The 43443-nt window shown below is 65.7% G+C and carries 41 protein-coding genes; 15 read left to right on the top strand and 26 right to left on the bottom strand.

The features are described from left to right. The 3 genes from RCJ92_RS06530 to RCJ92_RS06520 all read right to left on the bottom strand — a co-directional run. Positions 1 to 1210: SLC13 family permease (locus RCJ92_RS06530; RefSeq protein WP_446754089.1), on the bottom strand; the 1210-nt coding region annotated here is incomplete at its 3' end. Beyond that, positions 1207 to 2808: a HAMP domain-containing sensor histidine kinase gene (locus RCJ92_RS06525; protein WP_446754088.1), complete on the bottom strand. Its 1602-nt coding sequence runs from the start codon at positions 2806 to 2808 to the stop codon at positions 1207 to 1209. The genes RCJ92_RS06530 and RCJ92_RS06525, both read right to left, overlap by 4 nt. After that, a complete protein-coding gene (locus RCJ92_RS06520) occupies positions 2801 to 3157 on the bottom strand; it encodes a hypothetical protein (protein ID WP_446754087.1) in 357 nt (118 codons plus the stop codon). The genes RCJ92_RS06525 and RCJ92_RS06520 overlap by 8 nt, the downstream gene beginning before the upstream one ends. 184 nt (positions 3158 to 3341) lie before the next feature. Here RCJ92_RS06520 and RCJ92_RS06515 point away from each other — a divergent pair, with 184 nt between their 5' ends. Beyond that, positions 3342 to 4190, top strand: a complete 849-nt coding sequence (locus RCJ92_RS06515; RefSeq protein ID WP_446754086.1) for a hypothetical protein — start codon at positions 3342 to 3344, stop codon at positions 4188 to 4190. A 52-nt stretch (positions 4191 to 4242) separates the two neighbouring features. Here RCJ92_RS06515 and RCJ92_RS06510 read toward each other — a convergent pair whose 3' ends face one another. Then, complete coding sequence (locus RCJ92_RS06510; protein WP_446754085.1) at positions 4243 to 5496, bottom strand: serine hydrolase domain-containing protein; 1254 nt, start codon at positions 5494 to 5496, stop codon at positions 4243 to 4245. A gap of 391 nt (positions 5497 to 5887) precedes the next feature. Between RCJ92_RS06510 and RCJ92_RS06505 the strand changes: the two genes are divergently transcribed. From RCJ92_RS06505 to RCJ92_RS06490, 4 genes are all read left to right on the top strand, one after another. After that, the gene (locus tag RCJ92_RS06505; RefSeq protein WP_175419324.1) at positions 5888 to 6913 is read left to right on the top strand and encodes a 3-oxoacyl-ACP synthase III; all 1026 of its coding nucleotides are present in this window, start codon (positions 5888 to 5890) and stop codon (positions 6911 to 6913) included. Next, on the top strand, positions 6907 to 9501 hold the full coding sequence (locus RCJ92_RS06500; RefSeq protein WP_446754084.1) for an alpha/beta fold hydrolase: 2595 nt from the start codon (positions 6907 to 6909) through the stop codon (positions 9499 to 9501). The genes RCJ92_RS06505 and RCJ92_RS06500 overlap by 7 nt, the downstream gene beginning before the upstream one ends. Then, positions 9498 to 10517 (top strand): NAD-dependent epimerase/dehydratase family protein, encoded by a 1020-nt coding sequence (locus RCJ92_RS06495; RefSeq protein ID WP_446754083.1) that lies wholly within the window; start codon positions 9498 to 9500, stop codon positions 10515 to 10517. The genes RCJ92_RS06500 and RCJ92_RS06495 overlap by 4 nt, the downstream gene beginning before the upstream one ends. Positions 10518 to 10628: 111 nt before the next feature. After that, positions 10629 to 11285: a cyclodeaminase/cyclohydrolase family protein gene (locus RCJ92_RS06490; protein WP_446754082.1), complete on the top strand. Its 657-nt coding sequence runs from the start codon at positions 10629 to 10631 to the stop codon at positions 11283 to 11285. A 113-nt stretch (positions 11286 to 11398) separates the two neighbouring features. Here the strand turns inward: RCJ92_RS06490 and RCJ92_RS06485 are convergent, their stop codons facing one another. The 3 genes from RCJ92_RS06485 to RCJ92_RS06475 all read right to left on the bottom strand — a co-directional run bounded on the left by RCJ92_RS06485 (position 11399) and on the right by RCJ92_RS06475 (position 15677). Continuing rightward, on the bottom strand, positions 11399 to 13084 hold the full coding sequence (locus RCJ92_RS06485) for a formate--tetrahydrofolate ligase (RefSeq protein WP_446754081.1): 1686 nt from the start codon (positions 13082 to 13084) through the stop codon (positions 11399 to 11401). Positions 13085 to 13382: 298 nt separating this feature from the next. Then, entirely contained in the window at positions 13383 to 14054 is a 672-nt protein-coding gene (locus tag RCJ92_RS06480; protein ID WP_054821038.1) for a response regulator, read from the bottom strand. Between the two features lie 15 nt (positions 14055 to 14069). Beyond that, on the bottom strand, positions 14070 to 15677 hold the full coding sequence (locus RCJ92_RS06475; protein WP_446754080.1) for a sensor histidine kinase: 1608 nt from the start codon (positions 15675 to 15677) through the stop codon (positions 14070 to 14072). Positions 15678 to 15880: 203 nt separating this feature from the next. Here RCJ92_RS06475 and RCJ92_RS06470 point away from each other — a divergent pair, with 203 nt between their 5' ends. The 4 genes from RCJ92_RS06470 to RCJ92_RS06455 are packed head-to-tail and all read left to right on the top strand — an operon-like array spanning position 15881 to position 19430. Next, positions 15881 to 16894: a Bug family tripartite tricarboxylate transporter substrate binding protein gene (locus RCJ92_RS06470; protein ID WP_446754079.1), complete on the top strand. Its 1014-nt coding sequence runs from the start codon at positions 15881 to 15883 to the stop codon at positions 16892 to 16894. Beyond that, positions 16891 to 17394 carry a tripartite tricarboxylate transporter TctB family protein gene (locus RCJ92_RS06465; RefSeq protein WP_138173266.1) on the top strand — a complete coding sequence of 168 codons (504 nt, stop codon included), beginning with the start codon at positions 16891 to 16893 and terminating at the stop codon, positions 17392 to 17394. The genes RCJ92_RS06470 and RCJ92_RS06465 overlap by 4 nt, the downstream gene beginning before the upstream one ends. Continuing rightward, positions 17395 to 19032 carry a tripartite tricarboxylate transporter permease gene (locus tag RCJ92_RS06460; RefSeq protein WP_446754078.1) on the top strand — a complete coding sequence of 546 codons (1638 nt, stop codon included), beginning with the start codon at positions 17395 to 17397 and terminating at the stop codon, positions 19030 to 19032. Further along, positions 19029 to 19430, top strand: a complete 402-nt coding sequence (locus tag RCJ92_RS06455) for a universal stress protein (protein ID WP_346922266.1) — start codon at positions 19029 to 19031, stop codon at positions 19428 to 19430. Before RCJ92_RS06460 ends, RCJ92_RS06455 begins: the two co-directional genes overlap by 4 nt. A 98-nt stretch (positions 19431 to 19528) precedes the next feature. Here RCJ92_RS06455 and RCJ92_RS06450 read toward each other — a convergent pair whose 3' ends face one another. From RCJ92_RS06450 to RCJ92_RS06435, 4 genes are all read right to left on the bottom strand, one after another. Beyond that, a complete protein-coding gene (locus RCJ92_RS06450) occupies positions 19529 to 19948 on the bottom strand; it encodes a DUF4282 domain-containing protein (protein WP_138173270.1) in 420 nt (139 codons plus the stop codon). Positions 19949 to 20314: 366 nt separating this feature from the next. After that, entirely contained in the window at positions 20315 to 21043 is a 729-nt protein-coding gene (locus RCJ92_RS06445) for a copper homeostasis protein CutC (protein WP_446754077.1), read from the bottom strand. Positions 21044 to 21045: 2 nt separating this feature from the next. Further along, on the bottom strand, positions 21046 to 22587 hold the full coding sequence (locus RCJ92_RS06440; RefSeq protein ID WP_446754076.1) for a M81 family metallopeptidase: 1542 nt from the start codon (positions 22585 to 22587) through the stop codon (positions 21046 to 21048). Between the two features lie 51 nt (positions 22588 to 22638). Then, positions 22639 to 23799: an ROK family protein gene (locus RCJ92_RS06435; protein WP_446754075.1), complete on the bottom strand. Its 1161-nt coding sequence runs from the start codon at positions 23797 to 23799 to the stop codon at positions 22639 to 22641. A gap of 196 nt (positions 23800 to 23995) precedes the next feature. Between RCJ92_RS06435 and RCJ92_RS06430 the strand changes: the two genes are divergently transcribed. The 5 genes from RCJ92_RS06430 (at position 23996) to RCJ92_RS06410 (ending at position 30503) form a co-directional block, all read left to right on the top strand. Then, positions 23996 to 25849 (top strand): peptide ABC transporter substrate-binding protein, encoded by a 1854-nt coding sequence (locus RCJ92_RS06430; protein ID WP_446754074.1) that lies wholly within the window; start codon positions 23996 to 23998, stop codon positions 25847 to 25849. An 84-nt stretch (positions 25850 to 25933) separates the two neighbouring features. Beyond that, positions 25934 to 26929, top strand: coding sequence for an ABC transporter permease (locus RCJ92_RS06425; RefSeq protein ID WP_138173280.1), 996 nt, complete (start codon positions 25934 to 25936; stop codon positions 26927 to 26929). After that, positions 26926 to 27834, top strand: a complete 909-nt coding sequence (locus RCJ92_RS06420) for an ABC transporter permease (protein WP_446754073.1) — start codon at positions 26926 to 26928, stop codon at positions 27832 to 27834. Before RCJ92_RS06425 ends, RCJ92_RS06420 begins: the two co-directional genes overlap by 4 nt. Beyond that, positions 27831 to 29591, top strand: a complete 1761-nt coding sequence (locus tag RCJ92_RS06415; protein ID WP_446754072.1) for a dipeptide ABC transporter ATP-binding protein — start codon at positions 27831 to 27833, stop codon at positions 29589 to 29591. The genes RCJ92_RS06420 and RCJ92_RS06415 overlap by 4 nt, the downstream gene beginning before the upstream one ends. Further along, positions 29592 to 30503, top strand: a complete 912-nt coding sequence (locus RCJ92_RS06410) for an ROK family protein (RefSeq protein WP_446754071.1) — start codon at positions 29592 to 29594, stop codon at positions 30501 to 30503. It abuts the gene before it with no gap. Positions 30504 to 30584: 81 nt separating this feature from the next. On the opposite strand, the gene RCJ92_RS06405 is transcribed toward RCJ92_RS06410, so the two are convergent. The 13 genes from RCJ92_RS06405 to RCJ92_RS06345 form a co-directional block, all read right to left on the bottom strand. After that, positions 30585 to 31373, bottom strand: a complete 789-nt coding sequence (locus RCJ92_RS06405; RefSeq protein ID WP_446754070.1) for a VOC family protein — start codon at positions 31371 to 31373, stop codon at positions 30585 to 30587. A gap of 47 nt (positions 31374 to 31420) precedes the next feature. Further along, positions 31421 to 31828: a VOC family protein gene (locus RCJ92_RS06400; RefSeq protein WP_343831192.1), complete on the bottom strand. Its 408-nt coding sequence runs from the start codon at positions 31826 to 31828 to the stop codon at positions 31421 to 31423. 18 nt (positions 31829 to 31846) lie between these two features. Next, positions 31847 to 32281, bottom strand: a complete 435-nt coding sequence (locus RCJ92_RS06395; protein ID WP_446754069.1) for a helix-turn-helix transcriptional regulator — start codon at positions 32279 to 32281, stop codon at positions 31847 to 31849. A gap of 51 nt (positions 32282 to 32332) precedes the next feature. Beyond that, a complete protein-coding gene (locus RCJ92_RS06390) occupies positions 32333 to 32650 on the bottom strand; it encodes a hypothetical protein (protein ID WP_343831188.1) in 318 nt (105 codons plus the stop codon). A gap of 199 nt (positions 32651 to 32849) precedes the next feature. Beyond that, positions 32850 to 33188: a hypothetical protein gene (locus RCJ92_RS06385; RefSeq protein WP_446754068.1), complete on the bottom strand. Its 339-nt coding sequence runs from the start codon at positions 33186 to 33188 to the stop codon at positions 32850 to 32852. Between the two features lie 206 nt (positions 33189 to 33394). Further along, positions 33395 to 34327: a restriction endonuclease gene (locus RCJ92_RS06380; protein ID WP_446754067.1), complete on the bottom strand. Its 933-nt coding sequence runs from the start codon at positions 34325 to 34327 to the stop codon at positions 33395 to 33397. Positions 34328 to 34553: 226 nt separating this feature from the next. Next, entirely contained in the window at positions 34554 to 34823 is a 270-nt protein-coding gene (rpsO, locus tag RCJ92_RS06375; protein WP_054820746.1) for a 30S ribosomal protein S15, read from the bottom strand. A 108-nt stretch (positions 34824 to 34931) separates the two neighbouring features. Beyond that, positions 34932 to 35717, bottom strand: coding sequence for a class I SAM-dependent methyltransferase (locus RCJ92_RS06370; RefSeq protein WP_446754066.1), 786 nt, complete (start codon positions 35715 to 35717; stop codon positions 34932 to 34934). Between the two features lie 23 nt (positions 35718 to 35740). Next, positions 35741 to 36691, bottom strand: coding sequence for a bifunctional riboflavin kinase/FAD synthetase (locus RCJ92_RS06365; RefSeq protein WP_138173296.1), 951 nt, complete (start codon positions 36689 to 36691; stop codon positions 35741 to 35743). Between the two features lie 59 nt (positions 36692 to 36750). Then, positions 36751 to 37224: a hypothetical protein gene (locus tag RCJ92_RS06360; RefSeq protein WP_171021084.1), complete on the bottom strand. Its 474-nt coding sequence runs from the start codon at positions 37222 to 37224 to the stop codon at positions 36751 to 36753. Next, positions 37221 to 37598 carry a hypothetical protein gene (locus RCJ92_RS06355; protein ID WP_246049763.1) on the bottom strand — a complete coding sequence of 126 codons (378 nt, stop codon included), beginning with the start codon at positions 37596 to 37598 and terminating at the stop codon, positions 37221 to 37223. The genes RCJ92_RS06360 and RCJ92_RS06355 overlap by 4 nt, the downstream gene beginning before the upstream one ends. A 75-nt stretch (positions 37599 to 37673) precedes the next feature. After that, positions 37674 to 38597: a tRNA pseudouridine(55) synthase TruB gene (gene truB, locus RCJ92_RS06350; RefSeq protein ID WP_446754065.1), complete on the bottom strand. Its 924-nt coding sequence runs from the start codon at positions 38595 to 38597 to the stop codon at positions 37674 to 37676. Positions 38598 to 38619: 22 nt separating this feature from the next. Beyond that, complete coding sequence (locus RCJ92_RS06345) at positions 38620 to 39150, bottom strand: N-acetyltransferase family protein (RefSeq protein ID WP_446754064.1); 531 nt, start codon at positions 39148 to 39150, stop codon at positions 38620 to 38622. Between the two features lie 379 nt (positions 39151 to 39529). Between RCJ92_RS06345 and RCJ92_RS06340 the strand changes: the two genes are divergently transcribed. Then, positions 39530 to 40633, top strand: a complete 1104-nt coding sequence (locus RCJ92_RS06340; RefSeq protein ID WP_446754063.1) for a ScyD/ScyE family protein — start codon at positions 39530 to 39532, stop codon at positions 40631 to 40633. Positions 40634 to 40772: 139 nt separating this feature from the next. Here the strand turns inward: RCJ92_RS06340 and rbfA are convergent, their stop codons facing one another. Then, positions 40773 to 41207, bottom strand: coding sequence for a 30S ribosome-binding factor RbfA (gene rbfA, locus RCJ92_RS06335; RefSeq protein WP_346922275.1), 435 nt, complete (start codon positions 41205 to 41207; stop codon positions 40773 to 40775). Between the two features lie 236 nt (positions 41208 to 41443). Then, the coding region (infB, locus tag RCJ92_RS06330; protein ID WP_446754062.1) for a translation initiation factor IF-2 at positions 41444 to 43443 on the bottom strand (2000 nt) is incomplete at its 5' end.

The following is a 43443-nucleotide window of genomic DNA, read 5'->3' as shown; positions in this document are numbered from 1 at the left end:
CCCATCCAGCGGCCTGGCCCAGGTGCTTGACCGGGGCCAGGGCGCTGTTGGCCAGCCAACCGGCGGCCCCGGTGTTGGCCAGCGCGGTGCCCAGGGTGAGGGTGGCGGCCATGAAGATCAGCATCGCCCACGGCACCGCCTTCAGCGCCTTGGCCAGCGGCACCGATCCGAAGCCCGGGCTGGTCACCAGCAGGGCGCCGAGCAGTGCCACGATCGCGGGGTGCAGCTGGTGCAGCGGTTCGGTGCACCACAGCACCACCACCGCGGCCACCAGCAGGGCCGCCCGGGACTGGGCCACGCTCAGCGGACCGGTCAACGGCACCGGCGAGTTCTGCTGCAGCTGCTCCAGGCTCACCGCCAGCCGGGCCTTGCGGTCCTGGTGGCCGGTGAACATCCACAGGATCAGTTCGGCCGCCAGGTGGGATGAGACGAACGCCAGCGGCAGCCCGTAGAGCAGCCAGGAGGCGAAGGAGAATCCGCTGAACCCGGAGGCCTGCAGGATCTGGCTGGTGATCAGGTGCGCCCCGGCCCCCAGGTAGGAGCCGACCGCGGAAAGCAGGATCACCGAGGGGAAGACCAGGGACAGGGCCAGCACCACCCGCGGCCGGTCGCCCAGCGCCTTGGCCAGGGCCACGAACACCGGGATGGCCAGGGCGGCCCGCCCGGCGGGGGAGGGCATCGCAAAGGCGGTGGCCACCAGCACCCCGGCCACCAGGTGCACCAGCTGGCGCGGGGTGCGCGCCCCGGCCACGATGTAGGCCGCGGCCCGGGTGGCCAGCCCGGTGGCGGTGATCCCGGCGGCGATGACGAACGCGGCCAGCAGCAGCCAGATGGTGTCCTCCCCCAGGGAGGCGAACAGCTCGGCTTCGGGCAGCACCCCCATCAGCACCAGCACCAGGGCGGCGCCCAGCGCCACGTAGGTGTCGGAGACCGGGGAGAAGATCCACAGCCAGATCGCCACCGCGAACACCCCCAGGGTCAGCGCGCCCTGGGCCGGCAGCGCCGTGCCCGGATCCGCCGGCTGCTCGAACACGCTGAGGATGCACCAGGTGATGAACCCGGCCAGCAGCACGGCGGCGATGACCGCGGCCCAACGCTGCCGGCTCCACGCCCGGGCGGTGCGCGCCTCGGGGACCGGCACGGCAGCGGCCGGGGCGGTGCTGTAGCGGAAGCGCTCGGTGCTGTGGGTGCGCTGCCTGGTGCCGGTCATGACTCGGCTCCCAGGGTGCTGGCCATGCAGTCGGCGAAGCGTTCACTGCCGGCGGCGGCCGGGGCCAGGGCGTCGGCGTCGAAGCTGATTCCGAAGCAGGTGCCCTGCCCGGCGCCGGATTCCACCCAGGCGCTGCCCCGGTGGGCTTCGGCGACCGCCTTGACCACCGCCAGGCCCAGGCCCATGCCCGGCTGGCCGCGGTCCGCACCCTGGGTGCGGTAGCTTTCCAGCAGGCTGCGGGCCTGCTCGGCCTCCAGCCCCGCCCCGTGGTCCTGGACCCAGAAGCTGGCGGTGCCGCCGGTGACCGCCGAACCCAGGTGGATGGTGTCCCCCGGACCGGTGAACTGCACGGCGTTGCCGATCAGCTGGCGCAGCGCATCGGTGATGCGCGCCGGATCCAGCCAGGCCTTGGTGGCGGAGGTGGCCTCGATCGCCAGGTGGCGTCCGGCCAGCAGGTCGCTGCCCGAGGCCTGCGCGGCGATCTGGGCGGTCACCTCCCCGACGGACACCCACTGCGGGGCAACGAAACCGGGGTTGGTGCTCTGGGCCAGGATTTCCAGGTCCGCCAGGCACTGGCCCATCTGCCCAATCAGGTCCTGTGCCTGGGCGGCCATGTGGGAGCGCTTGGTGGTGGACAGCTCCCCGCGGGCCAGTTCGCGCACCGCAACGGCCAGGCGGTGCTGCGGTTCGGACAGGTGTGCCCGGGCCTCGGCGATAAAGTGGCGTTGGGCCAGGTGGGATCCCTCCACCCGGTCCAGCATGGCGTTGACCGTCTCGGCCAGCTGCGCCAGGTCATCCCGGCCGTGCACCGGGATGCGGGCCGAGAGGTCCTGGGCGGTGATCTGCTCGGCGGTTTCGCGCACCGCGCGGATCGGGCGCATGATGTGCCGGGCCACCAGCCAGGCGATCCCGGCGGTCAACGCCAGGCCGCCGGCGGCGATGGCCAGCAGCAGCACGGTGTGCCGGTCGGCCTGCTCCTGCGCGGCCCCGGTGAAGTGGGCAACCACCAGGTGCGCCTCGGTGGAAGGGTCGGCGACCGCGGTCCCCTCACCGGTGGCTTCGGCCTTCGCCCAGCGCACCGGCCCATGGCTGGTGTCGTACACGCCGGAGGACTGCGGGTCCTGCACGATGCGCTGCAGCAGGGCGTGGTCCGTGGCCAGGCGGTCCCCGGCCTGGTCCAGTGCGCCCTGGGCGGTGTACACCTGCTGCCCGGCCTCACCGATGATCGCTTCACCGGCCACCGGCTGCTGGCGGGCGACGTAGCGTTCCATCAGCTCATCCATCGAGGTGAACGGCTTGGCGGTCTGCGGGTCCAGACCCTCGGCGGCGAAAGTGCGGAACTCCTGGATCTCCTGGGTAATGCCGGCGTTCGCGGCCTCGGCGATCTGTCCGGACATCACCGAGCGCATGGTGACGGTGACGGCCAGCAGGGTCAGCGCGGTGGTGACCACGATCCAGCCAACGATCCGCCAGCGGGCGGAGACCGCCGAACCCTGGCCCTGGACCGGCTGCTTCGCCGCGGCGGTCTCGGCGCCGCCGTCCGGGGTCTGGCGCAGCGGGTGCCCAGCGGGGGTTTGCGTGTCAATGGTCTTAGTCATCGTCCTCACCGCCCCGGTCATCCGCAACGTCATCGTCGGAATCGGATTCGGCCGTGGGAGTGGTCCCCGGGTTGGCTGAGGGCACCGTGGAAGCCGGCCCCTGCCGGGCCGGCGGCACCGGCTCGGCCTCCCCCGGCGCTTCGGTACCCGGCGCGGAGGTTCCCGGTTTGGGGGTGTCCGGTTCGGGCGTGTCCGGTTTGGGCGTGTCCGGGGCCGGGGAGAGTTCGACAATCACCGGCTCTTGGGGCGGGGTTGGTGGATTGGCGGTGTCGGCCAGCAGCTGGCTGGCCGTCGCCAGACCGGCCGGAACGGCCAGCACGACGAGAATGATAAGTATGCGTCTGATCATGTCCCCAACACTAGAAATCCCTTGTGAGACCGTAATTAGACGTTCGTGAGACTCAGATGACGAGTGCATGAGAGCTTTATGAGAAAAACCGGCGCTGACCTTGCCACTTAAGGTGTCCTTCAGCCTTGCCAAGGGATGCCTGCGGGACGCTGGCCAGCACGGCCCGGGCGTTGCACAATCAGGTATGGGCAACTCTGTGCAATCGTTCTACGGCCGCGATACTCTGCGCTATGTGCGCCTGATGCTGCTGGTCGTTCCGCTGCTGCTGGTGGTGGCCATCATCGTCTACGGCGTCGTGAACCAGCGGATTGAATCATCCATCAGCTCCTACTATTTGGGTCCCGCGCGCGACCTGTTCGTGGCCATGCTGGTCACCACCGGGGTGCTGCTGGTGGTATATAGCGGCCCGCCCCTGGAAGACCTGTCGCTGAACCTGGCCGGGTTCTACGCCATGTTCGTGGCACTGGTGCCCACCAAGCTCGGGCAAACGCTGCAGGAGCTATCGCAGGACGAACGGGTGAAGCTGGTGCTCTCGGTGCGCGTGGCAATCATTGCCATCCTGGTGGTGACCGCAGTTTTCGCGTGGCTCGGCTGGCGCACCAAGCGGTGGCCGCGCCGGGAGTTCATGCACAACCTGCCCACCACCGTGCTGACCCTCATCGGGGTGGTGCTCCTGACCGGATTTCTGGTGCTGCTGACCTGGAGAACGATCGAGGGGGCAGAATTTACCGGGGTGCATGCCTCGGCCGCGGCCTTGATGATCGGCAGCATGGGCATCGCCATCGCCAGCCATGTGGGCCCGGCCCGGCTGTGCCCGGGTGGCGGGGCCGGCGAGCGCAGCTGGCATTACGCGGTGCTCGTGGGGCTGATGGCCGCAGGGCTCATCGCCTGGCCCGTCCTTGAGGCGTTGGGGATCTCCCAGGCGCTGTTCATTGTCGAATGGTTCGAGATCGGGCTGTTCTCATACTTCTGGTACCTGGAATCCCGTCGCCTGTGGCACGAACCGGAACGCACCGCGCCGATCCTCGGCTAAGGGCACCGGCCCGTGCGGGGCCCCCGATCTTGGGATCCGGGCGCCTTTTGGCCTACTGGCCAGGGGCGGTTGCCGGACCGGCGGCCGCGGCTCCGGGTTCCGGGGCGGTCGAGGTTTCCACGAGCAGCGCGGCGGCGATGGCGTCAAAGGCACCGAGCGTGGCGAAGAGCTTGGCCGGTTCCTGCGGCAGCGGCCAACTGGAGAGCTTGACGGCCACGGCTTCGGCCGGACGGTTGATGTAGACCAGCTGGCCGTGGATCCCCATGCACAGGAACACGTCATTGCCCGGGTAGGGGAACCAGAGCTGGTTGCGGTACATGCCGCCGGGCATCCGGTAGTCGCCGGGGCTGGTGGCAAAAGCGTCCCGTGAATCCGGTGCCCCCGCCAGGGTTTCGGCCATCCACGTTGAGGAGAGCACCCGCTGCCCGCTCAGGGAGAGACCGTCGTTCAGCAGCATGGACCCGAAGCGGGCCATGTCCCGCAGGCTGGCGCTGATCCCCCCGTCAAAGGTGCCGGTCCCGAACTGGTCAATGTCAAGGACGGCGTCCGCCTCGGCGCCGATCTTGCCCCAGAGCACCGCGGACATCAGCTGCGCCATGGGTTGTCCGGCGGCGGCCTCGCACACCCAGCCCAGCATGTCGGTTTCGCAGGAACGGTATTCAAAGAATCCACCGTGCGCGGTCTTGCGCTGCAGCGTCTTCAGGAAGGGGTACATTCCCGTGGGCCCCGGTGCGAGGGTGGGGGCCCAGCCAATGGCCTGCTCCAGCAGCCGGATGCCCGAGAGCGCGTCCAGGTAGTTCTCGGAGAAGTTGATGCCCGAACGCATGTCCAGCAGGTGGCGGATCGTCGCCCCGGCGTACCCGGTGCCCTCCAGTTCGGGAAGATAGTCGGTGAGCTGGGCATCGGCATCCAGCGTCCCGGCGTCGCAGAGCGCGCCGGCCACCACCCCGATCAGGGACTTGCTCACCGACATCAGCAGGTGGACCGAGTCTGCGTTCATCTGCCCGAAATACTGTTCGGTGAGCACCTGGCCGCGGTGCAGCAGCATCCACCCGTCGGTGTTGGTCGAGGCCATGACCGCTCCCACGCTGACCGGTGCCTGCCCGGGCACGGTGCCCGGAACCAGCACCGAATCCAGGTCACGGTGCGCGGCCGGCAGCTCGGCCACCGGCCCGGACCCCCGTGCGATGGGCGCGGTGGGCAGGAAGTCGGCCATGTGCTGGAAGGACCAGTGCAGGTTCTGCGGCTGCTTCCAGTTCGTGACGTCCACCATCACGGCATTGCCCTGTTGATCCATGGCGTCCATGGCAGTTCCTTCCCAAGAAAATGTCGCTGTACCCATACCGTGTTGCTCCGATAGTACGACGGAGACTACCACTGCCCAGGTGATTGCCGGGCGCTTCTGCCAGTCCCCCATCAGGCTGGTGCCCAGAACCGTGCCGGGGCCACGCCCATGCACCCACTGCATGGGCGTGTAGCAGTACTGGCCGAAAGGCGGGTGAGTCACACAGAAACCTATGAATGATCCAGATTTTTCCTGCTATTCGCTGAAAACTTCGCTTTCGCTTATGCGCTGGCCCACAGGAAGGAATACGGTAAGAACAGACTATTCTCCGTCGGCGACCCTGCGGAACCGGCGACCATTTTTCGGTGCGGGCCCCAAAGGGTCCGCGTCGGCACGACACGAAGGCTTGATATTGAACGGCAACGCAACGTTTAGGCATCACAACGTGGCCCTTTTGGCCGTCAATAGGGTGCAGGCACCGGTGGTGCTCAGCTCCGCCGAATTCGACGAGCGACTGGCCCCCAGCCTGAAACGTTTGCGACTGTCCAAGAAACTGCTCGAACGCGCCTCCGGGGTGAAGGAACGCCGCTGGTGGTCCGAGGGCACCGGTTTTGACGACGCCGCGGTGGAAGCCGGCGGCAAGGCCATGGCCGAAGCCGGCATCGAGCCGGGGCAAATCGGCCTGCTGATCAACACGTCGGTGACCCGGCGCAACCTGGAACCCTCGGTGGCCTCCAAGATCCACCACGACCTGGGGCTGCCCTCCTCGGCGATGAACTTCGACGTGGCCAACGCCTGCCTCGGGTTCGTCAACGGCATGTCCCTGGCGGCGAACATGATCGACTCCGGACAGATCAAGTACGCGCTGATCGTGGCCGGGGAAGACGCCCAGCCCACCCAGGAAACCACGTTCCAGCGGCTGAATGCGGAAAACTCCACCCGCGAGGACTACCTGCGCGAATTCGCCACCCTCACCCTGGGGTCGGGGGCCGCCGCCGCAGTGGTGGGCCCCGCCGACGAACACCCCGGTGGCCACCGAATCGTGGGCGGGGTCTCCCGGGCCGGCACCCAGCACCACGAATTGTGCGTCGGCGGGCCGGCCGGCATGTACACCGACACCAAGGGGCTGCTGGATAACGGGCTGGACCTGGTGGTCAACGCCTGGCAAGAGGCGCACCAGTCCGGCTGGGATTGGCGTTCAATGGACCGTTACGTCACCCACCAGGTCTCCAAGTCCTACACCAACGCCATCATCAAGGCGGTGGGCCTGATCCGTGACCGGGTGCCGGTCACCTTCCCCAAGTGGGGCAATGTCGGCCCGGCCTCGCTGCCGATGACCCTGTCGCAGGAAGCCGAAACCCTCAAGCCCGGCGACCGCGTGCTGTGCATGGGCGTGGGTTCGGGACTGAACACCACCATGATGGAGCTGGCTTGGTAACTGAGATTTTTCCCGGTGTCGCTGCACGGTACTCGGGCTATCTCGAAGTGCCCTCCACCTCCGCGGTAGATCCGGCCGGCACCACCCACCGGTGGCACCTGCTGGACAACCATGGCGAACTGGAAGAACGCGGAATCAGCCCCGTGGGCACCTTGCTGTGCGTGCACGGCAACCCCACCTGGTCCTACCTGTGGCGCGAGCTGCTCAACCACGTCTCGGCCCACGCCCTGCCCTGGCGGGTGGTCGCAGTGGACCAGCTGGACATGGGCTTCTCCCCGCGCACTGCGGTCCTGCGTCGGTTGGCCGACCGCGTCAACGACCTCGGGAATCTGACCGCTGCCCTGGGCTTGGACGGCCCGGTCATCACGGTGGGACACGACTGGGGCGGCATCATTTCCCTGGGCTGGGCCTTGGAACACCAGCAGCAGCTGGCCGGGGTGGTGTTGACCAACACCGCGGTGCACCCTGCGGGGTTCCAGATGCCTGCCGCGCTGCGCCTTGCCTCCCACCCGGCCGTGCACGGCTGGGGAACCAAGAGCACCGACGCGTTCCTGCGGGTAACCCATTCGCTGGCCCACCCCAAACTGGATCCCGGTACCCGTGAGGCGTTCATGGCACCGTACACCAGCGCCGAGCGGCGCGATGGGGTGGCGAACTTTGTTGCCGACATCCCCTTCGCCCCGGACCACCCCAGCCGCTCCACCCTGGAGACCATTGCCGAATCCCTTCGCACGCTCTTCGTTCCGGCCCTGCTGCTGTGGGGGCCCAAGGACCCGGTCTTCTCCGACCGCTACCTGCGGGACTTGATGTCCCGGCTCCCCCACGCCCAGGTGCACCGCTTCGAAGGCGCGGGACACCTGCTGCCCGAGGACCGCGACATCGCCACCCCCATCTTCGACTGGCTGGACAAGCAGAACCAGCAGGACGGGCCTGCAGGGCGTGCCGAACCGCTGAACGGCTACCGGCCCATGCTGGCCGAACTGGATGCCCGTACGCAGGACGACACCGCGGCGGTGGTGGACGTCAGCCCACCACGCACCCTGTCCTGGTCGGACCTGGGCCACCGGGTGAACACCCTGGCCGCCGGGCTGGCCAGCATTGGGGTCCGCTCGGGCAGCCGGGTCAACCTGCTGGTGCCCCCGGGCATCGAACTGACCTCCCTGATCTACGCCTGCCTGCGGCTGGGCGCGGTGATCGTGGTCGCCGACGCCGGTTTGGGAACCAAGGGGCTGGGCCGGGCCATCCGCGGCGCCGGGCCGGACTACCTGATCGGCATTGAACGCGCCCTGACCGGGGCCCGGGTGCTGGGCTGGCCTGGCACCAAGGTGGCCGTGGATGACCTGCCGACGGCAAAGCTCAAGCTGCTGGGCGTGGCGCGCACGGTGCCAGAGCTGCTGCTCACCGGCGCGGCCGCCAACCCCATCGCCGACGATTTCACGGCCGCTGATCCGGACGCGGACGCCGCGGTGCTCTTCACCTCCGGCTCGACCGGCCCGGCCAAGGGCGTGGTCTACACGCACCGGCAGCTGGCCGCCATGCGCGACACCCTGGCCGAAACCTACGACCTGAAGGCCGGCTCCGCGCTGGTGGCCGGGTTTGCCCCCTTCGCGCTGCTCGGCCCGGCGCTGGGTGCCACCTCGGTCACCCCGGACATGGATGTCACCGCACCGCGCACGCTCACCGCCGCCGCCCTGGCCAATGCCGCCGCGGCGGTCAACGCAAGCACGGTGTTCGCCTCCCCAGCCGCCCTGGCCAACGTGGTGGCCACCAGCGGGCGTCTGGATGCCGGGCAACGCCAGGTCCTGGAGCAGGTCACCCTGATGCTCTCGGCCGGGGCACCGGTGCCCGAGCCCCTGCTGGCCAAGGTTCAACAGCTGGTGCCCCACGCCGGGGTGCACACCCCCTATGGGATGACCGAGGCCCTGCCGGTGACGGACATTGACCTGGACGAGATCCGGGCGGCCGGCAACGGCAATGGCGTCTGTGTCGGCACCCCCGTCGCCGGGGCGCAGATCGCGATCGCTGCCCTGGACGCCTCCGGGAACGCGGCGGATGAGCCCACTACGACCCCGGAGCTCACCGGGGAGATCCTGGTTCGGGCTCCCCACGTCAAGGACCGCTACGACAGGCTCTGGATCACCGAGCAGCAAAGCGTCTCCATCCCCGGATGGCACCGGACCGGGGACGTTGGCCACCTGGATGCCGAGGGACGCCTGTGGGTCGAAGGCCGCCTGGGCCACGTGGTGTGCACCGCCCGCGGGCCGTTGACCCCGGTCGCCGCGGAGCAGGCGGCGGAGTCGGTGCCCGGCGCCGGACGCGCCGCCCTGGTCGGTGTCGGACCGGCCGGCACCCAGGTGGCCGTGGTGGTCATGGAGACCAATCCGCCGGCCAAACGGCCCGGCACGGCGTCCACGGCCCTGGCCAACGAGGTCCGGGAGGCGGTGTCCGCCGCCGGTGTCGAGGTGGCGGCGGTGCTCGTGGTCCCGGATCTTCCCACCGACATCCGGCACAACTCCAAGATTGATCGTGCCGCCCTGGCAGCCTGGGCCGAAAAGACCCTGGCCGGAGGAAGGATCCGCAAACCATGAGCACCCCTGAATCCCCAGCAACACCGCGCCGGGTGCTGGTCACCGGCGCCAGCGGCCTGCTCGGCGGAGCCGTCGCCGAATTGTTGCGCACCAAGGGGCACCATGTTCGCACCTTTCAGCGGCGTGCTTCGAACGGCGCCAAGGATGAAGTCCTGGGATCGCTGACGGACCAGGGAGCGGTCAATCGTGCCGCCAAGGGCATGGACGCGGTCATTCACCTGGCGGCGAAGGTCTCCTTCACCGGGGACTGGGACGAGTTCGTCTCCACGAACATCGTCGGCACCAGGAACCTGTTGCAGGCCGCTCAGGAATCCGGGGGTTCGGATTTCGTCTTCGTCTCCTCCCCCTCGGTAGCGCACTTCGGCGCAGCCCTGGCCGGGGAGTCGGCGGGCACCGCCGACCCGGAACGCGCCCGGGGGTTCTACGCCCGCTCCAAGGCGGCCGCGGAACTGATCGCCCTGTCGGAGGACCAGCCCGAATTCCGGGTGACGGCCATCCGGCCGCACGTTGTCTGGGGCCCGGGTGACACACAGTTGGTCGAGCGTGTCATCCAGCGCGCCAAGGCGGGCCGGCTGCCCCTGCTGGACCAGGGTGCAGCACTGATTGATACCACCTACATCGACAACGCCGCCGCCGCGATCGTGCGAGGGCTGGAACGCATGGATCATGCCCACGGCCGTGCCCTGGTGGTAACCAACGGGGAACCACGCCCGGTTGGAGAACTCATGGCGGGAATCTGCCAGGCTGGCGGCGCACCGGCCCCCAAACTGAACGTGCCGGGCTGGTTGGCCCGCGGCGCGGGATCGGTGATTGAAAAAGCGTGGCTGGCTGCCGGCCGCCGCAACCTGGTGACCGACGAACCTCCAATGACCCGATTCCTGGCCGAGCAGCTGTCCACCGCCCACTGGTTCGATCAACGTCAAACGCACGAAATCCTGGACTGGAAGCCGGAAGTCAGCATCGATGAGGGAATTGAGCGCCTCCGTGCCCACTACAGTGGCTCGCCGGTTGGCTAGCAACGCGATCTTGTAGCCCCACAGCACAGGAGCCGGGGCAGGCCGCAGTTGATTCTCAGCTTCCTTACATTCGGTGCGGCCTGCGGCCCCATGTAGTAGAGACTTGATGCCATGGACAAGCCCGAAGCAGTCACCACCCAGGACTCAACCGTCGAACAGTGGACGGCGGCACTGGCCCAGTCCACCGGTTCGCCCGGTGGCGGCGCCGGTGCCGGATTGATGCTGGCCATTGCCGCCTCCCTGATCTCCATGGTTGCCGGTTACACGGATGCGCAGGAACCGCAGGCCGCCCACGTGCAGAGCATTCGACGCCGTGCCTTGGAGTTGCGGCAGACGGCACTGCGCCTGGCGGACGAAGACGCCTCCGCATCCAAGGCCTTCGGCGCCGCGTTCCACCTGGAGCCTGGAAGAGAACGCGAGACCGCGATCAAGAATGCCAGCATCAACGCTGCCCGGGCCTCGGCGACGCTGGGCAAGCACGCCGTTATGGCCATTGACGACCTTGAATGGCTGGCCCTGAACGGCAACCAGGCGCTGATTTCCGATGTGGTGGTCGCTTTGGGCTCATTGCGCGCCACGCTTGCTGGCGCCCGTACTAATGTCAGCTTCGACCTGGCCAGCTCGACAACCGACGATTCATCGATGGCCGAACTGCGCCGGCAACACCAGGACCTCTTCGCTGCACTGCGTGAATTTGAAGCGGCTATCGAACGCCTCGATATGATCGCCTCCGGGATTGACCGGCGCGCGGCCCCGACCAGAGCCTAGACGTACCCGAAACGAAAATACGGCGGTGCCCGGCGGTGCAACCCCTCCTAGCGTTGCCGGGCTCTACGCGTTGGTCAGTCGTTTCTTCCGGCCAGCTTCCTCGGTAGTCCCCGCTACGACAAACCCACTGCGCGCCCCTGTTCATCGACATCCATGTGCATGGCGGCCGGCACCTTGGGAAGGCCAGGCATGGTTGTGATCGCCCCGGTGATGGCCACAATGAAACCGGCCCCCGTCTTGGGAACGATCTCGCGGACCTGCAACGTGAATCCTTCGGGGGCTCCCAGGAGCGTGGGGTCATCGGAGAACGAATACTGGGTCTTGGCCATGCACACCGGCAGGTCGTCCCAGCCGTTGGCGTGGATCTGCTCGAGCATCCGCCTTGCCTTGGCAGAATACTCAACGCCCACTCCGCCATAGAGCTCGCGCACCAGGGTTAGGATCTTCTCCTCAACCGGTTGCGTCAGCTCGTACAACGGGGAGAAATTGTTCGGTGGTTCAATGGCCCGCAAGACCGCGGCGGCCAGCTCCCCGGCCCCGGCACCGCCGTGGCCCCAGACATCGGCTACGGCGCATTCAATGTTGTTCGCCGCGGCCCATTCGGTGACCACCGCCAATTCCGCTTCGGTATCCGTGGTGAATCGGTTGATGCCGATGACCGGCTGGATACCGAACTTCGAGATGTTCAAGGCATGCCGGGCGAGGTTCGTCAGGCCTGCGCGCACGGCCTCGATGTCTTCTTCACGCAGCTGCTCCAGGGACACTCCCCCGTGCATTTTCAGGGCACGAATGGTGGCCACGATGACGACGGTGTCCGGGTCGCACCCGGCATAGCGGGCCTTGATGTCCATGAACTTCTCGGCGCCCAGGTCGGTGCCGAAGCCGGCCTCGGTCACCACGATGTCGGCCAGCGTACGCGCGGTATTGGTGGCGACCGCCGAGTTGCAGCCATGCGCAATGTTGGCGAATGGCCCGCCATGGATGAGGGCGGGGGTACCGCCTATGGTCTGGACGAGGTTGGGTTTGATCGCCTCCTTGAGCAGCAAGGCCATGGCACCGGCGGCCCCCAGGTCGTCCACGGTGACCGGAGCGTTGTCGCGGGTATAGCCGATGGTCATGCGGCCGAGCCGGGCGCGCAAGTCCTCCAGCCCGGTGGCCAGGCAGAATACCGCCATGACCTCGGAAGCAGCGGTGATCTCGAAACCGGTTTCCCGCGGCATCCCGTCGGCCGGCCCACCAAGGCCGATGACCACGTTGCGCAGCGCCCGGTCGTTCATGTCTACGGCGCGTTTGAAGGTGATGCGCCGCGGATCAATGCCCAGGGAATTTCCCTGGTGCAGGTGGTTGTCGATCAGTGCCATCAACAGGTTGTTCGCGCTGGTGATGGCATGGAAATCCCCGGTGAAATGCAGGTTGATCTCATCCATCGGGAGCACCTGCGACTTGCCGCCGCCGGTGGCCCCACCCTTCATGCCGAAACTCGGGCCCACAGAGGGTTCACGCAGGGCGATCATGGTTTTCGTTCCCGCGGCGGCCAAGGCATCACCCAAGCCCACCACCATGGTGGATTTCCCTTCCCCCGCGGGTGTCGGGGACATGCCGCTGACCAGGACCACCTTTCCCAGACCGGAACCGCGAGCAGTCAGCAGGGCCGGGTCGATCTTGGCCTTGTACCTGCCGTAAGGCTCCACCGCAGTCTCCGGGATCCCGGCCGACCGGGCGATCTGCGAAATTGGCTTGAGCACCGCTCGCGAGGCAATGGCAAGATCACTCATGTCGGTTTCTGGCGTGGAAGTCATCGTGTGCCCCTATCTGGCTTCCCTAGTCGGGGGAAAATGAACCCCAGGGTCCTTGGTTTTCCTCGATTCACCTTCAAGCTACCACTGAGGAGGTCGCGGGCGGTGGGATGTCCCGGCCAAATTCTCATCTACTGAGAACCGCCGGACCATGGGCCGTGATTGGGAAAACCGGGGATTGCGTGTGGTTGGCGCTGAATCCCGGGGCCTTCTGATCCCGGTTGGGCGCATGCCTGCGCCCATCCCCGCCCCCAGCGACTGCTCCGACCGGTGGAAGCGTCATCCCGAATGCAACGGCTTTTCAGGCAGACGCGTATCGTCGTTCCGGGCGGCCCACTCCCCCGTACTTCAGGTTCACCTGCACCAGCCCTTCCTCCGCCAAATACTCCAGGTAGCGGCGGGCGCTGACCCGGGAAATGCCGAGTTGTTCTGCCGTTTCGGTGGCTGAGATCGGCTGCGGCGCCTGCTTGAGGATCTTCTCCACGAGCTCCAGCGTTTCGATGCTGCAGCCCTTGGGCAGTGGCCGGTGTTCCTGCCCCTTTCCCAATCCGAAGAGCCGATTGACGTCCTCCTGCTGCAGCTGCTGATCCGAGGTTTGCAGGGGCGCATAGGAGCTTCGGTAATGCTCAAGCCGTTCATTGAGATCGTCCCGGGAGAACGGCTTCATCAAGTAGTGCACGATTCCCCCGCGCAACGCCCTGCGGACCGTGTCCATTTCCCGGGCGGCGCTGATGACCAGTACGTCCAGGTCGGGTTTGATCGTTCGCAGCTGCTGCAGCAGATCCAGCCCATTGATGTCCGGCAGGTGGATGTCCAGTAGCACCAGTGCCGGGTTCAGTGATTCGACGGCCTTGACGGCCTCGGCCCCGTTATGCGCGACCCCCACCACGGCGAACCCGTCGATGCTGTTCACGAAGCCGGAGTGAACCTTGGCGACCATGAAATCGTCGTCGATCACCAGTACCTTGATCATCTGGCGTGCTGTCCTTTACTTTGCGAGTGTGGCGGTGAAGAGCGCACCGTTGTCGTTCCTGGCCATCACGCGCCCGCCGTGGCGCTGGCAGACCAGGCGGGCCAGCGCCAAGCCAAAACCGCGCCCTCCCGCGGCGTGGTGGTCCTTGGTCGAGAACCCCTGGGCGAAGATCTCCTCAATGACCCCGTCGTCAATTCCGGGGCCGTTATCCGCGACGGTGATGGCTATTTGGGAATCCGTGTCTTCGATGGTGATCTGGATGTGGGCGTCACGAATCTGGGTCACGGCCTCTATTGCATTATCCGTCAAGTTGCCAACCACCGTGGTCAGGTCGCGGGCCAGTGCGTCTTCGCACCGGCTGAGGCGGGATTCCTCGTTCAGTTCCAGCTGGATGCCACGTTCCGAGGCGACGCTGGCCTTGGCGATCAGCAGTGCTGCCACCGTGGGATCCTCAATCGAGGTCGACACGCTGTCGAACAACTGGCTGCGGCTGAGGCTGACCCCTTCAATGAAGCGCTCCACTTCCCCATATTCTTCGAGTTTGATGAGTCCGGAAATCGCATGCAGCTGGTTCGCGAACTCATGGGTTTGGGCGCGCAACATGTCGCTGGTGGCCTTGGTGTTACCCAGTTCCTGTTCCAGGCGGCTTAGCTCCGTGCGGTCGCGGAACGTGGTCACCGATCCCAGATCCCGTTCCCCTCGGCTGATGGGCATGCGGTTGAAGACCAGAACCCGCTCCCCGATCAGGAACTGCCGGTCGGCTTCCTCCTGCTGGGTGAGAAGGGCACGGGTCACCTGCGGGGCGACATTCAGCTCCTCCAATGTGCGCCCCACACAGTCTTCAGGCAGGCGCAGCAGTTCAATGGCCACATCGTTGGCCAGGGTGATCCGGTGGTTGGGGGAAACCGAGATCACGCCCTCCTTCACCCCATGCAGCAGCGCCTCGCGATGTTCAAAGAGCTTGGTGATGTCCCGCGGCTCCATTCCCCTGGTCTGGTGCTTGACCTTTCGGGCCAGCAGGACTGAGCCTCCGGCTCCGAGCAGGATGCACACCAGCAGGGTGAACAGCACGCTGGGCGCGATCTCCCGGAGCAGCTCGGCGGTATTGGGGTAGCTTTGCCCGGCCCCCACCATCCCGATCAGCTTTCCCTCCTCGTTCAGCACCGGGATGTGGGCGATCAGTTCATGCTTCCCGTCATGGACGCGTTCTCCGCGCCACGCGCGGCCCTGGGTCACGGTGCTGTCCGGGGTGAGGATGGAGGAGTTGACTTCATCGGGGTAGCTGGAGGTGATGATCGTGCCCGCAGCGTCGGCGATGGCCACGAAATCCAGGCCCGAGATGCTGCGCGCGGACTCGGCCATGGCAGGCAGGGCCGAACCCATCTCCGGGGCCGCATCGGGCAGGAGCGCGCGCAGCAGGGGATTGGAAGCCAGGGATTCAGCCGCGGACAGGCTTCTGCGGGTTTCGGACTTCTCAAAATTGTTGGTCGCCTGATTCACCGATACGGCGATGACCCCGGTGAGAACGACCCCAATGATCAACAGCTGCATGATCAGGTACTGCCCGGCCAAAGTCAGTTGCCGACCGGGCTTTCGCCCCCTCGCGGCATTGGCCGTTTTCATGTGTCTCGTTCTCCTCTTGCCGCCATTGATGTTGCGGCGTTCTCCACCCTTTAGCGTACCGAAGCGACGCGAGATCGGGATCACATTTTTTGGTTACACAATGAACAATATCTACTCTGCTTACGCAAACGTGACGCGCGGCACCGCGGGCCATAGTGTCTAAAGCACTCGCCCAACAATGAAGGTAGTGAGGCACGAATCCGATGAAAACTCTCAAATCCCTGCGCAAGGTGGCCACCATTGCCGCCGCCGCGGCACTGGCACTGACCGCCACCGGCTGTGGTGTCACCTCCGAGAACTCGTCCGAAGGCCAGTCGGCGGACAGTGGACCGGTGACCGGACTGCGCATCATGGTTCCCAACACCGCCGGCGGCGGTTATGACACCACCGCCCGCGTGGCCGCCAAGGTCATGGATGAGGCGGACATTGCTTCGAACCCCGAGGTCTTCAATCTGGCCGGTGCCGGGGGCACCGTGGGGCTGGCCCGCCTGGTCAATGAAAAGGGCACCGGGGACCTGTCAATGCTGATGGGTCTGGGCGTGGTGGGCGCCAGCTACACCAACGAATCCGATGCGAAGCTGACCGAAACCACCCCGATTGCCAAGCTCATCGAGGAGCCGGGAGCGATCATGGTCTCCAAGGACTCCCCGTACAAGACCATCGACGATTTGGTTCAGGCCTGGAAGAAGGATCCGGGCAAGCTTTCGGTCGGCGGCGGCTCCTCGCCGGGCGGCCCGGACCACCTGCTGCCGATGCAGCTGGCCCAGGCCGTGGGCATTGACCCGAAGAAGGTGAACTTCGTTTCCTACGACGGCGGCGGGGATCTGTTGCCGGCCATCCTGGGCAACAAGCTGGCGTTCGCCGCCTCCGGTGCCGGTGAATACATGCAGCAGATCGAAGAGGGCTCGGTGCGCGTCCTGGCCACCAGCGGCGAAGAGCGCCTGGAGGGCGTGGATGCCCCGACACTCCAGGAGTCCGGCATCGACCTGGTCTTCTCCAACTGGCGCGGCATTGTCGCCCCGCCGGAAATCTCGGACGCCGACAAGCAGAAGTGGATTGACGTCGTCACCAAGATGCACGACTCCGAGCAGTGGAAGGAAGCACTGGAGACCAACGGCTGGAGCGATGCGTTCATGACCGGTGAGGACTTCTCCAGCTTCCTGAGCGAACAGGATGAGCGCGTGGCCAACGTGCTCAAGGCCCTGGGGCTGGCGTGAGCGAAGTAGCCACAACAAGGAAGAAGCGCGTCGAACTGCTGTTCGCCGCGTTTCTTCTCTTGGTGGGAATCCTGGTGTTCGTTGACGCGTCGCAGCTTCATGTGACGTACTCCCAGGCCGACGTGGTCGGGCCCAAGGCCCTGCCCTACGTGGTCTCGGTGATCCTGGTCCTCTCCGCCGTGGCGCTGGCCATCACCGTATGGCGCGGCAACCTCGCCCAGGGCGAGGAAGGCGAAGACGTGGACCTGAGCCAGCCCTCGGACTGGAAAACCCTGCTGCCGCTGATCGGAGTGTTCGTGGTGAACATCCTGCTGATCAACTGGGCCGGCTGGGTCATCTCCGGCACGCTGCTGTTCTTCGGTTCGGCTCTGTGCCTGGGTGCCCGACGCTATGTCCTGACCCTGGTCATCTCCCTGGTCATGGCGCTGGGATCCTTCTATGGTTTCTACCTCGGCCTGGGCATCAAGCTGCCGGCCGGGATCCTGTCGGGGGTGTTGTAGGTGGATACGCTCAGCCTCCTGATGGACGGCTTCGCCGCCGCCCTGACCCCCATCAACCTGCTGTTCGCGTTCGCCGGGGTCATCCTGGGCACCGCGGTCGGTGTACTTCCGGGCATCGGTCCGGCCATGGCGGTGGCGCTGCTGCTGCCGGTCACCTACGGGATGGAGACCTCCAGTGCGCTGATCATGTTCGCCGGCATCTACTACGGCGGCATGTACGGCGGTTCAACCACCTCCATCCTGCTTAACACCCCCGGTGAATCCGCAACGGTGATCACCGCCATCGAGGGGCACAAGATGGCCAAGGCCGGCCGTGCCGCCCAGGCGCTGGCCACCGCAGCCATCGGCTCCTTCGTGGCCGGGACCATCGGCACCGCCCTGCTGGTGACGGTGGCCCCCTTCGTGGTGAAGTTCGCGGTGAGCCTGGGCGCCCCCAGCTACTTCGCGATCATGGTGCTGGCACTGATTACCGTGACCGCGGTCCTGGGTTCCTCCAAGATCCGAGGTTTTGCCTCCCTGGGCCTCGGCCTGGCCATCGGCTTGGTGGGCATGGACCCGGTCTCCGGGCAGAGCAGGCTCACCTTCGGCTTCGCGCCGCTGGTGGACGGGTTGGACATTGTGGTGGTGGCCGTCGCGATCTTCGCGATTGGCGAGGCCCTGTGGATTGCCGCGCACCTGCGCCGCACCCCCACCCGCACCATTCCGGTCGGCGCCCCGTGGATGGGCAAGGAAGACTGGAAGCGGTCCTGGAAGCCGTGGCTGCGCGGCACCGCGTACGGCTTCCCCTTTGGGGCCCTGCCCGCGGGCGGCGCCGAGGTGCCAACCTTCCTGTCCTACGTGACCGAGAAAAAGCTGTCCAAGCACCCCGAGGAGTTTGGCCACGGCGCCATCGAGGGCGTGGCGGGCCCGGAGGCGGCGAACAATGCCTCGGCCGCCGGCACCCTCACCCCGATGCTCGCCCTGGGCCTGCCGACCAACGCCACCGCCGCGGTCATGCTCGCCTTCCTGGTCATGAAGGGCATCCAGCCCGGTCCGCTGCTGTTTGAAAATGAGCCGGCACTGGTGTGGGCGCTGATCGCGAGCCTGTTCATCGGCAACACCCTGTTGCTGCTGATCAACCTGCCGCTGGCCCCGGTCTGGGCGAAGCTGCTGCAGATCCCCCGCCCCTACCTGTATGCCGGGATCCTGTTCTTCGCCACGCTGGGCGCGTTCTCGGTAAACATGCAGACCGCGGACCTGTGGCTGCTGCTGGTCATCGGGCTGCTCGGCTTCGCACTGCGCCGCTTCGGGCTGCCGGTGTTGCCGCTGATCCTAGGTGTCATCATCGGGCCGATGGCCGAGGAACAACTGCGCAAGACCTTCCAGCTCAGTGCCGGTGAAGTTTCCGGGCTGTGGAGCGAGCCGGTGGCGGTGACGATCTACATCATCATTGCCATCCTGCTGCTCCTGCCGGTCATCTTCATGGCAATCCGCCGTTCCCGCGGCGGCTCCTCCGAACTGGCCCAAGGGCTGGCCGGGGGCGGCAACCTCACCGAGGACGAACTCTCGCCCCTGGACCACCAGCACCTGAAGGGCGGAAGCCATGTGGCCGAAAAGAGCCGGCCGCATGGGGAAGATACCAGGAAGGATCACTCATGAGCATCGTGGTCGGATACATCCCTTCCCCGGAAGGAGAGGCGGCACTGCAGCGGGCCATCCTCGAGGCCGAGCGTTCCCAAAGCCGGCTCACCGTCGTCAACGCGTCCAAGGGTGATACCCCCATCGACAACCGGCTGATTGATGCCAAGCAGCATCATGAGCTGGAAGAACGCCTCGCCGCGTCGGGAGTGGACTTCTGGATCGAGCGCTCGCCGGTGGGCTCCGACCCGGCGGACAAGATCCTGGGCGTGGCCCGTGCCCAGCGGGCCGAACTCATTGTCATCGGCATGCGCAAGCGCTCGCCGGTGGGCAAGTTCATCATGGGAAGCACGGCGCAGCGGATCCTGTTGCAGGCCGAATGCCCGGTGCTCTCCCTGAAGGCCGAGTACGCCTGGTAGCCAAGGCACCGGTTCACCGCCCCAATACAAAACTGCCCTGCGGCAACTGGTTCTCCAGTTGCCGCAGGGCAGTTGCAGTTCCGGCGGAAGGTCCAGACCTACTGCTGGTACGGGTTGGTCGGGGCTGCCGGTCCGCTTCCGGGCTGGGGCGTGTTCGGCATCTGCGGATTGGTCGGAGCCGACGGGCCCGCCGGGGACTGCGGCCCGGCCGGGAACTGCGGATCAGTGCCCGGGGCGTGGCCGCCAGCCAGACGCACCAGTTCCGCGGTGTTCTCCGCGGTGCGAATCGCGGCCAGCAGCGATTCAAGGCTGGCGCGGGCCAGGACCAGGTAGAGCAGGACGAAGAGCGGTCCGAGGATCAACAGCGTGAAGATGCCGAAGCCGGTGCTGGCCTGGAAGCTGCTGAACACGGCCACGAGGTAACCGATACCCAGCATCACCATGATCAGGATGTAGACGATCTTGATGATGGTCGGGGTGACGAAGCGGCGGAAGTCGAGATCGAAAAGCGCCTTCATGTTTCTCTCACTTTCTTGGGGGCTAGTGACACACGAGACGTTACCCGATCTTGTGGACAAAAAGGTAGCAGCATGACGAGGAGTGTTTTTGATACACACAAGTTAGACAGACCTCGTTGCCGCGGCCCTCCTGCACGGTCACGACTCCCCCCCACCAGGATGACTCCTTGGAAAAGCGCAAAACCCGGTATTCACCAGGGAAAGAACATCCCACCGGTGAATACCGGGCTGCACAGCCACGAACCAGGCCGAAAACGTTCACGGCACGCCAGCGCGAAGCGGAACTCGCGCGCTGCCGCTCCTTCGATCAGCAGCGCTGCCCAAGCGCCCAGGCTAGGTCCGCGTGCGCAACATTGGGGCAGGGCTTTATGACGCGTCCAGGGCTACCCGGGCCTGGTGCACCAGCTCAGCGCTGGTGGCATCGATGTGCCCGCTGCCGCCGCCGGGACCGGCAGCTCCCCCGTTGACGCTGTGCCGGGCGGAGAGGTGGACCCCATCCAAATGGCGCAACCTGGGAATGTCGCCAATGCGTACTCCCCCGCCAGCCTGGATCTGCACGCGCCCTTCTGCCAATTGGTGAAGCTGGGTCAACGTGTCCACGCCGTCGATGGAACGCGTCGCTCCCCCGGAGGTCAGGACCCGGGTGGCGCCGAGCTCGACGAGATCCCGGATGATCCGCTGCGGTTCGATGCCGCGCTCCAGTAAGACGTCCACACAGCGGTGCACGGTGATTTCGGCATCCGGGTTCACGCTGCGTGCGGCGGTGGCCAGCTGGCCGAGCACCGGCAGGTCCAAGGCGCTCTCTGCACCGTCCAGCGCTCCGATCACCACGCCCTGCGCGCCAAGCTCCATGCTGCAGACGATGTCCGCGACCATTGCCTCAACCTCGGTGGCATCGTAGACGTATCCGCCGGGCCTGGGACGGATCAGCACGTGAACCGGCAGGCCCACCTCGATGGTGGTGCGCAGGATCCCCACCGAGGGGGTCAGCCCTCCGGTGGACAGTGCCGAGCACAGCTCCACCCGCTCGGCCCCCTCACTGCGGGCGATGCGGGCACCGGCAGCGTCCTGGACCGCGATTTCCAGTACGGGCATGGCTAGGCTCCGTGCGGGCGGGCTGCGAACAGCTGGGCGCCAAGGTCCGGGTCTTCCATGTCCTGGTCGAACGGGAACATGGGACGCTCGATCTTTCGGTGGCCCAGGCGCAGCAGGTCCTGGTCCACGCCGCCGGGGGTCAGTGCGAGCATCCATCCTTCAGCCAGGTCGAACAGTTCCGGTTCCAGGTAGCCGATCTTGACCACGACGAGGTCAAAGTCGGTGGCCTGCAGCCCGGCGGCGGCGAAGTCGGAACGGGTGTGGTAGGGCTTGCGCCGTTCGGTGATGATGGCGTGCACCCCACCGACCCGCACCACGGCGACCCGCCCACTGGTGGCATCCCCGTCGGTGAGGCTGTGCACGACGCCGCTGAGCTCTGCGGGACCGGAATGCACGTGGTCCACCCGCGCCCCGGCCTCCAGGCTGATCTCGGCACCCAGTCCGGCCTCGAAGCACGCGGCCACGGCCGGGGCATCAAAGACCGAGGCGACCACGACGCGCAGGGAATCCTGCCCGGTGAGCCGTTCATCGGCCAGCAGTTCGCGCAGCGTCCAGGTCACGTCTCCGGATCCGCCGGCGGTCGGGTTGTCCCCGGAATCGGAGATCACGTAGGGGCGCGGCGCGTCTTCGGCCAGCGCGGCGGCCAGGCATTCCTCCAGGGAGGCGGCCGGGGCCACGAACTTGAAGTCCGCGCGGGCCTGCCAGTAGCGCTTGGCCAGCTCGGTGGCCTGCTGCCCGATCAGTTCGGCGTCATCACCGGTGACCACCACGGTGGCGTAGCAGCGCGGTTCATCGGCCCAGGCGTAGCCCACCCAGATCGAGGCGTCGGTGACCCCGTCAAGGGCTTCAATGTCCGGGATGGCGGCGTAGATGCCCTTGGCCGGTTCCAGCCGGGTGGAGGTCTTCTCCCCGGGCAGCAGCACCGGGATCCGCACGAACGCCTTGTGCGGTGCGCCGGCACCGGATTGCAGCCGATCCACCAGGTTGCGCAGGGCGCGCTGCTTGGTTTCCTGCTCATCCTCGTGCGGGGCCATGCGGTAGCAGGTGATCAGGTCGCACTGCTCAACCAGATCGGCGGTGACGTTGCCGTGCAGGTCCATGGTGGCCGAAACCAGGCAGCGCGGTGCACCGGCCTTCTGGCTTTCCTCATCCAGGGCGCTGCGCACGGCGCGGGCCAGGTCCGCCTCCGCGTCCTGGCGCCCCAGCACGGTCATGGCGCCATGGATGTCAAAGAAGAAACCATCGAACGGGCCGTGCTCGTGGATCATGGCGATCAGATCGCGCTTGAGCGTCTCATAGACTTCGGGCTCAACCATGCCTCCGGGCAGGGAGCGGGCGTGGACCAGCGGGATGGCGGTGAACGCGGCGTCCAGGGCGGCGTCATAGTTCTCGTGCTCAGGCTGCAGGAAACTGTACCGGCCCATCAGCGCGTCATCGCGGGTGAAGTTGAAGGCCTCGAACCCCGAACGGTGCGGGGAGAAGTTCGAGGCTTCAATCGACATGCCGCCGAAGCCGATTTTCAGTGCTGCAGGGGTTGGGTTCACGAGACGGTTTCCTTTCATGGAGGGTCGTGGCGTCGGAGCGCCGCCCACCGGCTAGGCCGGCGGGTCTGAAAATTCTGCGGGGAGGCTGGGCTGGCTCAGCAACTCGATCAAGGCGATCTCCGCGGCGCCAATCAGCCCGGCGTGCGCCCCGGCCATTGCCGCTTCCACGCGCAGCCCGGAGGTGGCCATGGGCAGACAGCGTTCATAAAGCTGGGAGCGCACCGCAGCCACGTAGACGCTGGCGCTGGACAGGGTGCCGGTGAGGTAGACGTCCCCGGGATTGAAGAAGTTCACCACGGTGCTCAGCGCGAGCCCGAGTTGCCGGCCGGCCTCGCGCACCACTCCATTGGCGGCCGGGTGCCCGTCACGCACCAGCTGGATCACGTCGTGGATGTCATCGACATGGGTGCCCACCGCGGCCAGGTCGCGCACGATGGCCGCGCCGGAGGCAATGGTTTCCAGGCAGCCGCGGTTGCCGCAGGAGCACAACCGGTCCCCGGCGGCCTCAACCTTGGTGTGCGTGATGTCCCCGGCGGCGTAGGAGGATCCGCGGAAGAGCTCGCCGTTGGCCATGATGCCCGAGCCGATGCCGGATCCGGCGATCAGCGTGATCGAGTTGGCGGCGGCGTCATCGCCCCGGGTCAGGTACTCCCCCAGCGCCGCCAGGTTCGCATCGTTGTCCATGTTCACCGGTATGCCCATTTTTTGCCGGGCCATCTCGGCCACCGGCTGGTTGTGCCAACCGGGCATGCGCGAGGGCGAGACGACCACGCCTCGCTCCACATCCACCGGTCCGGGCAGACACAGGCCCACCGCCAGCAGCTGTCCGCCATCCTCGGCCGCCACCTGCCTCAGCGCCGCCCAGAGAGTGTCCAAGGTGGCATCCACCCCCTGGCCGACATCGATCCGCACCTCGCGGATGGACAGGATCTTGCGGGACATGTCCGCCACCCCAACCCGCGCGTGGCGCGAACCCATGGAGATCACCCCAAGGCGTCCGGACTGGTAACGCAAGGTCAGCAGCTTGCCGGGGCGCCCGCCACGGGAGAGCGCGGCACCGCCTTCAACGATGAGCCCGGCCTCGGCCAGTTCATTGACTTTTGCCGAGATCGTGGAGGGAGCCAGTTCAAACTCGCGGGCCAGGGCCGAGCGGGTGACCGGTTCAACAGCGATGCGATGGATGATGTCCGCCGCCAGGTTTCCAGAAGCCATGAACACATCCTCTCATTGGTCGTATACGACGCCTTCTATTACCAAGATTCGCAAAACTTTTTTCGATTCAGGTGCAAGTCTTTGCTCTCGTGACCTATACTACACATAGTTTGATCATAAGTATCAATACTTTGTTCGATGTTGAATAAAGGTTGGCGGCGGATCGTCAGCCACTCACACCGTTAGCGAGGAACTCATGGCTTTCGACCAGAGACGCATGAAAAAGTCCGTCACCGCCGGCCTGGCAGCGCTGGCGCTGCTGCTCACCGGTTGCGGCGGGGCAAACAGCAACACCAACTCCGCCACCGACGGCGACAGCGATGCCGCGGCCAAGACCGTGCCGGCCGGCGTGGACACCAACACCGTGAACTACGCCCTGCCGCCGAACGCCACGCCAAACTGGATCCTGCCGATCGGCGTGGCCGGCAAGATGGCCACCCACAACTCCTCCATCCACCAGGCCCTGTGGTCCCCGATGTTCACCTTCGACGGCTCCAAGGGCGAAATGGCCATGGACACCGAAACCGGAATCGCCGACAAGGTGGAATACTCCGAGGACGGCAAGCAGGTCACCTTCCACATGCGTGACATGCACTGGTCCGACGGAGAACCGATCACCACCCGCGACGTGGAATTCTGGTTCAACCTGATCAAGGCGAACAAGGAACAGTGGGGCGGGTACAAGGAAGGCCGTCTGCCGGACAACATCACCGACGTGGAGTACACCGACGAGAAGACCTTCACGGTCACCTTCGACAAGGTCTACAACCAGGACTGGCTGAACTCCGGCCAGCTGGCTTCCGTGCGCCCGCTGCCGCACCATGCCTGGGCCAAGACCAGCCAGGACGGCAAGGTCGGGGACGCGGACCGCACCGAGAAGGGCGCCAAGGAGATCTTCAAGTTCCTGATGAAGGAATCGGAAAACATCTCGGACTACGTGGACAACCCGCTGTGGAAGGTGGTCTCCGGCCCGTTCACCCTCGGCGGCTTTGACAACTCCGGCAAGGTCACACTGGAGAAGAACGAAAACTACGACGGCAAGGACGCCGCCCAGGTCCAGACCGTGAACCTGCTGCCGTTCACCTCCGCCGACGCCGAAGTGAACCTGCTGCGCTCCAAGGGCATTGACTACGGCTACATTCCCACCTCACTGCTGAACCAGCAGCAGCAGTTCCAGGCGAACAACTACAACATGGACCCCTGGCAAGGGTGGGCCATCACCTACATGCCCTACAACTTCAACAACCCGAAGATGGGCGATGTCTTCAAGCAGCTCTACGTGCGCCAGGCGCTGCAGTCCTCGGTGGACCAGAGCACCATCTCCGAAAAGGTCTGGATGGGCGGGGCCAACCCGGTCTATGGCCCGGTGCCGCAGGACATCGAGTCCCACTACCTTTCGGACACCCAGAAGAACAACCCCTACCCGTACGACATCGAAAAGGCCAAGCAGCTGTTCGCCGACCACGGCTGGAAGGCCGGCAGCGACGGCATCCTGGTCTGCGAGTCGGCCGGCGCCGGGGACTCGGACTGCGGCGAGGGCATCAAGGAAGGCACCAAGATGGAGCTGACCATGATGGTGCAAAACGGTTCGGAGGAGGCGGACAAGCAGTTTGCCGCCATCCAGTCCTCCTTGCGTGAGGCCGGGGTCGCGGTGAGCTTCGACCGCGCGCCGCTGAACTCGGTGCTCAACCGCACCGTGCCGTGTGAAGCCGACTCCTCAGACTGCAACTGGCAGTTCTCCTACTTCGGTGCCGCCGGCTCCTGGTACTTCCCGGCCTACCCGACCGGTGAGCGGATCTTCGCCACCGGCGCCTCGGTGAACTTCGGCAACTACTCCAACCCGAAGGCCGATGAGCTGATGACCAAGGCACTGGAGAGCAACGACCCGCAGATCATGCAGGACTACTCGGCGCTGCTGGCCGAGGACCTGCCGGTGATGTGGCTGCCCAACCCGGTGTACCAGGTCTCGGTGATCCGCGACGGCATGACCGGCACCACCCAGGACCCGACCGGGAACTTCTTCCCGCAGCGCTGGGGCTGGAACAAGTAATACCTGCGGTGTGTCCGTGGCCCGGCGCCGTTGCGCGGGGCCGGGCCACGGGCAGGCACACAACTTTTGAAAGGACTATCGCCGATGACGACTACCGCCGTCCGGGATAATTCGAATATCCGCCTCTTCGGGCTGTTCATGATCAAACGCCTGGTGCAGGCCGCGGTGGTGATCGCCATTGTGTCGGTCATCGTCTTCCTGCTGCTGCAGGCACTGCCCGGGGGCCCGGCCCGCGGCATTCTGGGCCAGGCGGCCACGCCCGCCCAGATCGAGGCCTTCAACCATGAGATGGGCTTCGACCTGCCGCTGATCCAGCAGTACTTCAACTACGTCAGCCAGTGGCTGACCGGGGACCTGGGCCGCTCGTTCGTGATGAACGAGGACGTCTCCTCGCTGATCGCCCAGCGCCTGCCCAAGACCCTGATCCTGGCGATCGCCGCCGTGGGCGGGGCCCTGCTGGTCTCCATCCCGCTGGGGATGGCCCAGGCGCTGCGCCGCAACAAGCCCTTTGACTACATCATCACCGGCATCAACTTCGTGGTCTACTCCACCCCCAGCTTCTTTCTGGGCCTGCTGCTGATCATGTTCTTCGCCCAGCTATTGGGCATCCTTCCGGCCAGTGCCCCGCAGGGCAACACCGTGGGCGAAATCCTGGCCCAGCCCAAGGAAATGGTGCTGCCGGTGCTCACCAGCGGCCTGGCCGGGGTGGCCACCTTCTCCCGCTACATGCGCTCCTCCACCATTGACAACCTGCACGAGGACTACGTGCGTACCGCCCGGGCCAAGGGCACCGCGATGAAGCGGGTCGTGGCCCGCCACGTGCTGCGCAACTCGCTGACCCCGGTGGTGACCATGCTCGGCTACTACCTGCCGGTGATGTTCGGCGGGGCGCTGGTGGTGGAGCAGCTGTTCAACTACCCGGGCATGGGCCTGCTGTTCTGGAATGCGGCACAGACCACCGACTTCCCGGTGCTGCTGGGCTGCATCCTGGTGATCTCCCTGGCCACCGTGATCGGCTCGCTGCTGGCCGATATCACCCAGTTCATCCTCGATCCGCGTTCCCGTGGAGGCGTCAAATGAGTGAGACAACCAAGAACCCGACGACCCCGGGCACCCCGGCGCGCAGCTCCGAGGCGGCGATGAGCCCGGCCAGGCGCGCAGTGCGCCAGTTCTTCTCCAACAAGCTCGCGGTGCTGGGCACCGCCATCCTGGTGGCCCTGGTGCTCTTCAGCTTCCTGGGACCACTGTTGTACCCCACCGAACAGGTCTCCACGAACCTGATGGCCTCCAACCTCACCCCCGGGGAGCAAGGGCACGTGCTGGGCACCGACGGGCTGGGCTATGACGTGCTCGGCCGGCTGATGGTCGCCGGACAGACCTCCATCCTGGTGGGCCTTGCCGCCGGCGTGCTGGCCACCGTGATCGGCACCCTGTGGGGTTCAATCGCCGGCTACGCCGGGGGCTGGGTGGACGCGGTGATGATGCGCATCGTGGATGCGGGCATCGCGGTGCCCGGCATCTTCCTGCTGCTGGTGATCTCCGCGATCGTGCGCCCCAGTGAGTCCATGATGGTGCTGATCATCGGCCTGGTCTCCTGGCTGGTGCCCGCGCGCCTGACCCGTGCCGAGGCCCTGAGCCTGAAGACCCGGGACTACGTGCTGGCGGTGAAGGCCACCGGCGGCAGCAACACCCGCGCCGTGGTGCGCCACATCATCCCGAACACCATCGGCACCGTCGTGGTCAACGCGACCTTCCAGGTGGCCGACGCGATCCTGCTGATCGCCTACATCTCCTTCCTGGGCATGGGCCTGCAGCCACCGGCCACCGACTGGGGCGCGATGCTCAGCGAAGGCATCTCCTCGGTCTACTCCGGGGCCTGGTGGCTGATCTTCCCGGCGGGCATCGCCATTGTTCTTGTAGTTTGCGCGTTCAACTTCATCGGTGATGGGTTGCGCGACATGTTTGATGTGCGAGGTCAGCAGTGAACCAGAACCCTACCCCCGAATCCACCCGGCGGGCGCGCCGCGCGGCCGAGCCGGCCGAGGTGGCGCTGCAGGTGTCGGACCTGGAAGTGGACTTCGTGACCAAGAACCGCACCGTCAACGCGGTGCGCGGGGTCAGCTTCGAGGTCAACCGCGGCGAGGTGCTGGCGGTGGTCGGTGAATCCGGCTCCGGCAAGACCATCACCTCACTGGCGGCGCTGGGCCTGCTGCCCAGCACCGCCCGCACCCGCGGTTCCCTGCAGGTCGCCGGGCACCAGGTGCTCGGCAGCCCGGACTCGATGATGGACACGTTGCGCGGCAACGTGGTCTCCATGGTCTTCCAGGAGCCGATGACCGCCCTGAACCCGTCCATGAAAATCGGTGCGCAGATCGCCGAGGCGATCCTGAACCACACCGAGGCCAGCAAGGCCCAGGCCCACGAGCGGGCGGTGAGCCTGCTGGAGAAGGTCGGCATCCCCGACCCGGCCAGCAAGGCCCGCAACTATCCACACCAGCTCTCCGGCGGCCAGCGCCAACGCGTGGTCATCGCCATCGCCCTGGCCTGCAACCCGGCGGTGATCATCGCCGACGAGCCGACCACGGCACTGGATGTGACGGTGCAGGCCGAGATCCTGGAGCTGTTGCGCCAGCTGGTGCGCGAAACCAACACCGCCCTGGTGCTGATCACCCACAACATGGGGGTCGTGGCCGACCTGGCCGACCGGGTGGTGGTGATGAAGTCCGGGCTCGTGGTGGAAAGCGGACCGGCGTTCGAGGTGCTGCGCACCCCCACCGATCCCTACACCCAGGCGCTGCTGGCCGCGGTGCCCAAGCTGCCGCAGATGCAGCTTGAGCAGCGGGAAGTCAGCGCCCCAACCGTGCCCGACGCCCAGGAGGCACCACGCCGTGCGGCCGGGGAGGAAATCCTGGTGATGGGCGAGGTCTGCGTGGACTTCACCTCCGGCACCCGCAAGATCCGGGCGGTGGACCACGCCGAGCTGGTGATCCACCAGAACCAGATCGTCGGGCTGGTGGGCGAGTCCGGTTCGGGCAAGTCCACGCTGGGCCGGGTCCCGCTCGGGCTGGTGCCGTTGAGCTCCGGCAGGGTGGAACTGTTCGGCCAGGACATCTCCGGCCTGTCGCACCGGGCGCTGCGCCGGCTGCGCTCCCGGCTGGGCATCATCTTCCAGGACCCGGGCGGCTCCCTGGACCCGCGCATGACGCTGGGCGATTCGATTGCCGAGCCGATGATCATGCACCGCAAGGAGCTGGCCGATCCCGGCCGCGGCTTCCGCGAGCGCCGGGTCGCCGAACTGATTGACGCGGTCCGCCTGCCCAAGGACACGGCGCTGCGCTACCCGCATGAGCTCTCCGGTGGGCAGCGCCAGCGCATCGGCCTGGCCCGGGCGCTGGCCCTGGCCCCGAAGCTGCTGATCGCCGACGAGCCGACCAGCGCCCTGGATGTCTCGGTGCAGGACGAGGTGCTCACCCTGCTGCTGGAGCTGCAGCAGGAGCACGGATTCGGCTGCCTGTTCATCAGCCACGACCTGGCGGTGGTGCATTCGGTGTGCGACTCGGTCAGCGTGATGCGCCAGGGCCAGGTCCTGGAGTCCGGTCCGGCGGCCCGGGTGCTCACCGACCCGCAGCAGGACTACACCCGGCAGCTGCTGGCCTCGGTCCCCTCCCCGGATCCAGAAGCCCAGGCGCTGCGCCGCCAGGCCCGCCGGGAACTGCTCGCACTTGGAAGTGAAGGGAAATAGTTGAAGGCACGACTAGGAATAGACATCGGCGGCACCGGGATCTTGGCGGTGATGCTGGATCCGGCCGGCCAGGTGCTGGCCAAGTGTGCCACCCCCTCCCCGGCCTCCGAGGGCGGGGACGCCATGGTGCAGGCCGTGCGCCGGGTCAGTGTCGAGGCAATCGCCCAGTCCGGGGCCACCCCGATCAGTGCCGGGGTCGGTGCCGCCGGGGTGATTGACGCGCACGGCGTGGTCAGGGTGGCCAGCGACTCGTTTAGCGGCTGGCAGGGCTACCATCTGGGGGCCAACCTGCAGCGGGCGCTGTCCATGCCGGTGAGTATCGGCAACGACGTGGCCGCGTTCGTGCTGGCCGAACAGTTCTACGGGGCCGGGTACGGTCACCCCAACTTCTTCGGCATCACGCTGGGCACCGGGGTCGGCGGCGGGCTGGTGCTCGGCGGGCGGTTGTTCACCGGGGAGCACGGCGCGGCCGCGGAAATCGGGCACATCCCCGGCTTCGGCGAGCGCCTGTGCACCTGTGGCCGGCTCGGCCACCTGGAGACCCTGGCCTCGGGCCGCTCGGTGGCGGCACGCTACTACGAGATGACCGGTTCTCCGCTGACCGCCCAGCAGGTGGCCCAAGCCGCCCGGCAGGGCGATGGCGCGGCGCAACAAATTTTCCAGGAGGCCGGCGAGGGCCTGGCCCAGGCGGCCCTGGTGGTTTCCGGGCTGCTGGATCTGTCCGCCTTCGTGATCGGTGGCGGGCTGGCGCGTTCCTGGGATCTGCTGGAACCGGTTATCGGCGCCACACTCGAGGAGATCCCGCCCATTTCCGGGCATCCGGTGAAGATCCTGCCCAGCGAGCTGGGCAGTGAGGCGGTCGCCATCGGCGCGGCCCTGTTCCCGGCGCAGGCCGAGAGCGTGGCCGCCTAGCAAGCGGCAGCATGTCAGTGGCGGCGACTCCTCCCTCATCGGGACGCAGTCGCCGCCACTTTTGTGTTCCGGCGGGTTTGCCTACACCGGGCTGGTGAGCTTCCAGCCGTACCCGGCCGGGTCGCTAAAGCCGGCATGCCATTGGCCGTCCTGCTGGTGCGGTTCCAGAACGTTCCCGGCTCCTGCGGCTCGTGCCGTGTCCAGCAGTGCCTGCAGTGCCTCCCGGGACGTCGCATGATGGCAGAGGGTCAGGGCACCGTCATGGCCCTTGCCCTCGTCGTTGGCCCCGACGTCCTTGGCCAGCCCCTTGCGCGGCAGCAGCCCCAGCCGGAAACCGCCCTCGGTGAGCTGGAAGTCAATGAACTTGTCCCCGTAATCGTGGCGGGTAAGCATTCCCAGCTGCTGGTAGAAGGTGGCGGTCTGCTGGGGCTGCTCACCCCCCAGCAGGACCAGCAGCTCATTCGGCTTGGGCGAGGCCTGCCCGGTGGCGGAGTTCTTCTTGGTGGCCGCGGAGACTTTCCAGATCGCTCCCTGCGGGGCGTGGAAGGAGGCGGAGTAGTCCCCGAAGAACTGTTTCTTGGCCGGTTTGATCATCCGTGCCCCCTGCTGGTGCGCCGCGCCCAGCAGCTGGTCCACATCAGTGGGCTGCTGGAGAATGGCACCGAGGACATACCCGTCAAAGGCCGGGCTTGCCGGAGGTATTCCCTCCCCCGGGACAATGTGCAGCTGACCCTTGCCGTGGATATTCAGCGGTGTATCGGCGGCATCCGTGGCGTTGGCGTCATTGAGCGCGAAGGCTTGGCGGTAAAAGGAGTGGCTGGCGACAGGGTCGGAGGATCTGAGCCGAACCATATCCAGGCGAAGCGGCATTTTGGTTCCTTGTCGAAGTTCGGCGGCTTTCGGTGACGCTGGGGCACCTATGCCTGGTTGATGCGGATGAGGTTGCCTGCCGGATCACGGAAGGCGCAGTCCCGCACCCCGTAGTCCTGATCCATGGGTTCCTGGACCACGTCGGCGCCCGCGGCCTCGAGCCGTGCGAACAGCCCATCAAGGTCATCGCTGGAAAGGGTCAGCGCCGTATAGGCGCCCTTGGCGATCAGCTGCAGGATGGTGGCGCGTTCTTCCTCGTTGATACCCGGGTCCACTGCCGGCGGATGCAGCACGATGGAGGTTTCCGGCTGGCCCACCGGACCAACCGTAATCCAGCGCATGTCCTGGTATCCGACATCCTTGCGGACCTCGAATCCCAGGGCATCGCGGTAGAACCCAAGGGCGGCTTCGCCGTCGGTGTGCGGCAGGAATGCGTAATTGATTTTGATGTCCATGCCTAAAAGCTACCAGCGCTATTTCGCGGCGGCTTCTTGATTCCTGACCGGTCTGGTGACCTGCCGTGACTGGCAGGGAGGGATCCCCGGGCTGCTGGGCGAATGCTCATGCCGGTACACGCTGGGCGCAACTCCCACCAGCTCGGTGAAGCGGGTGCTAAATGTCCCCAATGAGGAAAAGCCCGCCATGAAGCAGGCGTCGGTGACGCTGACATCTCCGCGGCGCAGCAGGGTCATCGCACGTTCGATTCGCCGAGTCATCAAATACGAGTATGGGGACTCGCCATAGATGCGCCGGAACTCCCGGCTCAGGTGGCCGCTGGAGATATGCGCGTCGCGGGCCAACGCCTCAAGGTTCAGTGGCTGGGCGTACTCCCGGTCGATCCGGTCGCGTATCCGGCGGATCAGCACGATGTTTTGGAGTTTGTGCCCTTCGGCTTTCGAGGCGCCCATGCCGCTATTCTTTCACGTCCTGTTGAGGGGGTTTCGGTGACAAGGCAGCGTCTAGAGCGTGAGGCGCTGAATGATGACCGGAAGCATCATCAGGAAGGAAATCAGCGATATCGCCGCAACCGCGTACCCGATAAAAAGTGCGGAGCGGGCCAGCAGCGCTCCCCTGCCCGGGGTGGTCTTCAGCTGGTGCAGGGCCACGTGGCCTGCACCGACGGCGAAGATCGCCACGGTTGCCAGGTCGAAGAACCATAGGGCGAAAACGCTTAGAAGTGCGATGACGAATGCAAAAACAGAAATCTTGTTCAACGGCTGCGACCGGATGGATTCGGTGGTTTGTACTGCGCTCATCGCATTGACCTCCACAGTCATCGTCAACTTTGAGCGTACCCCACACAGGAGCAGCGCCGGATCGCCGTACGCAACATAAGGTAGGAAACAGTACCCCGCCGCAGTCCAAGAAACCGGGCAGGAATTTCAAAGTCGAAGGCTCATTCCGGTTTTGCATCGCCCTATGCGCAGGGGCCGGCCGGTTTGCGCGCTTCGAGCCGTCTGCTGACGGTTGCCGGGTCTATGCGGTGGCGGTCGCCTGAGGCCTTCCCATTGTCAGGCCTAGAGCAATCCACGCGAGAACCGGAACAGCGGCGATGACAGCGGTGGCGCCAAAGGGAAGTATCGAGTTCGAGGTCAGAACAAACGCGGTGCCCATGACGGAGAAAGTACTGGCCATAATCCCCAGGACAGGGACGACAAGTTGAGCATCCCGCCCGGATTCCGACGTGGCCGCAATCCCCACGGCCAGCATCGCCGTCGCTGCTAACAGGGGGACGATGGTCAGTCCGTTCGCCCCGGTAAAGATCGAACCGGTCGCCAAGCAGGCCGCAACGAAGACCTTGAGACGAGAAGACATTCCGAACATTGCAGTTTCCGGCATGGATTCAACCCTTCGTTGCTGGCTGGAGCCTGCCGTGCAGGAAAACCACGCTCCAGCCGTGGAAGTACGTGCCAACCACGATAACCAGCTTGGCTCGCTTTAGCGAACGCTGAGCGTCGGCCCGATGCTTTCCTCTGCTGTCCTCGCGGCCGGGTGGAAGTTAGCTCTGTGCCTCAGCCCTGCTAGTCGAAGAAATCCTCGTCCACTTCAACGACGTCGTATGTCTGCTTTACTTGAACACCGACCCGGTACTTAATCATCAAGGAAACCAGTCTCTTCCCGTCTATCAGGATGACCCGCGACTGGATCCCGGATGCGTAGTCACGAGCGTGCTGGGTAAATGTGCTGGTGGTGATGAAGACTCCGCGGCTCGCGCCAAATCCGTGCAGTGCACCGATGAATGCCTGGATTGTTTCGCGCCCGACGCTGTTGCCTTCCTTGTACCGCTTTGCCTGGACGTAGATTCGTTCCAGGCCCAAGGCGTCCTGGTCAATGACGCCATCGACTCCCCCGTCACCGGTACCGCCTATACGTCGCCCACGCTGCTCTGCCCCTCCATAGCCCATGGCCAGCAACAGCTTGACGACGGCCTCTTCAAAGAAATCGGGGTGGCTGTCGCGTAAGCGCGTCAGCAGGTGTTCCCCCACATCTTTGGTGATTCTGTTGATCCCGAATTCGATCTGTTCGATGGGATCATCCACTACCTGTACCAGGACGGCTTCATCCTTGGGCAGCGCCGTTTTCTTTCCCTGGGGCCAAAATGGTTCGAAGATCTTGTTAGCTTCCGAGAGTGAGTCCAATCCATTGGGATGCTCTGCTGCCCATCTGCGGCCGGCTTCGGTAATCCGGTAGTTGCCACGCGTTGGCCGTTCTATCCATCCGGCCTTGGTCAGGTGGCTGAAGGCCCAGCCCAGTCGCTGTTCGGCACGTAAACCACCGGAGTTGAGGGTCTCTTCTCGGGCAGATTTTGAGAGGCCAGCTGCTTCAATGGATCGGTGAATCAGATCCCGGCGGTGCACGATACTTCCATCTTCGAGTACCGTCAGCACAGGCAAAATGAACTTGGGCCAGACCGGCACCTCGGATTGTCCTTGTTCTGGGACTGGTTCGCTCATTGCTTGTCCTTGGGATCCGCAGGGGTGAGGTTCTACATTCTGGTCATATCACAGGTGGGATCACAAGAAGGCGCAGCTAACAACATACATTCCACAACACAGTTGCCTCTACCGTACTTTGCAAAGTCATCAAGGATACAGAAATCCCCGACACCGCAATGAGCTCATCCGACTTTCGTCGACTTGCCCACGGCAGCGCCGGGGATTTCAAATTTGCGAGGGGGTACTACTTACGCAGACCCAGACGCTCGATCAGCGAGCGGTAGCGCTCAATGTTGGTGTTCTTCAGGTAGCCGAGCATACGACGACGACGACCGACCAGAGCCATCAGACCACGGCGGGTGTGGTGATCGTGCTTGTGCTGCTTCAGGTGCTCGGTCAGGTCCGAGATCCGGCGCGACATCACAGCGATCTGCACCTCGGGCGAACCGGTGTCGCCTTCGTGGGTGGCGTAAGCCTTGATGATTTCCTGCTTGACTGCGGCATCCAGTGCCATACAAACTCCTAGAGTTGGACCGCGCTTACAAGGTAGTGCTCCGGGTTTTGACTCCCAGTGCGAAGCCTACGCAACCGCGGACTGCAGCGTAGGCCAGCGTTAATGCTATCACCGACCCCGGCGTTTTCGCGCCCTCCAGGCATGGGTGAGATATGGCACGTCGACCCGTTCGGCGGCGTCATGGCCAAGGTGCTCGCACCAGTACCAACGCAAGTTGGACTCAACTTTGTTTCTGGTTGCTTCGTTCGCGCGGCGGTAGTAGCTGCGCGAACGGGTCAGTTCAATGACCTCCTGAAGCGTTAGTGCCATGGACCAGTGCCAGATCCCTGATTCAGGGGCCGCGAACTGGGGTCCGAAGGGCGGAATGAGTTCCGGTCGGTGAACGTCCCCGGCATGCATGATCCGGGTCAGCCGGTGCACCCGGGGCACCGAGACATCCAGCTGGTTCCACAGCAACACCAGCCTGCCCTCTTCGCGAAGCAACCGGGCCGCCTCGGCGCTGGCCTGCTCGGGATCAACCCAGTGCCAGGCTTGGGCGTAGCTGACCACGTCCACGCTGGACTCGGCAAGCCCGGTCTGCTCCCCCGGCGCGAGGACGGTATGCGCACAGGGCAAACGGGAAACGAGAACATCGAGCATGTCCTGGGAAGGATCAACGGCCCACACCTCGACACCCCGCGAGGCCAGCTGTTCGGTAAAGATCCCCGAGCCGCACCCGATGTCGGCCACCTGTTTGACCGGCCCCTCCAGGGTGAAGTCCAGTGCGGCCTGCGGGTACGGGGGTCGGATCCGGTCATAGCTCTTGGCGCCATGCTGGTAGGCGGCGGCCATCGCGGCCCGCTTCTGCTCCGGCAGGATGAAGGCGCGCTGCGGCAGCGAGGGAATCTCAGCCATGATCCGTCAAAGCCCGTGCCCGGCTACGCCTGCTGGGAGAGCACCGAGCGGGCCTGCTCGACGTCTTCGTTCATCTGCTCGATCAGGGCCTCGATGCCGCGGTAGGCGACCATCGGGCGCAGGTGCTTGACGAATTCCACCACGATTTGCTGGCCGTAGAGGTCAAAGTCCCCGAAGTCCTCGGAAGGCCGGTCAATGACGTGGGCCTCGACCACACGCGAAACGCCGTCGAAGGTCGGGTTGGAGCCCACGGAAATCGCGGCCGGCCAACGCATGTCGGCCTCATCCACGAGCCATCCGGCATAGACGCCGTCGGCCGGGATGATGCCGCTGGCGTCGCTGGAAAGATTGGCGGTCGGGAAACCCAGTTCACGTCCGCGCTTGGCGCCGTGAACCACCTCCCCGCGCATCCGATGGGGACGGCCCAGGATCTCGGCGGCGCCCTCAACGTTGCCCGCGGAAAGTTCCTCACGCACCCAGGTGGATGACAGGCGGCGCTTGTCCCCCACATCCTGCACGCCGATGACGTCGAAACCGTACTTTTCGCCCAGCTCGCACATGTACGCGAAGTCCCCGGCATTGTCCTTGCCGAAGCGCACGTCGTGGCCCACCACCACGGCAACGGCACCGAGCTTGTCCACGAACACCTCACGCACAAAGTCCTCGGCGGAGTTCTGCGCGAACTGCAGGGTGTAGTGGATCATCAGGACCGCATCCAACCCCACGGCATCCAGGGTGTCGATGCGGTCGGCCAGGCCCATGATCAGTTCGGGCGCCGATTCGGGGCGGTGCACCAGGGCCGGATGCGGGTCGAAGGTGATCGCGACCGACTTGGCGTCCCGCTGCTTGGCCTGCTGGACCACGCGGTCCAGCACCTGGCAGTGCCCGAGGTGAACCCCGTCAAAGTTGCCAATGGTCACCACCGTGGGACCGACAGCTGCCGGAACCGCTTCAAGACCCTTCCAATAGTGCACGTTGCTCCTTAGGTGTGGTGGAGGGCAGCAAACCTGCCCAAGCAATTCTTACATGTCTGTTAGGCGCGGCGCTCATCGCGGTTGCGGTACAGCCACCACAGACCCACGAACGGCAGAACCAGCGGGACGTAGCCGTATCCCTTGCCGAAGAAGCTCCACACCGAATCGTGGCCGAAAAGCTCGGGGTGGGTGAAGGACAGGATGCCCACCACCAGCACGCCCACCAGTTCGAAGGACACCGCGTAGAGGGCGGTGAACCAGGCCTTCGGCTTGGAGGAGGCCAGGGTCACGGTGGCCAGGATGTACACCAGCCCGGAAATCAGTGACAGGGTGTAGGCCACCGGTGCCTCGGAGAAGTCCCGGAAGAACATTTGGTACAGCGCCCGGATCGTTGCCGAGAGTGCCAGCACGCCGTACACCGCGATGATGATTCGACCCAGGCCCGTGGATCGTGCCGGCTTGGGCGCGCGCTGCTCGCCCTTGCGTGCCGCTGCGGCGTCGACGATGCGCGAGTTGCGCGCCTTTTCACTCATACCAATGCTCCTGCATCCCAAATCTGTTCCATGCGGAACAACATGACGAAAACTATTAGCCCGTTGGCGGTCAGTACCGCGTTGGCCCAGCGGCTCTTGTCGCTGACGGCCCAGAAGAAGGCAATCGGCGGAATCAGCAGGGCGGTGATCAGATAGCCCCAGAATTCCCAGACTTCCCCGGTGATCGGCTGTCCGCCCAGCTGGCGGATCGCGGCGGAGATACCATAAACAACCAGGAAGACTTCGGTCAGTGCCGTGGCGATCAACGCGTAGTCATCCGGGTAGGTGCGGATGATGGTGGCGACCAGTCCCAGCAGCACGGCCAGGCCACAAATGATGGCGCCGGCAATAAAGAAGCCGTCAACGATGATCACAGGCCTGTGCCCTTTCGATACTTGTGCAGGTGTCGTGCTTTTCTCCACCGGTGTTCCCCCACCGGCCGCACACCGCTATTTGGCGGTGAAGACCAGCTGGGTGCGCGCCTTGGCTCCCTGGTCCTTGAGCAACGCCACGAGGGTGCCGTTCGGGGCGAAGGCCGCCACGATCTCGTCCTTCGTAACGTCCATGACGCTGCTGGAGGCGGCGATCGTGCGGCCGAAGGACAACTCCACGGCCTCATCCACGCTCACGGTCCGGTTCGGGAAGAGTGCTGCGGCCGCCTCGTCCAGGGGCAGCATCTCGAATTCCTCTGCCAGTTCGGCCAGCCGCTTGGTCTGGGAAATCTTGTAGGGGCCGACCTCGGTGCGGCGCAGGGCAGTGAGGTGTCCCCCAACGTTCAGGGCCTCCCCCACGTCGCGGGCCAGGGCGCGGATGTAGGTGCCGGAGGAGCAGGATACGATCACGTCCACATCGATGATCTTCCCGCCGTGTTCGCGGCGCACCTGGAGGATGTCGAAGCGGCTGATCGTGACGGGACGGGCCTTCAGCTCCACCTGCTGGCCTTCGCGCACGCGAGCGTAGGAACGCTTGCCGTCCACCTTGATGGCGGAAACCTGGCTAGGCACCTGTTCGATGTCCCCGCGCAGCTTGGACACCTCGCGTTCAATGTCTTCCTCCGTGACCGCCGCGGCGATGCGCTCGGAGAGGATCTCGCCTTCGGCGTCATCGGTGACGGTGGACTGCCCCAGACGAATTGTCGCCGTGTAGGTCTTGTCGTGGCCCACGATGTAGGTCAGCAGACGAGTCGCCTTGTTCACGCCGACCACCAGGACTCCGGTGGCCATGGGATCCAGGGTGCCGGCGTGGCCTACTTTTCGGGTGCCGGCCAGCCGCCTCACACGGGCGACGACATCATGGGAGGTCATTGCTTGGTCCTTGTCGACCAGCACCAGACCTGATGCTTGCGTTTCCTGGGGCTGTCCGGCTTTACTCACGCCCTCCAGTATAGGCGTGGTATCAACTATTTAGCCTGTCCTTATCATCAAGGGTGAGCGGTGACACAGAGTTGGCCAACCGGTGCAGCGCAAAAAGCAGGAGCTTGGACCTGCCGTCATCTGCCGATACTGAATGGAGGCTTCCGGCGGCAAACAACAGCTGAAAACCAAAACTCTCATGCAGCTTGATGGAGGCCGTGTTGTTCTCGTTCGTGAAGTAGTAGACAACGTCGGCGCGAGGGGCGATCCAGGCAAGGCGTGCCGCTGTCAGCGCCCGGCCCACCCCGTGTCTGCGCCACCGCGGGTCGATGGAAATCCCGCCCTGGTAATGCCCTGCCGGCGCGGCACGGTCCGGCTCAGCATGCCAATGGGTCTTGGCAACGCCAATGACAGTATCGTCCTGCATGGCCACGAGACTGACCCGGGATGCGGTCTTCCGCAGTGCTTCGCGGCCCCAGCCGACCTGTCCGCTGCGTTGGCACAACCTCGCCACCCCCGCCTCGGCTTCGGGCCGCGCGCGGCGGATCCGGTACCCTGCAGATGGCTCGCTCAAGGTGTCCAGCCTAGGCTCCAACCGTCTGCTGGTGAGGACAGCAGTCCATCCGCTACCCGCTTTCGGCCCATGAAGTACGTGCTTTTCACGGTTGCCATTGACCGGCGCACACAGCAGTTCATAAAGTCGTGGCTACTCGTGACGGCACATGTCGCCACCGTTGAGCACGGTGTAGCTGGGGCACCGCGCGCATCCCGTTTCCACGGTGTCACTCGCAAACGTTCCCCATCGCTCACTGCCTTCAGTTCTTGCTACGAAACGCTCCCTCTCCTCCGCGATCAGCCTGCCACCTTTTCCAGCGATGCCCGGGAACCATGCGGACCAACTGCAGCTGCTGCGGTCCTTTTTGGAGCGCGGCACCCTTTGACGAGGAATCATCATGAAGCTTCGACACATAGCGGCCGGGGCCGCCGCGTCCGCATTGGCGGTCACGCTCAGCCTTGCCCCCGCCCAGGCCCATCAGCAAGACCACCACCGGCCGCCCACCGGGATCAGCAACGTCAAGACCGTCGCCACCAATCTCGTCGGCCCACTGCGGATCGCTTTTGGAGACCGTGGCTCGATTCTTGTTGCGGAGTCCATGTCCGGGCAGCTGACCTCCATCAGCGCCCACGGCAAGAAGCGGACCCTGGTCAACGCTCCGGGCCGGGAAATCGCCGGGGTCTCCTACGCCCGGCACACCGCCTACTATTTCGACAATCCGGTCGGCAGTGACCAGGCACCGCCAAGCCCCAAGGACCCGGCGTTGCTCAAGTCCATTGACCACCGGGGCAAGGTGCGCACCATCGCGGACCTGGCGGCCTTCGAGCGCAAGCACGACCCGGACGGCAAGACCGTGTACGGGGTACGCAAGGTCTCCAAGGCCTGCCTGGCCCAGGCACCGGCGCTGCGTTCCAAGGGCGAGGTCTACTCCCACCCCTACTCCAGCGCGCCGGTGCGCAGCGGCGTGTACGTTGGGGACGCCGGGGCCAACGCGATCCTGCACGTGGACCGCCGCGGCAAGACCCGGCTGGTCAAGGCCCTGCCGGCCGAGCCCATCAAGATCACCGAAACCGTGCGCCAGCTGGCCTCGGAGTCCGGAATCCAGATCCCGGACTGCATGCTGGGCCTGACCTACTGGGCCCAGCCGGTACCCACCGACATCACGGTGAAGGGCAACTGGATGTACTACACGGTGCTTCCCGGCGCCCCGGGTGAGTCCCTGGCCACCGGCAAGGTCTACAAGATGAACCTGCACACCAAGAAGACCTACACGGTGGCCAGCGGCCTGAACGCACCGACCGGTGTGGCCGTGGATCACCGTGGCGCGGTGTACGTCTCCGAACTGTTCGGCGGCGGGGTGGCCAAGGTGGTGCGGGGCAAGGCTGTGACCGTGCTGCCGGCGGCAATGTCCGCGGACGTGGAGGTCTCCGGGCACCAGCTGATCGCCAGCACCGATGCACTGGGCACGGAGGGGAAGGTGCTGCGCGCCCGGGTGCGGTAACCACTGCCCCTGCCGCAACCGGGAACAGCGGTTCGGCCACAACAAGGGATCCCCAGGGCGGCAGGCTCGCATTGAGCCTGCCACCCTGGGGATCCTTGTGGCATCCGCCGCGGCGGATGAGCGGTTTGACGGCCGAGGACTACTCCTCGTCCTCCTCCGGCTCCTTCTTGTACGGGTCCTCGCCGCCGGCGAAGGTCTTGCCTTCACGCAGCGCGGCCAGTTCGGCGTCCTTCTCGCGGGCCTTGGCCAGCAGCTCCTCCAGGTGCGAGGCGCTTTCCGGGATCTCATCGGGCACGAACTCGACGGTCGGGGTCAACCGGATGGTCAGGTTCCGGCCCAATTCCTTGCGCAGCGCACCGGTCTTCTGCACCAACAGCTCCGCGACCTCGGCCTTCAGTTCGGCCTCCCCGAGCACCGTGTAGTACACGGTGGCGTGCTGCAGGTCGTTGGTGACCCGGGCGTCGGTGACGGTCACGTTGTCGATCCGCTCGTCCTTGATGACATTGCGCAGCGACTGCGCCATGAGCACCTTCACGCGCTGGGCCAGGCGGGCGGCACGGGCTGAGTCAGCCATCTTCTTACTCCTTCACGGTTCAAGCCCCAGCAGCGGTCCCAGGTTGCCCTGGCAGCCCTGCTGCGGCTTCAAGCTTCAGTTTCCCAAGCGGTGGTTCCCCCAGCTTAGGACCGGGCGGCCTGGTTTTGCCAAGCACCACGGCCCGAGTTGGCTGCGGATTCCCAGCCTGAAAGGCGCGTGGGCGCACACCGGAACGCTGCTCCGGTGCGCGCCCACGCAGATTGCCTGACGCGGTCTTAGTCGCGCGGCTTCTCTCGCATCTCGAAGGTCTCGATGAGGTCGCCTTCCTTGATGTCGTTGAACGAGCCCAGGCCGATACCGCACTCGAAGCCCTCGCGGACCTCGGTGACATCGTCCTTCTCGCGACGCAGCGAATCGATCGACAGGTTCTCGGCGATGACGTTGCCATCACGCACCAGGCGCGCCTTGCTGTTGCGCTTGATGGTGCCCGAACGGATGATCGAACCGGCGATGTTGCCAAACTTCGAGGAGCGGAACACCTGGCGGACTTCCGCCGTGCCCAGTGCGACCTCTTCGTAGATCGGCTTGAGCATGCCCTTCAGGGCGGACTCGATGTCGTCGATCGCGGCGTAGATGACCGAGTAGAAGCGCATGTCCACGCCTTCTTTGTCGGCCATCTCGGTGACGCGCTCGGCCGGGCGGACGTTGAAGCCGATGATGATCGCGTTGTCCACGGTCGCCAGGTTCACGTCGTTCTGGGTGATGGCACCCACGCCACGGTGGATGACGCGCAGCTGCACCTCGTCGCCCACGTCGATCTTCATCAGCGAGTCTTCCAGGGCCTCCACGGCACCGGAGACGTCGCCCTTGAGGATCAGGTTCAGGGTGTCGATCTTGCCCTCGGCCACGGCCTGGTCGAAGTCCTCCAGGGTGATGCGCTTGCGACGCTTGGCCAGCTGGGCGTTGCGCTCGGCAGCCTCACGCTTGTCCGCGATCTGGCGGGCGGTGCGCTCATCCTCGGTGACCAGGAAGCTGTCGCCGGCGCGCGGGACGCTGGACAGGCCCAGCACCTGGACCGGACGCGACGGCAGGGCCACGTCCAGGTTCTCCCCGTTCTCGTTGAACATGGCACGCACACGTCCGTGCGCGGTGCCGGCCACGATGGTGTCGCCCACGCACAGGGTGCCGGACTGCACCAGGACGGTGGCCACGGCGCCGCGACCCTTGTCCAGGTTCGCTTCGATGGCCACACCGCGGGCGGACTTGTCCGGGTTCGCCTGCAGTTCCAGGCTGGCGTCGGCGGTGAGCAGCAGGGCGTCCAGCAGGTCGTCGATGCCCAGCTTCTGCAGCGCCGAGACCTTCACGAACATGGTCTCGCCGCCGTATTCCTCGGGCACCAGGCCGTACTCGGTGAGCTGGCCCATGACCTTGTCCGGGTTCGCCTCGGGCTTGTCAACCTTGTTGACCGCCACGATGATCGGCACCCCGGCCGACTGGGCGTGGTTCAGCGCCTCCACGGTCTGCGGCATGACGCCGTCGTCCGCGGCCACCACCAGCACGGCCAGGTCGGTGACCTTGGCACCACGGGCACGCATAGCGGTGAACGCCTCGTGGCCCGGGGTGTCGATGAAGGTCATCGGACGTTCGCGGCCCTCGTGCTCGTGCACGATCTGGTACGCACCGATGTGCTGGGTGATGCCGCCGTGCTCGCCCTCGATCACGTTGGACTTGCGGATGGCATCGAGCAGACGGGTCTTACCGTGGTCGACGTGGCCCATGATGGTCACCACCGGGGCACGCTCTTCGAGCATGTCCTCGGTTTCGGCTTCCAGCTCGGCATCCAGGTCCAGCCCGAAGCCTTCGAGCAGTTCGCGGTCCTCGTCCTCAGGGGAGACCACCAGCACCTTGTAGCCCAGCTCCTCGCCGAGCACCTCGAAGGTGGCCTCATCCAGCGACTGGGTTGCGGTGGCCATTTCGCCCAGGTGGAACAGCACGGTGACCAGGGCTGCCGGGTTCGCGCCGATCTTGTCGGCGAAATCGGTGATGGTCGCACCGCGGCGCAGCCGGATCTCGGTCGAACCGTTGCCGCGCGGCACATTCACGCCGCCCAGCGACGGTGCGCTCATCTGCTCCAGTTCCTGGCGCTTGGCGCGCTTGGACTTGCGCTGCTTGCCGCGTCCGCCGCCACCGCGGCCGAACGCGCCGCCTACGCCGCCGCGGCCACGCGGGGCACCGGGACGGAAACCGCCGCCACCGCTGCCGCCACCGGGACGAC

The organism is Glutamicibacter sp. BSL13 (genome assembly GCF_052928425.1).
Note: the sequence above shows the minus strand (reverse complement) of the source record. Positions and strands in the feature narration are given on the sequence as shown.

Coding starts and splice junctions, on each gene's coding strand:
- RCJ92_RS06525 (WP_446754088.1), bottom strand. CDS start 2,808: ATGACTAAGACCATTGACACGCAAACCCCCGCTGGGCACCCGCTGCGC.
- RCJ92_RS06520 (WP_446754087.1), bottom strand. CDS start 3,157: ATGATCAGACGCATACTTATCATTCTCGTCGTGCTGGCCGTTCCGGCC.
- RCJ92_RS06515 (WP_446754086.1), top strand. CDS start 3,342: ATGGGCAACTCTGTGCAATCGTTCTACGGCCGCGATACTCTGCGCTAT.
- RCJ92_RS06510 (WP_446754085.1), bottom strand. CDS start 5,496: ATGGACGCCATGGATCAACAGGGCAATGCCGTGATGGTGGACGTCACG.
- RCJ92_RS06495 (WP_446754083.1), top strand. CDS start 9,498: ATGAGCACCCCTGAATCCCCAGCAACACCGCGCCGGGTGCTGGTCACC.
- RCJ92_RS06490 (WP_446754082.1), top strand. CDS start 10,629: ATGGACAAGCCCGAAGCAGTCACCACCCAGGACTCAACCGTCGAACAG.
- RCJ92_RS06485 (WP_446754081.1), bottom strand. CDS start 13,084: ATGACTTCCACGCCAGAAACCGACATGAGTGATCTTGCCATTGCCTCG.
- RCJ92_RS06480 (WP_054821038.1), bottom strand. CDS start 14,054: ATGATCAAGGTACTGGTGATCGACGACGATTTCATGGTCGCCAAGGTT.
- RCJ92_RS06475 (WP_446754080.1), bottom strand. CDS start 15,677: ATGAAAACGGCCAATGCCGCGAGGGGGCGAAAGCCCGGTCGGCAACTG.
- RCJ92_RS06470 (WP_446754079.1), top strand. CDS start 15,881: ATGAAAACTCTCAAATCCCTGCGCAAGGTGGCCACCATTGCCGCCGCC.
- RCJ92_RS06455 (WP_346922266.1), top strand. CDS start 19,029: ATGAGCATCGTGGTCGGATACATCCCTTCCCCGGAAGGAGAGGCGGCA.
- RCJ92_RS06450 (WP_138173270.1), bottom strand. CDS start 19,948: ATGAAGGCGCTTTTCGATCTCGACTTCCGCCGCTTCGTCACCCCGACC.
- RCJ92_RS06445 (WP_446754077.1), bottom strand. CDS start 21,043: ATGCCCGTACTGGAAATCGCGGTCCAGGACGCTGCCGGTGCCCGCATC.
- RCJ92_RS06435 (WP_446754075.1), bottom strand. CDS start 23,799: ATGGCTTCTGGAAACCTGGCGGCGGACATCATCCATCGCATCGCTGTT.
- RCJ92_RS06430 (WP_446754074.1), top strand. CDS start 23,996: ATGGCTTTCGACCAGAGACGCATGAAAAAGTCCGTCACCGCCGGCCTG.
- RCJ92_RS06425 (WP_138173280.1), top strand. CDS start 25,934: ATGACGACTACCGCCGTCCGGGATAATTCGAATATCCGCCTCTTCGGG.
- RCJ92_RS06420 (WP_446754073.1), top strand. CDS start 26,926: ATGAGTGAGACAACCAAGAACCCGACGACCCCGGGCACCCCGGCGCGC.
- RCJ92_RS06405 (WP_446754070.1), bottom strand. CDS start 31,373: ATGCCGCTTCGCCTGGATATGGTTCGGCTCAGATCCTCCGACCCTGTC.
- RCJ92_RS06400 (WP_343831192.1), bottom strand. CDS start 31,828: ATGGACATCAAAATCAATTACGCATTCCTGCCGCACACCGACGGCGAA.
- RCJ92_RS06395 (WP_446754069.1), bottom strand. CDS start 32,281: ATGGGCGCCTCGAAAGCCGAAGGGCACAAACTCCAAAACATCGTGCTG.
- RCJ92_RS06390 (WP_343831188.1), bottom strand. CDS start 32,650: ATGACTGTGGAGGTCAATGCGATGAGCGCAGTACAAACCACCGAATCC.
- RCJ92_RS06385 (WP_446754068.1), bottom strand. CDS start 33,188: ATGTCTTCTCGTCTCAAGGTCTTCGTTGCGGCCTGCTTGGCGACCGGT.
- RCJ92_RS06380 (WP_446754067.1), bottom strand. CDS start 34,327: ATGAGCGAACCAGTCCCAGAACAAGGACAATCCGAGGTGCCGGTCTGG.
- rpsO (WP_054820746.1), bottom strand. CDS start 34,823: ATGGCACTGGATGCCGCAGTCAAGCAGGAAATCATCAAGGCTTACGCC.
- RCJ92_RS06370 (WP_446754066.1), bottom strand. CDS start 35,717: ATGGCTGAGATTCCCTCGCTGCCGCAGCGCGCCTTCATCCTGCCGGAG.
- RCJ92_RS06360 (WP_171021084.1), bottom strand. CDS start 37,224: ATGAGTGAAAAGGCGCGCAACTCGCGCATCGTCGACGCCGCAGCGGCA.
- RCJ92_RS06340 (WP_446754063.1), top strand. CDS start 39,530: ATGAAGCTTCGACACATAGCGGCCGGGGCCGCCGCGTCCGCATTGGCG.
- rbfA (WP_346922275.1), bottom strand. CDS start 41,207: ATGGCTGACTCAGCCCGTGCCGCCCGCCTGGCCCAGCGCGTGAAGGTG.